Source organism: Streptomyces sp. Wb2n-11 (assembly GCF_001049855.1).
GTDB classification, from domain to species: Bacteria; Actinomycetota; Actinomycetes; order Streptomycetales; family Streptomycetaceae; genus Streptomyces; species Streptomyces altiplanensis.
Genome location: NZ_CVPB01000001.1, coordinates 1,807,501 through 1,865,171 on the forward strand (window position 1 = coordinate 1,807,501; position 57,671 = coordinate 1,865,171).

49 protein-coding genes (1 of these 49 running past the window's edge) are annotated in these 57,671 nt (G+C 68.2%); 20 read left to right on the plus strand and 29 right to left on the minus strand.

Features of this window, described 5'->3' with window-relative positions:
* From BN1555_RS07930 to thyX, 3 genes are all read right to left on the minus strand, one after another.
* Positions 1–1,583 carry the 5' portion of a ribonuclease J gene (locus tag BN1555_RS07930; protein ID WP_093798710.1) on the minus strand. It extends 103 nt beyond the left edge of the window, so only the first 1,583 of its 1,686 coding nucleotides appear in the window; its start codon is at positions 1,581–1,583; the stop codon falls past the left edge of the window.
* A gap of 113 nt (positions 1,584–1,696) precedes the next feature.
* The gene (gene dapA, locus BN1555_RS07935) at positions 1,697–2,602 is read right to left on the minus strand and encodes a 4-hydroxy-tetrahydrodipicolinate synthase (RefSeq protein WP_093798711.1); all 906 of its coding nucleotides are present in this window, start codon (positions 2,600–2,602) and stop codon (positions 1,697–1,699) included.
* 208 nt (positions 2,603–2,810) lie between these two features.
* A complete protein-coding gene (thyX, locus tag BN1555_RS07940) occupies positions 2,811–3,551 on the minus strand; it encodes an FAD-dependent thymidylate synthase (protein ID WP_176709993.1) in 741 nt (246 codons plus the stop codon).
* Positions 3,552–3,739: 188 nt separating this feature from the next.
* Between thyX and BN1555_RS07945 the strand changes: the two genes are divergently transcribed.
* The gene (locus tag BN1555_RS07945; RefSeq protein ID WP_069926579.1) at positions 3,740–3,979 is read left to right on the plus strand and encodes a hypothetical protein; all 240 of its coding nucleotides are present in this window, start codon (positions 3,740–3,742) and stop codon (positions 3,977–3,979) included.
* A gap of 95 nt (positions 3,980–4,074) precedes the next feature.
* Positions 4,075–4,641 carry a hypothetical protein gene (locus tag BN1555_RS07950; protein WP_093798713.1) on the plus strand — a complete coding sequence of 189 codons (567 nt, stop codon included), beginning with the start codon at positions 4,075–4,077 and terminating at the stop codon, positions 4,639–4,641.
* A 61-nt stretch (positions 4,642–4,702) separates the two neighbouring features.
* Here the strand turns inward: BN1555_RS07950 and BN1555_RS07955 are convergent, their stop codons facing one another.
* From BN1555_RS07955 to eccD, 6 genes are all read right to left on the minus strand, one after another.
* Complete coding sequence (locus BN1555_RS07955) at positions 4,703–5,149, minus strand: tetratricopeptide repeat protein (protein WP_093798714.1); 447 nt, start codon at positions 5,147–5,149, stop codon at positions 4,703–4,705.
* Between the two features lie 16 nt (positions 5,150–5,165).
* Positions 5,166–5,918 carry a 4-hydroxy-tetrahydrodipicolinate reductase gene (gene dapB, locus BN1555_RS07960; RefSeq protein ID WP_093798715.1) on the minus strand — a complete coding sequence of 251 codons (753 nt, stop codon included), beginning with the start codon at positions 5,916–5,918 and terminating at the stop codon, positions 5,166–5,168.
* Between the two features lie 22 nt (positions 5,919–5,940).
* Positions 5,941–7,320, minus strand: a complete 1,380-nt coding sequence (locus BN1555_RS07965; protein ID WP_093798716.1) for a M16 family metallopeptidase — start codon at positions 7,318–7,320, stop codon at positions 5,941–5,943.
* Positions 7,317–9,539, minus strand: a complete 2,223-nt coding sequence (locus BN1555_RS07970) for a polyribonucleotide nucleotidyltransferase (RefSeq protein WP_093798717.1) — start codon at positions 9,537–9,539, stop codon at positions 7,317–7,319. The genes BN1555_RS07965 and BN1555_RS07970 overlap by 4 nt, the downstream gene beginning before the upstream one ends.
* 283 nt (positions 9,540–9,822) lie before the next feature.
* Complete coding sequence (gene rpsO / locus BN1555_RS07975; protein WP_018551846.1) at positions 9,823–10,113, minus strand: 30S ribosomal protein S15; 291 nt, start codon at positions 10,111–10,113, stop codon at positions 9,823–9,825.
* 184 nt (positions 10,114–10,297) lie between these two features.
* Entirely contained in the window at positions 10,298–11,755 is a 1,458-nt protein-coding gene (eccD, locus tag BN1555_RS07980) for a type VII secretion integral membrane protein EccD (protein ID WP_093798718.1), read from the minus strand.
* Positions 11,756–12,011: 256 nt separating this feature from the next.
* Here eccD and eccCa point away from each other — a divergent pair, with 256 nt between their 5' ends.
* From eccCa to BN1555_RS08015, 7 genes are all read left to right on the plus strand, one after another.
* Entirely contained in the window at positions 12,012–15,956 is a 3,945-nt protein-coding gene (gene eccCa / locus BN1555_RS07985; protein WP_093798719.1) for a type VII secretion protein EccCa, read from the plus strand.
* Positions 15,957–16,107: 151 nt separating this feature from the next.
* Complete coding sequence (locus BN1555_RS07990; protein WP_093798720.1) at positions 16,108–16,458, plus strand: hypothetical protein; 351 nt, start codon at positions 16,108–16,110, stop codon at positions 16,456–16,458.
* Between the two features lie 706 nt (positions 16,459–17,164).
* The gene (locus BN1555_RS40225) at positions 17,165–17,335 is read left to right on the plus strand and encodes a hypothetical protein (protein WP_255305933.1); all 171 of its coding nucleotides are present in this window, start codon (positions 17,165–17,167) and stop codon (positions 17,333–17,335) included.
* Between the two features lie 164 nt (positions 17,336–17,499).
* On the plus strand, positions 17,500–22,047 hold the full coding sequence (locus tag BN1555_RS41290; protein WP_304364557.1) for a toxin glutamine deamidase domain-containing protein: 4,548 nt from the start codon (positions 17,500–17,502) through the stop codon (positions 22,045–22,047).
* 64 nt (positions 22,048–22,111) lie between these two features.
* On the plus strand, positions 22,112–23,113 hold the full coding sequence (locus tag BN1555_RS08005; RefSeq protein WP_255305934.1) for a hypothetical protein: 1,002 nt from the start codon (positions 22,112–22,114) through the stop codon (positions 23,111–23,113).
* 73 nt (positions 23,114–23,186) lie between these two features.
* The gene (locus BN1555_RS08010) at positions 23,187–25,106 is read left to right on the plus strand and encodes a hypothetical protein (protein ID WP_093798722.1); all 1,920 of its coding nucleotides are present in this window, start codon (positions 23,187–23,189) and stop codon (positions 25,104–25,106) included.
* 67 nt (positions 25,107–25,173) lie between these two features.
* Positions 25,174–26,499, plus strand: coding sequence for an SUKH-4 family immunity protein (locus BN1555_RS08015; RefSeq protein ID WP_093798723.1), 1,326 nt, complete (start codon positions 25,174–25,176; stop codon positions 26,497–26,499).
* Positions 26,500–26,618: 119 nt separating this feature from the next.
* Here BN1555_RS08015 and BN1555_RS08020 read toward each other — a convergent pair whose 3' ends face one another.
* The 5 genes from BN1555_RS08020 to BN1555_RS08040 all read right to left on the minus strand — a co-directional run bounded on the left by BN1555_RS08020 (position 26,619) and on the right by BN1555_RS08040 (position 30,257).
* The gene (locus BN1555_RS08020; RefSeq protein WP_093798724.1) at positions 26,619–27,041 is read right to left on the minus strand and encodes a hypothetical protein; all 423 of its coding nucleotides are present in this window, start codon (positions 27,039–27,041) and stop codon (positions 26,619–26,621) included.
* Positions 27,042–27,195: 154 nt separating this feature from the next.
* On the minus strand, positions 27,196–27,855 hold the full coding sequence (locus BN1555_RS08025; RefSeq protein ID WP_093798725.1) for a hypothetical protein: 660 nt from the start codon (positions 27,853–27,855) through the stop codon (positions 27,196–27,198).
* A gap of 50 nt (positions 27,856–27,905) precedes the next feature.
* Positions 27,906–28,613, minus strand: a complete 708-nt coding sequence (locus tag BN1555_RS08030) for a hypothetical protein (RefSeq protein WP_141662827.1) — start codon at positions 28,611–28,613, stop codon at positions 27,906–27,908.
* A gap of 37 nt (positions 28,614–28,650) precedes the next feature.
* Positions 28,651–29,931, minus strand: a complete 1,281-nt coding sequence (locus tag BN1555_RS08035; protein ID WP_093798727.1) for a putative T7SS-secreted protein — start codon at positions 29,929–29,931, stop codon at positions 28,651–28,653.
* On the minus strand, positions 29,931–30,257 hold the full coding sequence (locus BN1555_RS08040) for a hypothetical protein (RefSeq protein ID WP_093798728.1): 327 nt from the start codon (positions 30,255–30,257) through the stop codon (positions 29,931–29,933). The genes BN1555_RS08035 and BN1555_RS08040 overlap by 1 nt, the downstream gene beginning before the upstream one ends.
* Before the next feature lie 572 nt (positions 30,258–30,829).
* Between BN1555_RS08040 and BN1555_RS08045 the strand changes: the two genes are divergently transcribed.
* Positions 30,830–31,626 (plus strand): IS5 family transposase gene (locus tag BN1555_RS08045; RefSeq protein WP_176710255.1). Its coding sequence is split into 2 segments (ribosomal slippage): positions 30,830–31,163 and positions 31,163–31,626, totalling 798 coding nucleotides; the frame shifts between segments, so codons are not numbered across the junction.
* Between the two features lie 8 nt (positions 31,627–31,634).
* Here the strand turns inward: BN1555_RS08045 and BN1555_RS38450 are convergent.
* The 10 genes from BN1555_RS38450 to eccB all read right to left on the minus strand — a co-directional run bounded on the left by BN1555_RS38450 (position 31,635) and on the right by eccB (position 41,912).
* Positions 31,635–32,975, minus strand: a complete 1,341-nt coding sequence (locus BN1555_RS38450; RefSeq protein ID WP_141662828.1) for a hypothetical protein — start codon at positions 32,973–32,975, stop codon at positions 31,635–31,637.
* Positions 32,972–34,144: a WXG100 family type VII secretion target gene (locus BN1555_RS08055; RefSeq protein WP_093798731.1), complete on the minus strand. Its 1,173-nt coding sequence runs from the start codon at positions 34,142–34,144 to the stop codon at positions 32,972–32,974. The genes BN1555_RS38450 and BN1555_RS08055 overlap by 4 nt, the downstream gene beginning before the upstream one ends.
* On the minus strand, positions 34,144–34,479 hold the full coding sequence (locus BN1555_RS08060; protein WP_255305935.1) for a hypothetical protein: 336 nt from the start codon (positions 34,477–34,479) through the stop codon (positions 34,144–34,146). The genes BN1555_RS08055 and BN1555_RS08060 overlap by 1 nt, the downstream gene beginning before the upstream one ends.
* A gap of 139 nt (positions 34,480–34,618) precedes the next feature.
* A complete protein-coding gene (gene mycP, locus BN1555_RS08065) occupies positions 34,619–35,956 on the minus strand; it encodes a type VII secretion-associated serine protease mycosin (protein ID WP_093798732.1) in 1,338 nt (445 codons plus the stop codon).
* A gap of 90 nt (positions 35,957–36,046) precedes the next feature.
* Positions 36,047–37,528, minus strand: coding sequence for a hypothetical protein (locus BN1555_RS38455; RefSeq protein ID WP_141662829.1), 1,482 nt, complete (start codon positions 37,526–37,528; stop codon positions 36,047–36,049).
* A gap of 41 nt (positions 37,529–37,569) precedes the next feature.
* On the minus strand, positions 37,570–37,917 hold the full coding sequence (locus tag BN1555_RS08075; protein ID WP_093798734.1) for a hypothetical protein: 348 nt from the start codon (positions 37,915–37,917) through the stop codon (positions 37,570–37,572).
* A gap of 76 nt (positions 37,918–37,993) precedes the next feature.
* Positions 37,994–39,274, minus strand: a complete 1,281-nt coding sequence (gene mycP / locus BN1555_RS08080) for a type VII secretion-associated serine protease mycosin (protein ID WP_093798735.1) — start codon at positions 39,272–39,274, stop codon at positions 37,994–37,996.
* Positions 39,275–39,470: 196 nt separating this feature from the next.
* On the minus strand, positions 39,471–39,755 hold the full coding sequence (locus tag BN1555_RS08085) for a WXG100 family type VII secretion target (RefSeq protein ID WP_093798736.1): 285 nt from the start codon (positions 39,753–39,755) through the stop codon (positions 39,471–39,473).
* 47 nt (positions 39,756–39,802) lie between these two features.
* Positions 39,803–40,114: a WXG100 family type VII secretion target gene (locus BN1555_RS08090; RefSeq protein WP_093798737.1), complete on the minus strand. Its 312-nt coding sequence runs from the start codon at positions 40,112–40,114 to the stop codon at positions 39,803–39,805.
* Between the two features lie 205 nt (positions 40,115–40,319).
* The gene (gene eccB / locus BN1555_RS08095) at positions 40,320–41,912 is read right to left on the minus strand and encodes a type VII secretion protein EccB (protein WP_093798738.1); all 1,593 of its coding nucleotides are present in this window, start codon (positions 41,910–41,912) and stop codon (positions 40,320–40,322) included.
* Positions 41,913–42,223: 311 nt separating this feature from the next.
* Between eccB and eccE the strand changes: the two genes are divergently transcribed.
* From eccE to BN1555_RS08120, 5 genes are all read left to right on the plus strand, one after another.
* Positions 42,224–43,549 (plus strand): type VII secretion protein EccE, encoded by a 1,326-nt coding sequence (gene eccE, locus BN1555_RS08100; RefSeq protein ID WP_093798739.1) that lies wholly within the window; start codon positions 42,224–42,226, stop codon positions 43,547–43,549.
* A complete protein-coding gene (locus BN1555_RS08105; protein ID WP_093798740.1) occupies positions 43,549–44,388 on the plus strand; it encodes a hypothetical protein in 840 nt (279 codons plus the stop codon). Before eccE ends, BN1555_RS08105 begins: the two co-directional genes overlap by 1 nt.
* 205 nt (positions 44,389–44,593) lie before the next feature.
* Positions 44,594–46,318 (plus strand): SCO5717 family growth-regulating ATPase, encoded by a 1,725-nt coding sequence (locus BN1555_RS08110; protein ID WP_093798741.1) that lies wholly within the window; start codon positions 44,594–44,596, stop codon positions 46,316–46,318.
* A 14-nt stretch (positions 46,319–46,332) separates the two neighbouring features.
* Positions 46,333–47,289 carry a MinD/ParA family ATP-binding protein gene (locus tag BN1555_RS41585; protein WP_369688957.1) on the plus strand — a complete coding sequence of 319 codons (957 nt, stop codon included), beginning with the start codon at positions 46,333–46,335 and terminating at the stop codon, positions 47,287–47,289.
* A 120-nt stretch (positions 47,290–47,409) separates the two neighbouring features.
* A complete protein-coding gene (locus BN1555_RS08120) occupies positions 47,410–47,643 on the plus strand; it encodes a DUF397 domain-containing protein (protein WP_093798743.1) in 234 nt (77 codons plus the stop codon).
* Between the two features lie 75 nt (positions 47,644–47,718).
* On the opposite strand, the gene BN1555_RS08125 is transcribed toward BN1555_RS08120, so the two are convergent.
* Positions 47,719–48,306, minus strand: coding sequence for a hypothetical protein (locus tag BN1555_RS08125; RefSeq protein WP_255305936.1), 588 nt, complete (start codon positions 48,304–48,306; stop codon positions 47,719–47,721).
* A 404-nt stretch (positions 48,307–48,710) separates the two neighbouring features.
* On the opposite strand from BN1555_RS08125, the gene BN1555_RS08130 reads away from it, so the two are divergent.
* The 5 genes from BN1555_RS08130 to BN1555_RS08150 all read left to right on the plus strand — a co-directional run bounded on the left by BN1555_RS08130 (position 48,711) and on the right by BN1555_RS08150 (position 54,647).
* The gene (locus tag BN1555_RS08130; RefSeq protein ID WP_093798745.1) at positions 48,711–50,564 is read left to right on the plus strand and encodes an ABC transporter substrate-binding protein; all 1,854 of its coding nucleotides are present in this window, start codon (positions 48,711–48,713) and stop codon (positions 50,562–50,564) included.
* Between the two features lie 3 nt (positions 50,565–50,567).
* Complete coding sequence (locus BN1555_RS08135; protein ID WP_093798746.1) at positions 50,568–51,638, plus strand: ABC transporter permease; 1,071 nt, start codon at positions 50,568–50,570, stop codon at positions 51,636–51,638.
* Entirely contained in the window at positions 51,635–52,549 is a 915-nt protein-coding gene (locus tag BN1555_RS08140; RefSeq protein ID WP_093798747.1) for an ABC transporter permease, read from the plus strand. Before BN1555_RS08135 ends, BN1555_RS08140 begins: the two co-directional genes overlap by 4 nt.
* A complete protein-coding gene (locus tag BN1555_RS08145) occupies positions 52,546–53,529 on the plus strand; it encodes an ABC transporter ATP-binding protein (protein WP_093798748.1) in 984 nt (327 codons plus the stop codon). Before BN1555_RS08140 ends, BN1555_RS08145 begins: the two co-directional genes overlap by 4 nt.
* Positions 53,530–53,633: 104 nt before the next feature.
* On the plus strand, positions 53,634–54,647 hold the full coding sequence (locus tag BN1555_RS08150) for an ABC transporter ATP-binding protein (RefSeq protein WP_255305937.1): 1,014 nt from the start codon (positions 53,634–53,636) through the stop codon (positions 54,645–54,647).
* 18 nt (positions 54,648–54,665) lie between these two features.
* Here BN1555_RS08150 and BN1555_RS08155 read toward each other — a convergent pair whose 3' ends face one another.
* The 4 genes from BN1555_RS08155 to BN1555_RS08170 form a co-directional block, all read right to left on the minus strand.
* Complete coding sequence (locus tag BN1555_RS08155; RefSeq protein WP_093798749.1) at positions 54,666–55,619, minus strand: bifunctional riboflavin kinase/FAD synthetase; 954 nt, start codon at positions 55,617–55,619, stop codon at positions 54,666–54,668.
* A 291-nt stretch (positions 55,620–55,910) separates the two neighbouring features.
* Positions 55,911–56,810, minus strand: a complete 900-nt coding sequence (truB, locus tag BN1555_RS08160) for a tRNA pseudouridine(55) synthase TruB (RefSeq protein ID WP_093798750.1) — start codon at positions 56,808–56,810, stop codon at positions 55,911–55,913.
* Positions 56,807–57,277: a 30S ribosome-binding factor RbfA gene (rbfA, locus tag BN1555_RS08165; protein ID WP_093798751.1), complete on the minus strand. Its 471-nt coding sequence runs from the start codon at positions 57,275–57,277 to the stop codon at positions 56,807–56,809. The genes truB and rbfA overlap by 4 nt, the downstream gene beginning before the upstream one ends.
* 27 nt (positions 57,278–57,304) lie before the next feature.
* Complete coding sequence (locus BN1555_RS08170; RefSeq protein ID WP_093798752.1) at positions 57,305–57,598, minus strand: DUF503 domain-containing protein; 294 nt, start codon at positions 57,596–57,598, stop codon at positions 57,305–57,307.
* Positions 57,599–57,671 lie beyond the last annotated feature (73 nt).

Below are 57,671 nucleotides of genomic sequence, written 5' to 3' on the forward strand. Positions count from 1 at the left end.
TCGAGGACACCGTCCTGGGCCGACTTCGCGATGGCTTCTTCCATCCGCGGGACGACGGCTGCGAAGGCCGAGTCGTCGATACCGGAACCGCGGGCGTGGATGTTCGGGCCTCCCACGACCTTGCCGGTGGCGGTGTCGACCACGACGAAGACGGAGATGAAGCCCTCCTCGCCGAGGATGCGGCGGTCCTTGAGGTGGGTCTCGGTGACATCGCCGACCGAGAGGCCGTCGACGTACACGTAGCCGGCCTGGACCTTGCCGACGATCTTCGCGCGGCCGTCGATCAGGTCGACCACCACGCCGTCCTCGGCGATGACGATGTGGTCCTTGGGGACACCCGTCAATGCGCCGAGCTCGGCGTTGGCGCGCAGATGGCGCCATTCGCCGTGGACCGGCATCAGGTTCTTCGGCTTGCAGATGTTGTAGAAGTACAGCAGCTCACCGGCCGAGGCGTGGCCCGAGACATGGACCTTGGCGTTGCCCTTGTGGATGACATTGGCGCCCCAGCGGGTGAGGCCGTTGATCACGCGGTAGACCGCGTTCTCGTTGCCCGGGATCAGGGAGGACGCCAGGATCACCGTGTCGCCCTGGACGATGCGGATCTGGTGGTCACGGTTGGCCATGCGGGAGAGCGCGGCCATCGGCTCGCCCTGAGAGCCGGTGCAGACGAGGACGACCTCGTGGTCGGGGAGGTCGTCGAGGGTTTTCACGTCGACGACCAGGCCTGCCGGAACCTTGAGGTAGCCCAGGTCCCGGGCGATGCCCATGTTCCTGACCATCGACCGGCCGACGAAGGCCACGCGGCGGCCGTACTCGTGGGCGGCGTCGAGGATCTGCTGGATGCGGTGCACGTGGCTGGCGAAGCTGGCCACGATGATGCGCTTCTGGGCGTTCGCGAAGACCGTGCGCAGGACGTTCGAGATGTCGCGCTCGGGCGGGACGAAGCCCGGGACCTCGGCGTTCGTCGAGTCGGAGAGGAGGAGGTCGATGCCCTCCTCGCCGAGCTTGGCGAACTTCGGGAGGTCGGTGAGGCGGCGGTCCAGCGGGAGCTGGTCCATCTTGAAGTCGCCGGTGTGGACGACCATGCCCGCCGGGGTGCGGATGGCGACGGCCAGCGCGTCCGGAATCGAGTGGTTGACCGCCACGAACTCACAGTCGAAGGGGCCGACGCGCTCGCGGTGGCCCTCCGTGACCTCGAGGGTGTACGGGCGGATGCGGTGCTCCTGGAGCTTCGCCTCGATCAGGGCGAGGGTCAGCTTGGAGCCGATCAGCGGGATGTCCGGCTTCAGGCGGAGCAGGAAGGGGACGCCGCCGATGTGGTCCTCGTGGCCGTGCGTGAGCACGATGCCTTCGATGTCGTCGAGGCGGTCCTTGATGGACGTGAAGTCCGGCAGGATCAGGTCGATGCCGGGCTGCTCCTCCTCGGGGAAGAGCACACCGCAGTCGACGATGAGCAGGCGGCCGCCGTACTCGAAGACCGTCATGTTGCGGCCGATCTCGCCGAGACCGCCGAGCGGGGTGACGCGCAGGCCGCCCTTCGGAAGCCTGGGAGGCGTACCGAGTTCAGGATGCGGATGACTCAAAAGACTCTCCTCACCACACACGCCACGTACCGCTGAGGCACGTGGCGCGCATGACATTCGTGCACTTGCTGTTGTTTGCGGGGTTCCTGCTTGTTCAGTTGTGAAGTCTGTGGCTAGAGCGAGAGCTGTACGCCGCCTGCTGCGAGGTCCCGCTTGAGCTGCGTCTCTTCGTCCGGCGTGAGCTCCACCATGGGAAGGCGCAGCGGGCCTGCGGGCAGGCCCTGGAGGGCGAGGGCGGCCTTGGTGGTGATGACGCCCTGGGTGCGGAACATGCCGGTGTAGACCGGGAGCAGCCGCTGGTGGATCTCGGTCGCCTTGCGGACGTCGCCGGCCAGGTGGGCCTCGAGGAGGGCGCGCAGCTCGGGCGTGACCACGTGGCCGACGACCGAGACGAAGCCGACCGCTCCGACGGAGAGGAGGGGCAGGTTCAGCATGTCGTCGCCGGAGTACCAGGCGAGGCCGCTCTGGGCGATGGCCCAGCTGGCGCGGCCGAGGTCGCCCTTGGCGTCCTTGTTGGCGACGATCCGCGGGTGCTCGGCGAGGCGGACGAGCGTCTCGGTGTTGATCGGGACACCGCTGCGGCCCGGAATGTCGTAGAGCATCACCGGGAGCCCGGTGGCGTCGGCGATGGCCGTGAAGTGCCTGAGCAGGCCCTCCTGCGGGGGCTTGTTGTAGTACGGCGTCACGGCGAGGAGGCCGTGGGCGCCGGTCTGCTCGGCGGCGCGGGCGAGCTCGAGGCTGTGGCGGGTGTCGTTCGTGCCGACTCCGGCGACGACGTGGGCCCGGTCTCCTACGGCTTCCAGTACCGCCCGTACGAGGTCGTTTTTCTCCGCGTCGCTGGTGGTCGGGGACTCGCCGGTGGTGCCGTTGACGATCAGCCCGTCGTTGCCGGCGTCCACGAGGTGGGCGGCAAGGCGCTGGGCGCCGTCGAGGTCGAGTGCGCCGTCCGCCGTGAAGGGCGTGACCATGGCGGTGAGGACCCGCCCGAAGGGGGTCTGCGAAGTGGAGATCGGAGCCATGGGTAACACGCTACTCGCTGCTCAACGCGTGGTGTCCCCTCGGGGGAGGTGAGACATGCGGGAAGAGAGGGAACCCGGCACTGCCTGCTCGGGGGTTCAAGCAGTGCCGGGTCCGTTTGATCAGCCTAGATGAAATTCTCGAAGTGCGGCAATACGGACACTTCGGACGATGGATCCGTATGCTTGCGTCCGGGCCGGTGTGCAGACCCTACGGTGCGACGCGTCCGTTGTTGTTGAAGGCCGCATAGGTGAGGGGCATGAGCCTGGCCCAGTGGGCCTCCATCTGCTCTCCCACCATCTCGATCTCGCGCTGCGGGAAGGAAGGAACCTTCGCGAGCTCGTGCTGGGTGCGCAGGCCGAGGAAGTGCATCAGCGAGCGGGCGTTGCACGTGGCGTACATCGAGGAGTAGAGGCCGACGGGGAGCACCGCGCGGGCGACCTCACGGGCCACTCCCGCGGCGAGCATCTCCTGGTAGGCCTCGTACGCCTGGCGGTAGGAGCCCTCCATGGCGCGGGTCGTGAGCTCCTGCTGCTCCGGGGTGCCCTCGACGAACTCGTACTTGCCGGGACGGCCCTGCTGGACCAGCTTGCGGGACTCGCCGGGGACGTAGAAGACCGGTTCCAGCTCCCTGTAGCGGCCGGACTCCTCGTTGTACGACCAGCCGACGCGGTGACGCATGAACTCGCGGAAGACGAAGATCGGGGCGCTGATGAAGAAGGTCATCGAATTGTGCTCGAAGGGGCTGCCGTGGCGGTCCCGCATCAAGTAATTGATGAGCCCCTTGGAACGCTCGGGATCCTTGCTGAGCTCCTCCAGGGACTGCTCGCCGGCGGTCGAGACACGCGCGGCCCACAGCACGTCGGAGTCACTGGCGGTGTGCTTGACCAGGTCGACCGTGACGTCACTCCGGAAGTCGGGTTTGGCGGTCTCATGGGGGGTGGGGGGCACCGGCGGTCCTTCCATGTACGTCTCTGGGGCGCCCCACACTCTACGGGCCGGGGCCCGCTCCCCCCGGCGGCACCCGGGGGACATTGTTCGGCCGATTCAGGGAAATCGGGCACCAAGCGACAACTTTGTACGTCTGTCCCTGTAGTAGCCCTGGTACCAGATCAAGAATCCAAAGGAGTGAGCGCCCCATGTTGCGCCGGCGAGAGTCCGTCCCCTTCGCATTCGTTGCCGAGGCCGACCGATTCCGCAGTAACGTCACCCCTCCGCCCCCGGAGCGTCCGAGCGTGTCCCAGGTCGTGGGACGTACGCTCATCGGTCTCACCGTCGTCGCCGGACTGGTGGGATCGCTGCTCTTCGGCGTTCCCGCGCTCGATCCCGCGCAGGCTCCGGCCGCGACGCAGAAGTCCGAAGCCGCTGACGGGCGCTGACTCGTCCGGCCCCCCTGGGGTAGCCCGGCGAAGACCTCCTCGGTAGCCTCACCGGGCACAGCCCAATCGAGCGTGCTGGTGAGTGAGGATCAGTCGTGCCCCTGCCTTTCCTGACGGCCGACCGTGCTTTCGAAGCGCCCGGTGAGACTTCCGACGATGTCGCACTGCCCTTCGACGACCACGATCAATGGCGCCGCCCCTACCGCCCCGGACCGTGGCGCGTGGGGGCGGCGGCCCTGTTGCTGCTGCTGGCGTCGTTCATCCTGCTGGCGGCCATGATCATCGTCTTCACCGGTGCGGTGCCGGAAGCCGGCGTCTGTCTGGGCCTTGCCGTGGTGCTGATCGCCTGCGCCCTTCGGCTGCTGCGTGTCGGCGCCTGGGTCAGCCGGCGCGGCCTGCGGCGTGTGCGCTTCCTGGTGACGACCACGGTGCCGTGGGACCGGGCGACGGCCGTGCGTACGGTCCAGCAGCCGGTGCGATGGCTCGGGCTGCCGCGCACGGTGCAGGGACAGGCGCTCGTACTCGTGCAGCAGGGTGGGGGGCAGCTGCAGCTGCTCACCGACCACAACGCGGACTTCCTGTTCCGGGTGGAGGCCTTCGACCGGGCGGCCGACACGGTCGAGGCCTGGGGCGACGAGTACCGGCCCGTGTCGTCCATGTGATGCGGCAGGGCACGGGAAAGGGGGCGTCCGGACGGACGCCCCCTTTCCCGTGCCCCTCCGTTCAGGCCGCTTCGCCTTCGTGGAGGGCGATCGCTTTCTGCATCGCCTTGCGGGCGCGCGGGGTGTCCCGCGCGTCGTGGTAGGCGATCGCCAGGCGGAACCAGGAGCGCCAGTCGTCCGGGGCGTCCTCGGTCTCCGCGCGGCGCCGGGCGAAGACCTCGTCGGCGGAGTCGCGGTCGATGCGGCCGCCGGGCGTACGTACCAGCTCGTCGACGGGCAGGCCGCCCTCGGCCTCCAGCTTCGCGGAGAGCACGTCCGCCTTGCGGGCGAACCGGGTGGTGTGCCAGAGGAACCAGAGGCCGATGGCCGGGAGGATCAGCACCGCGATGCCGAAGGCGACGGTGAGGGTGGTGCCTTCCCGGACGAGGAAGTATCCGCGGCTGCCGGCCAGGACGAAGTAGACGACCAGGACGGCGGCGAGGACGAAGTACGTGATCTTTGCGCGCATGGCTGTTGTTCTGCCGTCAGTTCAGGTCGAGGAAGTTTTCCAGGCCGAAGGTGAGGCCCGGAGCGGTCACCACGCGGCGCGCGCCGAGCAGGATGCCCGGCATGAAGCTGCTGTGGTGGAGAGAGTCGTGGCGGATCGTCAGGGTCTCGCCCTCGCCGCCCAGGAGGACTTCCTGGTGGGCGAGGAGGCCGCGGAGGCGGATGGCGTGCACGGGTACGCCGTCCACGTTCGCGCCCCGGGCGCCGTCGAGCGCCGTGGTCGTGGCGTCGGGCTGGGGGGCGCTGCCGGCCTCGGCGCGCGCCGAGGCGATGAGCTGGGCGGTGCGCGTGGCGGTGCCCGAGGGGGCGTCGGCCTTGTTCGGGTGGTGCAGCTCGACGACCTCGACGGATTCGAAGTACGGGGCCGCCTGCTGGGCGAACTTCATGGTGAGGACGGCGCCGATGGAGAAGTTGGGCGCGATGAGCACGCCCGTCTCCGGGGAGGCGTCGAGCCAGGAGCGCAGCTGCGCGAGGCGTTCGTCGGTCCAGCCGGTGGTGCCGACGACGGCGTGCATGCCGTGGCGTACGCAGAAGTCGAGGTTGTCCATCACCGATGCGGGGGTGGTCAGCTCGACGACGACCTGGGCGCCGGCTTCGGCGAGGGCTTCGAGCTTGTCGCCCCGGCCCAGCGCCGCCACCAGTTCCATGTCGTCCGCGGCCTCGACGGCCCGTACGGCCTCGGAGCCGATACGGCCCTTGGCACCGAGGACGGCCACGCGCAGCTTGCTCATGCTTGCTTCTTTCTGGAGGGCTCTAGGCGACTGATGCGTGCAGGCGGTCGGCCTGCCTGTCCTTCAGCGGGCCGATGACCGACAGCGAGGGCCGGTGGCCCAGGACGTCGGCGGCCACGGCCCGTACCTCGTCGGGGGTGACTGCCGCCATCTTGGCGAGCATGTCGTCGACGGAGATGTGGTCCCCCCAGGCCAGCTCGCTCTTGCCGATGCGGTTCATGAGCGCGCCGGTGTCCTCCAGGCCGAGGACCGTGGAGCCGGAGAGCTGGCCGACGGCGCGGGCGATCTCCTCGTCGGGCAGGCCGTCGGCGGCGACCTTCTCGAGCTCGTCGCGGCAGATCTTGAGTACGTCGTGGACCTGGGCGGGCCGGCAGCCGGCGTAGACGCCGAAGAGTCCGCAGTCGGCGAAGCTCGACGTGTACGAGTACACGCTGTAGGCCAGGCCGCGCTTCTCCCGTACCTCCTGGAAGAGGCGTGACGACATTCCGCCGCCGAGGGCCGTGTTCAGCACGCCGAGCGCCCAGCGGCGCTCGTCGGTGCGGGCCAGGCCCGGCATGCCGAGGACGACGTGCGCCTGCTCGGTCTTGCGGTTCAGGTGCTCGACGCGGCCCGCCGTGCGGATGACGCGGGAGCCGTCGCGCGGGGCGAGCGGGACCGCGTCCGTGCGGGACAGGGCGCCTGCGCGTTCGAAGGCCTTGCGGACCTGGCGTACGACCGTGGCGTGGTCCACGTTGCCCGCGGCCGCGACGACGAGGTGCGTCGGGTCGTAGTGCTTCTTGTAGAAGCGGCGGATACGGTCCGCGGACAGCGCCTCGACGGTGTCGACGGTGCCGAGGACCGGGCGGCCCAGCGGGGTGTCGCCGAACATCGTCTTGGCGAACAGGTCGTGGACGACGTCGCCCGGGTCGTCCTCGGTCATCGCGATCTCTTCGAGGATGACGCCGCGCTCGGCGTCGACGTCCTCGGCCTCGATGAGGGAGCCCGTCAGCATGTCGCAGACGATGTCGATGGCGAGGGGGAGGTCGGTGTCCAGTACGCGTGCGTAGTAGCACGTGTACTCCTTCGCGGTGAAGGCGTTCATCTCGCCGCCGACCGCGTCGATGGCGGAGGAGATGTCGAGGGCACTGCGCTTCCCGGTGCCCTTGAAGAGGAGGTGCTCCAGGTAGTGGGTCGCACCGTTCAGCGAGGGCGTCTCGTCGCGCGAGCCGACGTGCGCCCAGATGCCGAAGGTGGCGGAGCGGACGGAGGGAAGGGTCTCGGTGACGATGCGCAGGCCGCCGGGGAGGGTGGTCCTGCGGACGGTGCCGATGCCGTCCTTGCCCTTGAGCAGTGTTTGGGTACGGGCGACGGCCCGCCCCTCCGAAGAGGTGCGGGCCGTCGTCACGGAACTACGGGATGTCACTGGTCGGCGTCGGCCTTCTGGTCGGCGTCGGTGCCCTCTTCGCCCTCGATCACGGGGACGAGGGAGAGCTTGCCGCGGGAGTCGATCTCGGCGATCTCGACCTGGACCTTCTGGCCCACGCCGAGGACGTCCTCGACGTTCTCCACGCGCTTGCCACCGGCGAGCTTGCGGATCTGCGAGATGTGCAGCAGACCGTCCTTGCCGGGCATCAGGGAGACGAAGGCACCGAAGGTGGTGGTCTTGACGACCGTACCCAGGTAGCGCTCGCCGACCTCCGGCATGGTCGGGTTCGCGATCGCGTTGATCGTCGCGCGGGCCGCCTCGGCCTGCGAGCCGACCTGGGCACCGATGTAGATGGTGCCGTCGTCCTCGATCGTGATGTCCGCGCCGGTGTCCTCCTGGATCTGGTTGATCATCTTGCCCTTGGGGCCGATGACCTCGCCGATCTTGTCCACGGGGATCTTGACGGTGATGATCCGCGGGGCGTTGGGGGACATCTCGTCCGGCGTGTCGATCGCTTCCATCATCACGTCGAGGATGTGGAGGCGGGCGTCGCGGGCCTGCTTGAGGGCCGCGGCCAGGACGGAGGCCGGGATGCCGTCCAGCTTGGTGTCGAGCTGGAGGGCGGTGACGAATTCCTTCGTACCGGCGACCTTGAAGTCCATGTCGCCGAACGCGTCCTCGGCGCCGAGGATGTCGGTGAGGGCGACGTAGTGCGTCTTGCCGTCGATCTCCTGCGAGATCAGGCCCATGGCGATGCCGGCGACGGGGGCCTTGAGCGGCACACCGGCGTTCAGCAGCGACATGGTGGAGGCGCAGACCGAGCCCATGGACGTCGAGCCGTTGGAGCCGAGGGCCTCGGACACCTGGCGGATCGCGTACGGGAACTCCTCGCGCGTCGGCAGCACCGGCACGATGGCGCGCTCGGCGAGCGCGCCGTGGCCGATCTCGCGGCGCTTGGGCGAGCCCACGCGGCCGGTCTCACCGACGGAGTACGGCGGGAAGTTGTAGTTGTGCATGTAGCGCTTGCGGGTCACCGGGGAGAGGGTGTCCAGCTGCTGCTCCATGCGGAGCATGTTGAGGGTGGTGACGCCCAGGATCTGGGTCTCGCCACGCTCGAACAGCGCCGAGCCGTGCACGCGCGGGATGGCCTCGACCTCGGCGGCGAGCGTACGGATGTCCGTGACGCCGCGGCCGTCGATGCGGACCTTGTCCTTGATGACGCGCTCGCGGACCAGGTGCTTGGTCAGCGCGCGGTACGCACCGGAGATCTCCTTCTCGCGGCCCTCGAACTGCGGGAGCAGCTTCTCGGCGGCGATCTCCTTGATGCGGTCGAGCTCGCTCTCGCGCTCCTGCTTGCCGGCGATGGTGAGCGCCTGCGTGAGCTCGGACTTGACGGCGGCGGTCAGCGCCTCCAGTACGTCGTCCTGGTAGTCGAGGAAGACCGGGAACTCGCCGGTGGGCTTGGCGGCCTTGGCGGCGAGGTCCGACTGGGCCTTGCAGAGGACCTTGATGAACGGCTTCGCGGCCTCGAGACCGGCGGCGACGATCTCCTCGGTCGGGGCGTCGGCGCCGTCCTTGACGAGCTGGATCGTCTTCTCGGTGGCCTCGGCCTCGACCATCATGATCGCGACGTCGCCGTCCTCCAGGACGCGGCCCGCGACGACCATGTCGAAGACGGCGTCCTCGAGCTCGGTGTGCGTCGGGAAGGCGACCCACTGGCCCTTGATCAGGGCGACGCGGGTGGCGCCGATCGGGCCGGAGAAGGGCAGGCCCGCCAGGATGGTGGAGCAGGAGGCGGCGTTGATCGCGACCACGTCGTACAGGTGGTCGGGGTTGAGCGCCATGATCGTCTCGACGATCTGGATCTCGTTGCGCAGGCCCTTCTTGAAGGAGGGGCGCAGCGGGCGGTCGATCAGGCGGCAGGTGAGGATCGCGTCCTCGGAGGGCCGGCCCTCACGACGGAAGAAGGAGCCGGGGATCTTGCCGGCTGCGTACATCCGCTCCTCGACGTCCACCGTGAGGGGGAAGAAGTCGAGCTGGTCCTTGGGCTTCTTGGAGGCGGTGGTGGCCGACATCACCATGGTGTCGTCGTCCAGGTACGCCACGGCGGAGCCGGCGGCCTGCTTGGCCAGGCGGCCCGTCTCGAAGCGGATGGTGCGGGTGCCGAAGGAACCGTTGTCAATGACGGCCTCGGCGTAGTGGGTCTCGTTCTCCACTAGCGTTATCTCCGATACTTTTCGTCTTTCGTCCCCTGCGCCCGTGTGGCGCTGGGACGGTGGCGGAGAAGCGCTTCCGGCTGCGGGCCGGTCTTCGATCGAAGACCCCGGTGTCGATGTGCTCCGGGGGCCACTACCGAGGACCGGCGGCGGGGAAGCCGCTTCTCGCTCGTTCTGTCTTCTGTTGTACGACCAGACTACTGAGCGTCCGGCAGGTCTCGCACGTACAGCAAAGGGAGCGGTCCCCTAGAAGTGGGGTACCGCTCCCTTCACGACGTCCGGCTTACTTGGCGCCGCCGGCCGCGCCACGGCGGATGCCGAGGCGGTCGACCAGGGCACGGAAACGCTGGATGTCCTTCTTGGCCAGGTACTGCAGCAGGCGGCGGCGCTGGCCGACCAGGATCAGCAGACCACGACGGGAGTGGTGGTCGTGCTTGTGCGTCTTGAGGTGCTCGGTCAGGTCCGAGATGCGGCGCGAAAGCATGGCGACCTGGACCTCGGGGGAGCCGGTGTCGCCTTCCTTCTGAGCGAACTCGGTCATGATCTGCTTCTTCGTAGCGGCGTCGAGCGGCACGCGTACTCCTCTTGGTCTTCGTAGTGCCACCGAGTGCCCCAGGTCGAATTCTCTGGGGAGCTTCCGTTACTCGGGAGGCGGGGATCCGCTGGGCGCAGCCTCCGGGGATACGGGGCGCATACACAAACGGCCTCCACGCAGCTTAGCAGCAGATGCGAGTGCCCCTGACGGCGTGCCTCCGGAGTCAGACGCCGCCGCGGACCTTGGCGTACACGTCGAGGACCGCGAGGCAGATCGGAATCAGGGAGAGCAGCACCAGCGAGTCCGCGAGGTCCAGCATGCGGCCCCAGAAGGGTGTGAGGCCCTTCTTCGGCACGATCAGGCCGATCGCGATCAGGAGCAGCGCGCCGGCCGCGACCGAGGCGCCGAGCCACAGAGTCCGTACGTCGATGCCGGCGGAGTTGCCCAGCGCCAGGTCCTTGATGATCTCCAGCGGCGGTGAGATCGCGAGGCCGAGGATCAGGAGGCCGGTCGTGAGGACGCCGGCCACCAGCAGGCAGGTGACCTGGGCGGTGTAGCGGAACAGGCGCGCCCGCAGCATCGCGGCCAGCGCGGTGACCAGGGCCATCAGCTGGGCCCAGCCGCTGTCACTGAAGCCGAGTACGGCGCCGCCCGCGCCGAGGATGACGACGGCGCAGCCGCCGACGAGGCCGAGCAGCAGTTCGTGGCCGCGGCTGGTCTGGGCGGCGATGCGCTGGACGTCGACGGCTTCGAGGCTGCCCTCCTGGCCTTCGCGACGGGCGCGGGCCAGGTCTTCGGGGTTGCGGAAACCGATCGGGAGCCTGGCGAAGCGGGCCGACCAGCCCGGCAGGAAGCCGACGACCGCCAGTGCGACGACCGAGGTGACGGCCGCGATCTCGCGGGGCTGCGCCTCGGTGAGCACTCCGCCGAAGGCGGCGAGGGTGCCGATCGCGGCGGCCAGCGCGGCGGCGACGAACGGGGCGTCTCCCTGCGGCAGCAGCATGATCAGTACGACGGAGAAGATCAGCACGGCGACGCAGCCGACCAGGAACTGCAGCCTGCCGGGGCCTTCGCCCGCGTCCTGCGGAAGGATGCCGGAGCCCGCGATGAGCGCGTGCGGCAGTGCGGCGATGCCCAGCGCGACGGCCGAGGCCCGGTCGTCGTACACCCGGCCGCGTACGCCCGCGAGTGCCGTCAGCACCAGCGCGACCACACCGGCGACGATGCCCTGGAGGCCGTGCATGTCGTGCCGGAGCGGGTCCGCGAACCAGAACACGAAGCCGAGCATCGCCAGCAGCAGTACGCCGGAGACGAGGCCGGCGACTCGCATCAGGTTGTCGTTCCAGCTGCGGAGGTCCTGCTTGACGGCGGAGGCGACCGCGTCGACCACGTCGTCATGGACCGCCGGCGGCAGCGAGTCGGCGAACGTGCGCAGCAGCAGCACCTCGCCGTCCCTGACCCTGTGCTCGAGCAATGAACGGCTCGCGTCCAATACATGACCGTCGCGGCGTACGAGGTGATAGCCGGCGAGGCTGCCGTCCGTCTGGGCCATTCCGGAGAGTCTGACGATCTCCGGATAGATGTCCTGGATCGGCAGGTCCTCCGGCAGCGCCACATCGATACGGCTGTCCGGCGCTGCGACGGTGACCCGGCAGAAACCTGTCGATGTGCCCGTGCTCACCTGGTAGTTCCCCCTGCTAGACAAGGCTTTTTACGTCGCTCGTACGACGCGGAGCGCAACCCTATCGTCCAGTGCGGGGGGCGTAGTTGCCGCCTCCCGCATTCCTCCCCGGATTCCCCGGCATCTCCACGCTCCTGCCTCCCGGCGGTCTCATACGTGACAGTAGGATCAGCGGCTGTGCGTGCCCGCTCTTCGGGCCGGGGGTCCGGGCGTTGTACCCGGAGAGACACAGCAATCGCGAAGGATGAGTGCATCGGTGAGCGTCGTCATCATCAAACGGCAGCCGCGGATCCAGCCGCCTGCTGTCCCGGACGGCGAAGTGAAGCTGGAGACGCCGCCCGAGATTCCGCGGGAGGGCGACGACGGTGTGCTGATGACCCTGCTGCCGATGATGGGCATGCTGGGTTCCGTCGGCTTCTTCTTCATGCCGAACCTGCCCTCTTACATGCGGGTGGTGGGCGGACTGATGCTCGCCTCGACCCTCGCCATGGCCATCGCCCAGTTCGCCAAGTCCCGGCAGGGCGGTGGCGCGGGGATGGCCCAGGACCGGCGCGACTACTTCCGCTATCTCGAACAGGTCCGCAAGGACGTGCACAAGACCGCGGACCTCCAACGGCGCACCCAGCTCTTCCAGCACCCGGACCCGGACCAGCTGTGGGCACTGGCCGCGGACGGCAAGCGGCTGTGGGAACGGCGCCCGGCCGACGCCGACTTCGCTTCCGTACGCATGGGGCTCGGCACCCAGCAACTGAGCACTCCGCTGGTCGCACCGGAGACCGCGCCCAAGGAGGAGCTGGAGCCGCTGACCGCGGCGGCCATGAAGGCCTTCCTCGACGCGCACGGCAGCCTGGCCGACCTGCCCGTCTCCGTCTCGCTGCGCGCCTTCTACCACGTGGCGCTCGCCGGGGACAGTGACACCGTCTACGGCAACGCCCGCGCGGCCATCGCCCAGCTGGCCACGCTGCACTCCCCCGAAGACCTGATGGTCGCCGTGGTCGCGCACCCGTCCGCCGCCGCGGACTGGGACTGGATCAAGTGGCTGCCGCACAGCCAGCACCCGAAGGCGAAGGACGGCGCGGGCTCGGCCCGGTTGCTCTTCGACGACCTCGGTGAGCTGGAGGAGGCGCTGGAGGACCAGCTGGCCGACCGGCCGCGCTGGAACCGTGACGCGAACCCCGTCTACGACCAGCCGCACCTGATCGTGGTGCTCGACGGCGGCACCGTACCGCCGGACTCCGGTCTCGCCGGCGCGGAAGGGCTTCAGGGCGTCACGTTCCTGGAGGTCGCCCCCGGGGAGCTGGAGGACGAGCTGCGGGGCAACCTGACGGCGTATCTGAAGCCGGACAGGCTCCAGCTGTACGTCGGTCACGACTCGGCGTACAGCGGCAAGCCGGACGTGCTGAGTCTGGCGCAGGCGGAGTCGCTGGCGCGGCAGCTCGCCGCCTTCCGAGTCGGTACGGCGGAAGAGGGCGAGCCCCTGCTGTCCAACCTCGACTTCACGGACCTCATGGGCATCGGCGACGCCGGTTCGGTCGACGTCTCGCGCACCTGGCGTCCGCGCACGCTGCACGAGCGGCTGCGCGTACCGATCGGTGTCGGTGAGAACGGCGAGCCGGTCATGCTCGACCTCAAGGAGGCCTCGCAGGAGGGCATGGGCCCGCACGGCCTGTGTGTCGGAGCGACCGGTTCCGGCAAGTCCGAGGTGCTGCGCACGCTCGTGCTCGGTCTCGCGGTGACGCACTCCTCGGAGACGCTGAACTTCATCCTCGCGGACTTCAAGGGCGGTGCGACCTTCGCCGGCATGGTGGACATGCCGCACACCGCGGCCGTCATCACCAACCTCGCGGACGACCTCACGCTCGTCGACCGCATGCGCGACTCGATCATGGGTGAGATGCAGCGCCGCCAGGAGCTGCTGCGCACGGCGGGCAACTACGCCAACATCCACGACTACGAGAAGGCGCGGGCGGCCGGTGCCGCGCTCGAGCCGCTGGCCTCGCTGGTGATCGTCCTCGACGAGTTCTCCGAACTGCTCACGGCGAAGCCCGACTTCATCGACATGTTCATCCAGATCGGCCGCATCGGCCGTTCGCTGGGTGTGCACCTGCTGCTCGCCTCGCAGCGCCTGGAGGAGGGCAAGCTGCGCGGTCTGGACACGTACCTGTCGTACCGGATCGGTCTGCGTACGTTCTCCGCCGCCGAGTCGCGTACGGCGATCGGCGTCCCGGACGCCTACCACCTGCCGTCCATTCCCGGTTCCGGCTACCTGCGGTACGACACCGACACCATGGTCCGCTTCAAGGCGGCGTACGTGTCGGGCGCGTACCACGGCGAGGGTCCGTCGCGGGTGCACCGCTCCACGCAGCTGAGGCCCACGCTGTTCACGGCACAGCACGTGGCGCTGCCCCCGCAGCCCGTCGTCGAGGAGCCGGAGGCCGACGACCGGGTGGACGACGCCCTTGCCGACACCGTCCTGGACGTCATCGTCTCCAAGATGGAGAACCAGGGGCCGCCCGCCCACCAGGTGTGGCTGCCGCCGCTGGAGGAGGCGCCTTCGCTGGAGCAGCTGCTGCCCGCGCTGGCCGTCACGCCGGAGCGCGGTCTGACCGCGCCGGAGTACACCGCGCTCGGCCGGCTCAACGTGCCGGTGGGCCTGGTGGACAAGCCGTTCGAGCAGCGGCGCGACGTGCTGTACCGGGACTTCGCGGGCGGGGCCGGTCACGGTCTGTTCGTGGGGGGTCCGCAGTCCGGCAAGTCGACTCTGCTGCGTACGCTCATCTCGTCGTTCGCGTTCACCCACACCCCGAGTGAAGTGCAGTTCTACTGCCTGGACTTCGGCGGTGGAGGTCTGATCGCGATGGAGGACCTGGCGCACGTCGGCGGGGTCGCAAACCGGCTCGACGGCGAGAAGGTCCGCCGTACGGTCAGCGAGGTCGAGGGCATCCTCAACGCGCGCGAGGAGTACTTCCGCGCGAACAACATCGACTCGATCCAGACGTACCGGCAGCGCCGGGCGGCAGGGCTGCTGCCCGACCAGCCGTGGGGCGACGTCTTCCTCGTCATCGACGGCTGGGCGACGTTCAAGACGGACTACGAGATGCTCGAGGCGTCCATCACCGACATGGCGATGCGCGGTCTCGGCTTCGGTGTGCACGTGATCCTGACGGCGAGCCGCTACACCGAGGTGCGGCCCGCGCTCAAGGACATGCTGCAGAACCGCATCGAGCTGCGGCTCGGTGACCCGACCGAGTCGGAGATCGACCGCAAGGTGGCGCAGAACGTGCCCGCCTCGGTGCCCGGCCGGGGTCTGAGCACGGACAAGCTGCACTTCATGACGGCGCTGCCGCGGGTCGACGGCTCTTCGGAGACGGAGGACCTGGCGGAGGCCACGGCCGTGCTCATCCGGGGCATCAACGAGAACTGGCAGGGCAGCCCGGCTCCGACCGTGCGGCTGCTGCCGAGGATCCTGGAGGCGGACCGGCTGCCGAAGGGGTTCGAGCACCCGGAGCGCGGTGTCGCCTTCGGTATCGACGAGTCGGCGCTCGCGCCGGTGTTCATCGACTTCGAGACGGACCCGCACTTCATCGTGTTCGGTGAAAGCGAGTCCGGAAAGTCGGCGGTGCTGCGGCTGCTCATCAAGCAGATCACGGAGCGCTACACGCCGGAGCAGGCGAAGATCGTCATGGGTGACTACCGGCGTGCGCACCTGGAGGCCGTACCGGAGACGCACCTGTCGCGCTACTGCGCGTCGGCGCCGGCGCTGACGGAGACGCTGGAGGGGCTCGCCGGATCGCTCGGCCGCCGTATGCCGGGGCCGGACGTCACGCCGGAGCAGCTGAGGAACCGCAGCTGGTACAACAGCCCGGACGCGTACGTCATCATCGACGACTACGACCTGGTGGCGACCGGCATGAACCCGCTGTCACCGCTGGTGGAGTACCTGCCGTACGCCCGTGACGTGGGCCTGCACGTCATCATCGCGCGCTCGTCGGGCGGCGCGAGCCGGTCGCTGTACGAGCCGGTGATGCAGCGTCTGCGGGAGCTCGGGGCGCAGGGTCTGGTGCTGTCCGGCGACCGGTCGGAGGGCGCGCTGCTCGGCAACATCACGGCGTCCCAGCTGCCGCCGGGCCGTGGGTACTTCCACACGCGCCGGCGCAGCGGGCAGATGGTGCAGACGGGCTGGCTGCCGTCCAGGTTCTGACCTCCGCGGCTGTACGCGTGTGCGGATGAGGGGCGGCGCCCGGTGGGGCACCGCCCCTCACGCGTTCCCCTGGAAGGGGCGTGGCCCGGGCGTTAGGCTGACGCTGCGACAGGCGGGGCGAGTACAGGGGGCATTTGTGGCGTTGGGCGGGATGAGGGCCGATGCGTCGATCCTCAAGGACGAGGGCTTCCACATGTTCGAGGTGGGCCAGGACTTCTCCAAGGCCGCGAAGGCCCTCTTCGACGGGCTGAACAGCCTCGAGAAGGAGTCGGGCAAGACGCCGCCGTGGGGCGACGACGAGATGGGCGAGTACTTCGGTGTCGTCTACGAAGGTCTGCGCGACGGCATGAAGGAATCGATGCCGAGCCTCGCGCAGCGGATCGCGGGCATGGGCGTCAAGTTCACCGCGATGGGCGTGCGGCACGAGAAGCACGAGCTCGAAGAGGACGCGAAGTACGTGGCCCTCACGGCCAAGGTCGACTCCGGCCCGGCGCCGAGGTGAGCGGCTTCGACGTGGTCTGACGTGACGCCGGTGAGCGGTCCGCGCAGGGCGCCCTGGTCCGGCCGAACCAGGGCTCTCGGGTCTGCCTGGTCTGCCTGGTCTGCCTGGTCTGCCTGGGGCAGGGTTGCCGCAGGAACGCTCCGAAGTCGCACTGGTGAGGGTGTTGTACGCGGGTGCTGGGCTCGGGCGGGAAAGCGCCGCCTCGGGCCGGGTCGCCCGCACAGCGACCGGTGACTGGTGACCGGCGACTGGTGACCGGTGACCGGTGACCGGCTGGGCCCGTACCCGGCTGTGGGGCAGCCAGAACGCTCGACGCGTGATGCCGGGGTGAACCACCCCACGAAAGCGCCGTGCCGGCTGCGCCGTCTCGCAGCCCTGCGCCGTCGGGCGACGGAGCACCTCGGAGATCGACTGGCACCAGGTCTGCCGGGCCGGTGAGTCCCACGTAAGGCAACGCGAGTCAGGCAAGGACACCCATGACCTCGGAGACCCCCGCCCCGGGCCGGCAAGTCCCTCCCACCACCCCCGAGCAGGCTCTCGAAATCGTCCGCAGCCGCTACGCGCGGCCCAGACTGCCGGACGGCACACCTGCTCCCCTGCACGTCCACGAATTCGACATCGGCTACCTGGTGTACGCGACCTTCCCCCGACCACCGGTACGGCGGGCCGCCTCCAGCCTTCCCCGCCCGGTGGCGGCAAGATCGTGGTGTCCAAAGACACCGGTGAGACCGCGACCGTCCCCAACTACCCCACCGACAAGGCCATCGCCCTCTACCGCCGACAGCACCAGCCGGACGCGCAAGGGGCCGGACGCGCAAGGGGCCGGGCGCGCAAGGGGCCGGGCGCCGCCGCTGCGGCACGCAGCAGAGCCTGCTGATGGGACAAGGCCGTATTCGCAGCGGGGTTGTGACAGGAGCAGCCTTAAGCAATGTAGGTGATGGTCAGTAAGCTCTGGGCACGGCTGTACTTCGTGTGATTCTCCTGTCGTTGGGGGGCGTTGTGCGGCGGGTTGTCTGACCGGGGGTGTGGCGCGCTGTGGCGATGATGTTGCCGGACGAGCTCGAGTGGGTCCTGCAGATGCTCGGCTACAACTGGCCGACGGCGAACGAGGACCTGCTGCGGGAATCCGCCGTGTTGTGGCGCAAGTTCGGTGACGACGCCCAGAAGCTGCGGGTGCGGGCGGACACCAGCGCGGGAACGGTGGTCGCGCACAACGAGGGCGAGTCGATCGACAAGTTCAGAGCCCACTACAAGAAGTTCTCCGACGGCCAGGACGGCTACCTCGCCAACGCCGCCGAGGCCGCCTACATCATCGCCAACACCTTCGAAGCCGCCGCCTATCTGGTGGAGTTCGCGAAGTACGCGGTCATCGTCCAGCTGATCGCGCTGGCCGTCCAGATCGCCGCCGCGGCCGCCGCCTCGGTCGTCACCTTCGGCCTGTCCGCCGCCGCCGGCATGGCCGCCACCCAGGTCACCCGTCTCGCCGTACGACGTATCCTCGACGCGCTCAAAGACGCGCTGATGGAAGCCATCATCGAGGCGATGAAGGAGCCGGCCGTCTCCGCCGTCCAGGCGATGGTCACCGACCTGGTCACGCAGTCCGTCAACGTCGGCTTCGGCACCCAGGAGGGTTTCGACCTCGGCAAGACGGTCAAGGCGGGCGCCCAGGGCGGCTGGGAGGCCATCAAGCAGACTCCCCAGACCCTCGCCGAGGGCTTGCGTGACGGCCTGGGCAAGAAGGCCGGCAGCAGCATCCGCGACGGCATCGACAGTGGCTACAACAACAGCATGGACGCCTACAACAACCGCAACAATCCCACCACGGGCAGTGGTGACGGCGGTGACGGCGACAGCTCGGGAAGTGGCAGCTCGGGGAGTGCCAGTTCCTCCTCCGACAGCTCGAACTCCTCGACCTCCGCGAACTCAAGCGCGTCCAACTCGTCGGGGACAGCGAGTTCCTCGAGTTCATCCAACTCGTCGAACTCGTCCGGCACCTCGGGCTCCTCCAACAACTCCTCCAGCTCTTCCGGTTCGGACTCGTCGACGACCTCACCTTCGAACACGAACACGGGCAACACGAACATCGGCGGTGGCATATCCGCCGACGGTGACGGTCCGGCGGCTTACAGCGCCCCCGACCTCGCAGGTCCGCCCAGTACCGACACCGGCACGGGAAGCGGCACCCCGGACTCCTCGCCCGGCGCCCCGGACTCCGGGCAGAATCCTTCCTCCTCGAACTCGCCCTCCCGGCCGACGCTGTCGGACTTCGACGACCCCGCCCCCGGCAACACACCGCCCTCTCCCTCCCCCGCCCCGGACACCGGCGGCAGTACGCCCGGCACCGGTGACACCCGCGGCGGCTCCTTCTCCGGCGGCCTCTCCGCACCCACCCCGCAATCGGCCCCCACACCGACGGGCGGCGGCACATCGTCCTCCACCCCCAGCGGCGGCGGGATCAGCACCTCCATCGACAGCCTCGCCGCCAGCATCCCCACCCAGTCCAACGCCGCCCCCACCCCCACCACGGCGGACCCCTCGACCGCGGGCCCCCGCCCGGACGGCAACTCCTCGATGCCGACCTCGCCCGCGCCGACCTCGCCCGCGCCGACCTCCACGGCGGACGGCGCGGCGGGCGCACGCACCGGCACGAGCACCACCCCGGGCGGCTCCCCGTCCAGTACGAGCCCCACCAGCCCCAACCCCTCCCAGAACACGCCCAGGACTCCCACCACCACCCCGGGCATCCCCAACCCCACCGCAACGGGCCCCGCCCCCACCCCGAGCCCGACACCGTCGACGCCACCCCGCACGCCGACACCGTCGGCTGACGTCCGCACCCCGGGGACGCCGGAGACCCGTACCCCCAACCCGAACCAGCCCGCACCAGGGGCCACACCGGGCCGCACGCCGAACCCCAGCACGCCCAGCTCCACGCCCACCTTCACCCCCGGGGCAGTCACCACGCCCAGCAGCGGCACACCGGGGTCGGCAGACACCCGCACGCCCCCCACGAACACGAACCCGGCCTCGACCACGCCCCACACGAGCCACCCCGAACCAACCACTCCGAGCCAGGACCCGAGGCAGCCGGCTCCGACCAGGACCGCGCAGTCGCCCGCCGGCACTCCAGCGGCGACGCCGAGCCCGAACGCCTCGGACTCCCCTGCTCCCGGCCGCACACCCGACAGGGCACCGACGCCGAACAACAGCGCCCCCAGCACTCCCAGCGCTCCGAACACTCCCAACACCCCGAACCAGCCCGGAGCCACCCCCGGCCCCACCCCCGGCAACAAGCCGCAACAGCCGGGATCGCAGCCCCACACGCCGCAGAACACCCACCCGAGCCCGGCGCACACACCAAACACGCCAGACACACCGAACCAGCAGCAACCGCAGGTGACGGTGGTCCCCATCCACACCGTGACTCCCGCCCCCAACGGTCACACCGCCCAGCCCACCCCCCAGGCCCCCCACACCACTCCGCCCACCCAGCAACAGGGCCAGGACAACACCACCAAGCCCACCACCCCCACGCCCGCATCCGCCACCCGCAACACCACACCCCCCGGCGGCGTCACCGACCCCACCCGCGCGGAACAGGACGCCCTCGACAACTCCGTCCCCCGAGACGAGAACGGCGACCCCACCCGCCCACCGGACCCCCAGGACGGCCCCTGGGTCCAGAACATCAACGGCACCGGACCCGACACACCCGGCCGCAACAACAACTGCGTCGACGTAGCCCTGTCCACCGTCGACACCTACGCCGGCAACCCCACGGCAGCCGCCGCCCGCACCCCCGACGCCGACGCCGACGGCAACCCCTCCGACCGCGGCGAAAAGGGCGGCCGCGACCGCATAGAGAACACCCTCGGCGCCCGCTTCAGCGACCTCGGCAACGGCCCCGACGCCTTCAACCGCCTGGAGAACACCCTCCGCAACAGCGGCCACGGCTCCCAGGCCGTGATCATCACGCAGGACGCCAACGGCCGCGCCCACGCCTGGAACGCCGTCAACCACAACGGTCGCATCACCTACATCGACGCCCAGACCGGACGGACCAGCCCCGACCCCCTGCACAGCGGAAACAACGGGGTCTTCGCGATCCCCCTGGACGCCAACCGACAGCCGGTGTCCCCGAGCACGGGCGATCACTCCCGGCCAGACTCGGAGCGGCCCGACCGCCGCGTCCCTGAGACGGGCGGCAACGCTGATCGTCGACCCCCCGAAGACCCCGCGGGCCCTAATCCGGCCTCCGACCCCAAGGACCCGGACCAGCGGCCCTACACCGACCCCAAAGACCGGGGTACCAGCGACACCGTGCAACAAGGCCACGATGTCACCCGTGATGGCCCGGAGAAGGATACGTCGCGCACTCTGGACAACGAAGGGACGCATTCGCGCGAGTACGGTCTCGAGCCCGACGCCCGCCAGCGAGAACTGCGGAGCAACAGAGACGTCCATCGCATAGAACTGGACCGGGTGCACGACAACCTTGACCGATGGGCCGGGTCCGGTCATCTGGCCAGTGTCCTCCAGGCGACGGCTGGTGCATCGTCGCATCCCGATGACTCCAACCGACCCCGCAGTTTCACCAGGTCGCAGCTCAGTGAGCGGCTTCCTGGGTTCGATCGGCTCTCTCCCGGAGAACAGCAAGCCGTCGTAGCATCACTCGCCCGGCTCAGCCTTTCCTTCCACCGGCAGCATGGTGTGGGCAACAACCCGGAACACATCAAGGAGCCGTACCGGCAGCCCGGAGAGCCAGATCCGGGCCCGAAAACTCCGGACAGGAACGCAAAGAAAGCCACCGGATCTCTTGGGGTAAAACTTCACCAGAAGTTCGGGAAAAACTTCGTCAAGCAACTCATCAAAGACCGCGCCAAGGAAGGAAACGAACTGAGCCAGACGCAGGCGGCAACAGCGCGGAGGCACAGTCCGGACTTCTCGGACAAAAACTTCGCGGTGCTTGAGGTACAGGGCACTGCTCCAGACAACGAAGTGATATACGTCGTGGACTCCTCCGTACCTGCGAATGAAAGCGGTGTCACTCCCCGGCATTCAGAGAAACACCTTCTTGAATGGCTCAAACGGGCGGACGCCGACGGGACGAAGTACACACCGCTGGGACTCTATACGGAGCGCGAGCCCTGCGGTGAAGGTCAAGGGCATGCTAAGTGCTCCGATACGTTGCAGGACCAGCAACTCGGAAAGATACCGATCAACTACAGCGCCACCTATCGGACTGATCCTCAAGGTCCGATGGATCGCGATGCCGTGACTGATCAACGGGACGATCAACTCGATTCCTGGTCCGACCGCCCCGTCCAGGAAGTGAAGGAAGAACTCGAGCGGCGCCTTCGAGAGAAGTACGTCCCACACTCCGACAGGCTTCCTAAGAAATTGGATCTTGTGAATAACATGAGCGAGAGTCAGGCAAGGGAGGCGCTTGCGACGGCAATCACCAACGAGTACAAGAAGATCCGGGACGAGACGAGAACTCACAAGGAGCAGGCCATGGCGGCGGAGATGACCCGACACGTAGATGTCCTGCGACGCACCTGGGACAAAGTCCTGCCCCAGTTGATTTGAGCCGTACAAGCCGTCAAGGGAGCTGAGAATCCGCCCCGCCGACCTGCAAACTAGGCTAGCCACCATGCCAGACAGCATCGAGTCCCTTGTACGGGATCTGACGTCCGACGATCGCGCCGTCCGCACAGCGGCTCAAGACGCCCTTGTCGCTCTAGGGCCTGTGGCGGTCGAGCATGTTCTGCCGCTCCTTGATGACCGACGGGCCTCCGGCGGAGACTCGGAAGGCATCGCTTTCTTCCGGCGCGCATCGCACAGCACAGTTCCGCACCTTCAGGAGATTCGGCGCAGAGGCCCGGGCTCCTTGCGCAGGCCGGCTCTTCGAGCACTTCTTGAGGTGGGAGGGGAAGACGGCCTCGACTCCAGAGATCGTCAGGTCATCGAACGGCTCGTGCGGATCAAGTTGCTGAGCGAGAAGCAGGATCGGGTGACCCTGCCTCGGGAAACTCGATGGCTGGCCTTCCCAGCGGATGAGCTCGAAGGCGCCGTCGGTGCACTAGGGCTCCACGACCTCCGGCCCGCCACCTCAGTCATGGGCGTCGCAGCGACCACCGTCGCCAAGGATTCTATCGAGACCGAGGCTCCGGACGGTAGACGAGTCGACGCATTCCGGGTATTTATCACACCTGAATTCAAGGGGTGGCGGCTGGTCTACGGTGATTCTTTTCTGGACGCAGTGGGCGGACCAGAATTGGCGGAGAAAATCAGCGAGCGTTGCGGCGAGGGCCACTTCTACAACATCGACACGTATCACAACGCCAATGTCTGGTGGATCGCGAGGAAGGGTCGGGTCGTGCGTGGACACAGCACATACGCCGACTCCGAATGGGTGGGAGACCCACTACCCTTCGAGCTCACCTACATCGAAGCCGACGCGGATGACCCATTTCTCGATCCTGATCTCGTCGAGAGGTACTCAGAAGGTGTCACCGATCCAGACATGGTGGCACTGAAGCTCTCTGTCGAACCCGGTCGGATGCGCCCGGCGGCGATGCGAGGCCACGGCTGGTTGGCCACCACGCACCCCGCGGTGCCAAACCGCCTGTTCCAGGGCGCTCTGCCCATCTGACAGCAATGTTCAGTCGCTGATCCGAGAAGCGAACTCCTCCGCACACGTATAAGCAAGTGGGAGACGGAAAGCCATGACCGGCTCGACCGACAACTACGCACCACACCCTCACATCGGTGGGCGCACTGCTGCCTTGCGTGCGATGGCCGCGTGGCGGATGGACTGGCCCGGGGCACCACGTGTGGTGCTGCTCACCGGGAATTCCGGCAGTGGGCGCTCCCGGCTCCTCACAGGGTTCCTCATGCTCTGCGACCCCGAGTTCCGTAAGCAGTTGATCCTGGACGAACTCGACCCCTCGACCGTACCGCCGGAGCTCCCTGCTCCTGCCGTGCCCAGTCCACGGGGACTGACCTCAGCACAGTTCCTGTGGGTACTCGCCGATCACTACGGTCTGGAAGTCTCCGACACCGCAGCGGTGTACGCCGGGTTGGCGGGGCTCGGGCCACTGACCGTCGTTGTACCAGATGTCGATCGCGCGGGCCCGATCCGGGCCGCGGAAGAACCGGTCCGGCTGGTACGGGACGTCCTCGCACCGCTCGCTGCGACACCGAGCATCCGCCTGCTCGTCGAGGTGCCACGCAAACTCGTTGCCGAGTTGCACAAGGGCCTCCCGCCCGGCACAACGCAGGTCATCGACCTCGACGATCCAGAGTGGGCCGACCCGGAGGGCCTTGCCCTGCAAGCCGAGACAATGCTGAATCCTCAGTTTTTGGCACCCGGGTTGCCCTTCACCGCCGACGCTGCTGTGCGTGGGACTCTGGCCAAGAGCATCGGTCGACGAGCCGGAACCAGTCCTTTGGTGGCAGAACTCGCGGTCAACAGCATTCTGACCGCGCCAGAGGGGGTCGACCCCGGCGATGAACAGCAATTGCCCACTACGATCGGTGAGGCCCTTGATCTGCACGCCAGGAGACTCGGTGTGGATCCCCAGTCGCTACGACTCATGCTCGCCCCGCTGGCACTCGCCGAAGGGCAGGGTCTTCCCATCGAGTTGTGGGCGCCGCTCGCGAGTGCGGTCGCCGGCCGGGACATGCGGGCGGCGATCGCGGACGGGATGACTCTGGCGGGTCCGTTTGTGCAGCCTGTCGTAATCGAAGAGGACGCGATCACCGAGCGGACATTGATCCGCCTGCTGCACCCTGCCATCGCCGATCAGGTGCGGGCAGACCTTCCACGGATTCGAGCAGCACAATCCCAGATCGCGATGGCTCTTCTCCAGTCGGTGCCTGATCAGGACTGGGGTCTTGCGGATCCATATGTCTGCGACTACATCGCAGCGCATGCCCTCGAAGCCGGGCTGTTGCCGCAGCTCCTCACCGACCCGGGCCTGTTCGTCCACGCCGACCCGGTCACGCTGCGTGCAGTTGTGGAAACCGTGCCGGTCGACACACTCGGGGCGCCCGCCCGCACCTATCTGCGCACCGCCCCCCTCCTGACCCGTACCCAGGGTTCCGCGTTGCTGCGTGCCGCCCTACTGGAGTCCGCTTTCATTGAGGACAGGCTGCCCGAGTACGCCGAGGCAGTGCGTCGGCTCGACTTCGATCTCCCCTGGCAAACTCTCTGGAGCGTGCCGGTGCCCGGCATCAGCAAGGTGACCACCGCGCGCCTTCCGGGCGCCAACGGAACTGACATGCCCGTGGCCGTACTTGTGGTGCCCGCTGACACCCCCGGAGCTCAACCCGCTGAGGCAGCCGGCCACTCGGCGGTCCTTGTCCACAGTCTTGTACATCCGGCCACCCCTCTCGGGGGAGTCGACCTGGAACAGATTGTGCGCCCTTCCGAAGAGGAGCGTGCCGCCTCGCCTTTCGGCCTCAGCCGAGGCTCCGACTATGTCCGGGTGTGGGACCGTACGAACGACGAGGCGGTTACCGCGCTCATCTCCGACTCCCCCTTCACCAGCGTTGACCTGTCGCCCGAGGGCATCCTCCTCGTAGCAACAGCGCACGGCGCCAAGGCCCTTCGGATCCACTCAGAGGACTCAGTGGCAGCCTGATAGCCCGCGTTCTCTCCACACAGCCATTGCCGCCGGCGTTCGCGCCACAGCCCTCAAGGAGCCTCCAGTGACCACCCAGGAGCAGGCACTCGCCACCGCCGACCGTTGGCTCAACCCAGAGGGTTCAGGGGACCGTCGTGAGGTCAGGATGCGGGAGTTCGATCTGGGCTGGGTGGTGTGGGCCGCGCCCGCGCCGCTGGAGCAGGATCCGGAGACCGGGGAGCGGCGGCCGCCCGCGGAGGTCGGGGACGCGTGCGGAGTGGTCGACCGGCGTACCGGTGAGCTGACGGTCTGGCCTTCGGTTCCCGTCGACGAGGTCGTACGGATGTACCGGCAGAAGCACGGCGGCAGCACATCCGGTGGTGGGACGGCCGGGGACTCCCGCCCAGTGACCGGCCCCGGCAACACCTCCGTCTTCACCTACACCGACCCGGCCACCGGCGAGGAGACCACCCTCTTCCGCAACTCCGGCCCCGGCCTCCCGCCGTCCGAGCACCAGGCGGCCGGTGAGCTGCGTCGGATGGGCGTGCCCAATGAGAACGTTCTCGCCATCCACACCGACCTGCGTCCCAGCCTGCTCCCGGGCGGCTACACGGCCGAACTCCTCAACACATACAGAAACGCAAGCCTCTCCTGCTCCCAGACCTACGGCGCCCGCCCCGAGGACCGCGCGGAGGGCATTGCCGGACTGGTCCAGCACGTCGAGACGATGCACCGGATCGCCGGCCAGCAGCCACCGCCCCGCCCCCACCGTGTCCCCGTCCCCACAGACGTGCCTCCTGCCGAGCCTTTGCGAGACGTAGCCCTCGGCCGTCACCTCACCGATGTCTTCGGCACCGACGGCGTCCGTCGCTACGACGCCGACGACCTCGCCATCACCCAACTCCCCGAGGAAGCGCAGTCGTTGCTCACGTGGGCCGGGCTTCCCGTCGACCTGCCCCTGTTTTTCACCACGGACCGGCCCGACGCTCCCCCGGCGGGCGGCCTTTTCACCGACGTGGCCACCAATCTGCGGGAGCGCCGCAGCCCGGCCGGTGAGGGGAAGATCGGTGCCCTCGCGCACCTGACCCGCATCGGCTGGGACGGCGTCGCCGTACTCGCCGTACAGTGCCTGCCCGGCTCGACGGAGCCCAACGGCCTCGACGCGGTCTGGGCGATCGACCCGGTCACCGCGTCGGCCCGCTACGTGAACGTCTCGGTCGGCGCGTACGTCCGCTCCCTCGCCCTGCTCGCCACCGTCCGGGAGCGGATGCAGGGACTCGACCCGGTGGCAGCGGGCGCGGCGGTGGCGGAACTGCAGGAGCAGTTGGTCGCCGTCGACGCCACGGCGCTGGTGAATCCCGACGCCTGGTGGTCGTTGATCGTCGAGCAGATGTGGCACGGGCTGTTCTGAGTGCACTGACCGTGTACTCCGGTCGCTTTCAGCTCGTACGCAAGCACCCTGCACGGCGGGGTTGGGCCGGTGTCCGCCCCGCCCCGCCATGCGGCATGAAGCCCTGGGGGCTCGGGTGCTCAGTACAGCGAGAAGCCGCCGCTGTGCCGCCCCTGGCTCTTCTTCCGGGGCTGCTGCGCGTCCTCCCCCGAGCGCGTCGGCGTGTTCGGGCCCGAAGGCGCGCCGTCACTCGCCGGCGCTTCGCCCAGCCTGATCTGCTCCTGCTCCTCGTCGGAGAGCGTCTCCCACTGGTTGCGCAGCAAGGCCATGGGGCCACCGCTCAAAGCCCGCACCGCTGCGGGGTCGTCCAGGGCGTCGCGCAGTTGCAAGCGGCCTGACAGCAGGTTCTTCGCCGTGTCCTGGAGCTCCTTGCCGGCGCCGCCGCCGTCGGCGAGCTTATGAAGCGCGGAGTTCAGTGAGCGAACCTGCTCGGGGTCAAGCGCTTCGTCCCACACACCGCGGTCGGCATCGGGTCCCTTGGGGTTCTGCGGCTGCTGGGCCATCTCGCTTCTCCTCACTTCTCATCTCCGCAGTATCTCCCGCCATCTGAAGTCGGCGCACGTACCGCCGGACAGACGGACGGGCCGACGGCTGGTTGGGCAGGCGGAGGACGAAGCGAGTGGACGGCTGACGGGTGAACGGTGAACGGACGGGTGGTCAGAAGACCTTGCGTGCGAGCCCGGCCCGCTCAGCCCTGGCGATACGGTCCGGGCCGGCCGACTCGCGGTCCGAGGCCAGCCTGTCCCACTTTTCGGGGTGCATGAGCAGCAGGGCGCCGCTGCTCGGCACGAACGCGATGCCTCCGAACGCCAGGTCCCCTGCCACCCACACGCCGTTCTCGATGCCCTCGGGCCATGGATCGCGAAACCTGCCGCGGCGCGGCACTTCGAGCACGCGCAGCAGCGGAGACCTCGCGCCTTCGGAGTTCTTCAGCCTGAGCGTGAGCTCGGGGCGCCCCCTGGTGGCATGTTTCCCGTCCTTCTTCACGACATGCGGCCAGAACTCTTCGAAGGAATACTGGCGCAACGCCTTCCGGCACACGCGCGTGATGACGACGGCGGACGGGAGCCTGTAGAAGAGGAGGACCAGGAGCCCCATGATGCCGATGCCGGTGAAGGGCGCTGTGACGGACACGATCCAGTGCCATGTGCCGTCGAAGGCTCCCGACTGCACCAGCAACGGCGGGACGACCGCCATAACCGCGAAGGTCGCGCCGTACGCCAGGAACTTCTTGACCACACGAGAGGTCAGGCGCTTGCGCAGCTCCTCCGCGCCCGCGGCCGGGGACGCGTACTCAACATGCGGTGCTTCCGGCATGGGTCTCCTTTGGTTACGGCCACTGCTGTTCGACTCGGACACTGCCGTGGCTATCCGAAGTCGTTCCTGATGGCGTTCGTAGCGGGGGAACCCCGATCCGCGCCGCCGTCACCACCCGGCTCTCGCCGGGGCGACGGGTCGGTGAACGACAGGGTGTGCGCAACACCGAGCAACACGTCCCGGTAGTCGTCCGCGAGGTCGACAGCGGCCGTCACCAGCTGCACCACCACGATGTCGGGCATGCCGCTGCCCGTCACCGCGACCGTACCCTGCCAGACGACGTCCTCGGCAGGGACGCCGACGCCCTCGGGCGGCCTGCCGGGTGCGACCGTACGCCGCTTCTTCTCGGCGATGAAGCCCGTTCCGCACGGCAGCTCCAGAGGGCGCATGCCTTCGTCCGGGTTGTCAGCGGCGGTGCCGGCCATGCTGGCGAGGACCAGCTTGGCGTTGACCCCGGAGGCCGGGACGGTCGAGACGGTGAGTACGGAGGACACTGCTCCGCCCGCCTCGTCCGGGTGGAGCCCGATCGCGCAGCCCTGCACCTGCTGGGCGTTCATCAGACCCACGACACCGGTGTAGAACCGCACGACCTCTTCCGCACGATCGCGGAGTTCGTCGGGCAGGCTGAGTACCTGCTGGATCAGCGCCACGACCTGCTCGAACGGCGGGTCGAGATCCAACTGCAGGTAGCCGTGCGGCAGTCCGTACCAGAAGGCAGGCCGCGGCTCGCTCGCCACATCCGCGTACGTCTCAGTCACTCTTCAACCCGCTTCTCACTCGCCGTGACACGCTCGCTCACAGCCACCCCAGTAGCCCCGCGATGCTATGCGCGGTGGCAGCGGCCTTGGTGCTCTCCGCGGCATTGTGCTCGCCGCCTTCCTTGTCGACCACGCCCAGGCTTTCCAGGGACGAGACGACGTTCGCTGCCACGTTGACGCCGTTGGCGGTGATCTCGCCCATCAGCTTCGCCGACTCCGAAGCGGTATCTCCCGCCGCTCGCCAGGCATCGGCGACCTCGTCCGAGGCGGTCTTTGAGAAGGCTGGGACTATTTCCCTGACGAACGCGCCGGCTTTCTCCGTACTCGACACGGCCACACCCATCCTGCCAGCCATGCCCATGCCGTCGGCCACCTCCTTCGCCGCCACGCTGAGGGCCTTGCCGCCCGGAATCATGCCGACCGTGTCACCGACGATGGAGGCCCACGCGGAAAACATGTCCATTCCGCTGCCGCCGCCGAACAGGTCGCTCCTGAATTTCGGATCGGAGAGGTTCTTGGACATGGACGCGGCGCTTGCCACGACCGCGATGCCGGCGAACAGCGGAGCCAGCGGCGTCGGGAAGAGCGCCAGCATACCGGCGATGGCGCCTATCGTTCCGGCGTGCTCGTACAGAAAAGCCCCGACGGCCTTGATGCCGTCCCAGATGGCGTCGACGGCCTTGCTGAGCCAGCCCGGTTCCTTGGGCGCCAGCTTGTCGGTGGCGTCGTCGAGCGACTTGGCGACCGTCTCGGCGTTGTCCGAGTGCGTGGTCTCCAGCGTCTTGGCCTTGGTGATGACGTCGTCGTACGCGCCGTTGGCCTGGTTCAGCGCGGTCGTCGCCTCGTTGAGGCTGCGCTCGGCCGCCCGCAGGCGTGCTGTGGCCGCGTCGGCCTCTTCCTGGGTGTCGAACTGCCGGCCTGCGAGTTTGAGATCGGGATGCTGTCCGGCCTTGTCGTGCCGCTCCTTGGCCGTGTTGGCGGCGGACTTCTTCTCGGCGGCGGCCGCGTCGTACTTCTGCGCCAGGTCACGGTTGGCTGTCAGATAGCCGTCCCAGTTCCCCAGCTGGGCTGAGGCCTTCTCCAGCGACCGCGCGGCGTTCTTGATGTACGTCGGCAATTCGCCGTCTATCGCCTCGCGGAACGCCTTGGCCGCGTCGCCTTCCCAGTAACTGCTCTCACCGATGAGCTTCTGGAGCTGGGTGTGACATGTGCGCAGAGCGGTGGCGGCGACGGTGACCTTCTGCTTCAGCGCATTGACTTCGCCCGGTATGCCGGGAACCGGGTTCCACCCGAGGTTGGGGTAGGGATTCACAGCCATTACTTCGCGCCTTTTCCGCCCGAGGCGGACTCCTGGGCCATGTCGTTGAAGGCCTTCTCCAGGGCCTTTTCGACCTCTTCGTAGCCCTTCTTGTTCGACTTCACGCCTTCACTGATGGCGTCGATCATCTTCTTGGTTTGCTCGGACCCATATTTCCAGCGTTCCTGGAAACCGTCGCACGCCTCGTCCAGTCGCTTCGTACCGATCTGATCGGCACGGACGTGATCAAGAGCGGCACGAGCCTCATTGAGATCACGGACACAACCCTCAAGGGTTCTGAGGAACTCCCCCAGCTGATCCGTGTCTGCCTTGAAATGATCCCCCATGGACCGGAGTTCTCCCTCATCGACAACCGACTCATCACTGACAGGCGTCTTTCGGAGCAGCCCTGAAGGATTGCAGCGAAGCGCACCCGGCTGCCGGCTCAGCGGGCCGGAAGGCGTGCGGGCTCCGCGACGCTTCCTGGACAGTTTCCACAAGGGTGCGGGACAGACCTCACCAACCCTCAGCGACCAGGAAGCAGACTTCAGCCCCTCTGATCACGCCCTCCTCATAAGTCACGCAACACCTTACGACCTGCACGATCGCAAGGTCACAGCCGCCCGCGACGGGTTCCGTGGAGAACTTGTGACTTCGGCTGGCGCTGTACGCAATGTGACGAGTCGAGTGGGGGATGGACGGGCAACGGAAAGCTCTCGGTGGCAAGCGGGGCTGGCGGGGGCGTCGACCCGCGCTGCGCGTCCACCGGGAGCTTGGCGTCTTGGGCGCTTACGTCCGCTACCGCTGACGTACGAAGGTGGCGACTGGAAGCGTCTGAAACGGAGAGCCGTACGCGTCGGCTTGCATCCACTAAGAGGACGTCTCATTTGGATTGATTCGGTAATCTGGTGCCGTGGGGATTGTGGAGCGGTTGGTTCCGGATGAGTTGTGGGTGTTGTTCGAGCGGGTGGTGCCGCCTTCTCCGTCGCGGCCGCAGGGTGGTGGCCGTCGGCGGTACGGGGACCGTGAGGTGCTGGCGGCGATCGTCTTCGTGGCCACGTCGGGGTGTACGTGGCGGCAGCTGCCGCCGTCGTTCGGGCCCTCGGGGCCGACCGCTCACCGGCGGTTCACCGAGTGGAGCAAGGCCCGGGTGTGGGCCAAGCTCCACCGTCTGGTGCTGGATGAACTCGGCGCACGCGGGGAGTTGGACTGGTCGAGGTGCGCGATCGACTCGGTGAGCATGCGGGCCCTGAAAGGGGGGATCTGACGGGTCCGAATCCTGTGGACCGAGGCAAGTCTGGGTCGAAGATCCACTTGATCACCGAACGTTCCGGTCTGCCCATCTCCATCGGCATCTCGGGCGCGAACCTGCACGACAGCCAGGCCCTGGAGCCCATGGTGCGGGGTATCCCGCCCATCCGCTCCCGTCGCGGACCCCGCCGCAGGCGGCCGGCCAAGCTCCACGCCGACAAGGCCTACGACAACCGTCACCCGCGCGGATGGCTCCGATCCCGCGGCATCACCCACCGCATCGCCCGCAAAGGCATCGAGCCCTCGAAGCGTCTTGGCCGCCACCGCTGGACCATCGAGCGCACCATGGCCTGGCTCGGAGGGTGCCGCCGCCTCCACCGCCGCTACGAACGCAAAGCCGACCACTTCCTGGCCTTCACCAGCATCGCCTGCACCCTCATCTGCTACCGCAGACTCGCCAAATGAGACGACCTCTAAGAGTCGACAACTCGCACTGTGTCCGGGAGTAGGCCTTGCAGGTATCGGGTGAGGCGGCCCTTGTAAACGCTCTTAGCGACCATGGGCAGCAAGAAGGCGACAGTAGCCAGGAAAACCGTCAAGAAAGTACCCACGCCAATCGGGATAATCAGCAACGCCAGCAGACTGGCCAGCAACGCCCAAAGACCGCCAGAATGCAACGACCGATCCCGTACAGGGAACGGTCGAATCGCGCGCAACTCGCGCCCCTCCGGCAATTCTTCGCTCGCGGGAACAGGCGACCCTTCTGGCAAGTCGCCGCCGTTCGTACTTTCCAGCCACCCTTGGAGACAGCGCCGATCATTCAAAACCAGCACCGAATAACCAACCGATTTCCCATATGGCAGCTCCTGTGCCGGAGGTCTCCAGTATAGGTTGGATTGAGCATCGGTCAGGAAACGAGACAGCGGCACAGGGTCAACGACTTCGTCAAGGTAGAGATCCAAGCGTCGGCCATCCGACGTCGTCAACTGAACACACGGCTTGGGCCGCTTGATCTTGGAGCTCTTCGACGGGCGTTCGTCTACCTGTACTCCCACATGGCCAACAGTGACAGGGACGACGCGGACTCGTCCCGCCTTGAGCGCACGCTTGATAGTGTTCATAGGATCGGGACGTACACTGCCGAACAGGTTGAGCATCCAACTGAATGCAGTCCAACCAATTGCCGCGAGCACTAGCGAAGTCTCTGCTGGGCCACCGATCTGCGTCTCGAGGGAGCCCCGATCATTGTCGATGAGCGCACCGAGCCCTGGTTCTGACGGTGCATAGAGGACCCACACCTGGTCGCCGACTTCCACTGGGGAGTCCGAAGCGAACTTATCCTCGACTGGCCTGCGCCCTTGGTTAAAAGGAGCCGATACCTGAACTTTGGTGGAGTGATGACCTGACTGCTTGCTTTGAACAAACTCGGAGGAAAGAACCTTGTCGACTTCAACCTTTTCAATTGAATGCCCCGAATCAACAATCTCCCACGCCTGCGACGAGGAGGATGTTGCCGCATAAGCCACAAAGAATACAGGAACCACCCAAGTCCAAATAACGAAGCCGATCCATCCGTTACGTTGAGCTGGCCACCAATATTTACTTTCTCCCGCATTCGACAAATTCGTGGTGGCACTCCCACGAATGAAACCGATACTGCCACCAATGGCAGCAACGGCCAAAGTGAGGCAAATAAGCAGATCCCAGCGCGGCAAGGGAATGGAGGGTTGAATCAAAACGCAGACAACCGCCGCTACGGCCCCCAGACCGGCCACTACCAAGCAAATAGCCGCAGCACGGAAATTTCCGCTCATCCGAAGTCCTCACTAATGCTTCGCTGTTTGCGAGAAAACCCAGACTCTGCCCCAGTTTCCTTCTTCGGAGAACCTGATTCTCCGGGGTCTTCCGAACCAAGGATCTCCCCCCCTGCTCCGGCAGTACCAGCACCAACACCGCCTGCGGGTACCTCGATTCCGAAGTTCGGCCCTTCTCGAGGGCCGTACCTCGAAGAATCCCACCCGGGCGTGGGAGAAGGTGCGTCTTGCAATCCCTGCCTATAATGACCCGCTCCGCCTACAGCTCCCCCACCGAGACCGCCGCCTACGGCATTGATCAGCGCGTTTTTTCCCCACTCCGGATTCTCATCAGTGGTCAGGGCAGTATGACCGTCAACGGCGAGTCCGCCTGCCACGTTGCCCGCGATGCCACCCGCAACGTTTTCTCCCACATGCTTTCCGAGCCCAGTCACACCGATGTCGTCCAGCTTGGCGGCAGCCTTACCAGCCGCCCCCATACCCACGGGCGTACCAACTGCCGCCGCAAGGCCTCCCTGCCATGTCGCTTCCCACAGCTTTGCACCATCGACGCCCTCCCCAGAAGCTGCTGTGCCAATCACCGTGCCCATGGTGTTGCCACCCCAGTTAATAAAGAAACTCGCCGCCAACTTCGTCATTTTACCCGCTTGCTGGTAAGCGCGGATAGCTGTAGCGATGCGCCGGAGGAGCGTACCAAGGCGTGCAGAAATGCGGATGGCTTGGGCAGCAAGGCGAGTCACATTCGCCGCCGCGGCGCCTGCTCCGACACCAAGTGTCACGAATGACAGCGCCACTCCTACGCCAATCGAAACGCCGATTTCGACATAGATCGCATGGATCTCATCGTTGACTGTCTCGATTTCATCGGCTATTTCGTCGAGCTGCTTGGCAATATCGTCATAATCCTCTGTTGCCTCTTCGACAGCCGCCTTGAATTCGCGCCAGTGCTTTCTGAAAGCTTCAGCAGCGGGGCCACGCCAGGTGTCCCCAACGGTGTCCTCGACGTTTCTGTCCAGGGCTTTGAGGAGGCCCTCGGGGCCAGAGACATCAGTTTTAAGCTGCCGCCAAGCTTTGGCAGCTTGCCTTAGCTCATCCGGCCTACCACCAGGGTTGACTAGCTCAATCCCGAGCTCGACAAGCTCCTCAGCCCCTGACTCTTTACCGCTCACTACTTACCCCCGTCGCCCTTTTTCCCGAAAAGCGCTGCCACATCATCGTCGGTGACTTCGGTGTTGCTATTGACCTTCCTCAGAGCATCGGCAATGGCATCCAGGTGTTCATGGACAGCTTTCATAGCTTCAGCGGCGCTCGTTGAGTAGTCAACGTAAGCGGACCTGACCTCATCCGATTCCGTCAGGAAACCGAAGCCGTCAGAAATGGCTTCTTCTCCCGTCTCATCCTTGAACTTCTTCAAGTGGGCTCGCACGTCATATGCGTGCATCTCGAACTTTCGGGCCAGCTTTCTGCCCGCATCGTCCGCGTAAAAGGGTACGTCGTCAGCCACTTATCAGGGCCTCATTCCATATCGGTTGCATACGTGGAGGAGCCCATGTCCCAGCTATTCGTCCTGGCACGCAGGAGAAGGCATGGCAAGCACTGACCCGGAACCAATACAAGGTTCGGGCCAGGCAACTCTGTTCCGCCTATTGACCTTGATATGGAGGTCTTTGATTGTAAGGGTTGGGGTGCTGGGCGTGTCCCGGTGCTTCGGTGGAGTGCGGCGGCGGCCACCCATGCGACTGCTGGGGCGGATAGCCCATGCTCGGAGCAGGGGGCCCGCCGTTGGGGTCGCCGGAACCGGGGCCGGCATTGCCACGGTTTCCGCGGCTGCGCACTACGGCGAAGATGATGCCGCCGATGACTACGACGGCTGCGATGCCGCCGATGACGAGGAGCTGGCTAATCGAAGACGACTTCTTCTTAGTCTTGGTTGAACTGTCATCGTTGCCTGCCGAAGCGCTACCTGCCTTCGAAGAGGCCTGCGGCAACTTCCCCAGGGGACCTTCCTTCGGCCCCTTGGGGATGTCCATCGTGACTGCTTTGTTGGGGCGGATGATCCCGTAGCCGTAACCTTCGTCGGGCGCTTTCAGTCCCTTATGGCCAAGGAAAGAGGCCGACTTGATGAGGCGGTTAATTACCTGGCCAGCGGTCAGGTCTGGGTACTTTGCGCGGACCAAGGCGGCAGTGGCAGATACATAAGCCGCGGCATCTGAGGTGCCGCTAGACAAACCGTATCCTTGCGTTCGATTTTTATTTGCGGAGAGAATCTCGACGCCAGGAGCAGTAAGCGTCACTTGCTTACCAGTGTTAGACCTATCCCATAGGTTGGCATCTTTATCCACGGCACCGACAGCTACAACGCCAGGCAATGCTGCCGGATAGGCAACATCTCCACCATTATTTCCTGTGGCTGCAACAACAACTACGTCATGGGCTTGCGCGTACGCAATTGCCTCACGACCGGTACTCCCAGTCATCCTGCTGTACTCGTCTCCAAAAGACAAGTTTACGACCTTTGCGCCCTGGTCTACTGCATAACGAACTGCAGCGGCCCAGGTTTCCTCCAGGTTCTTGTCATCTTTTTTCTTAAGGGTACGCAGCGGCAAAATTTTCGCCTTTGGAGCGAGCCCGATCATGCCGGAGGAGCCTCCCAGACCATGGCCATGCGCCGCAATAAGGCTGGCCATGCCAGTCCCGTGCCCGACCTCATCCACCTGAGCATCCCCTCCACCTGTGAAGTCTTTCCCCTCAAGGACCTGGCCGCTCAGATCTGCATGACTTCCATCCACCCCAGTGTCAACGACGGCAACAGTCACACCTTCCCCCTGAGACTCGGCCCAGGTATCTTCCATTGAAAATACATCCAATACCCACTGCTGGTCTCTGACGTAATCAGCTGAGGCAGTCGGGGCCGAAGTGAGGAGCAAGGCTCCTGTCAGCGCCACGACTCCCGCCGCGGACCAGACTCGTTTGGTACCCAATTCCTTGCTCCTTACTTAACTACGACTGATTACGTCAGTCTTCATACACGCGAGCCGCACGGACATTCCGTGCGGCTCGTTTGTGTGTGCCTACTCGATGTTGCGCGGCACGTTCCGGTTGCGGTCCTCTTCCGAGATCCAGGTCTCTTCGTCTTCGACCAGGTAGTCGGGACGCTCGCCCCGCTCATTCTCGTCTCCGGAGCGACGGCCGTTGCGACCGCCCGTGCCTCCAGCCATGCCACCCATCATGCCGCCGCGCTGCGTTCCACCACGGCTACCGTGCAGACCCGCGCCGCCGCCAGTGCCCTTCCCCGTAATCCCCTTGGCCGCGCCGACCACACCGCCACGAGATTTTGCAAGAGCCCCACGGCCACCGGCACTGGCACCACCTCGTCCGGCAGCACCTGCACCAGCTCCACCACCCATGCCGCCCATGCCAGCTCGGGCACCAGTACTGCGGCCTGCTGCTGCTCCAGTACCGCGGCCTGCTGCCGCGCCGGCACCACCAGGGCCCCCAAGTCGACCGCCACGGCTGCCAGCGGTGCTGATTCCACCACGAGCACCACCCGCACCGAGATTCCCAGCGCCACCGGGAACCATCACGCCAGAGCCCGCACCTCCACCGACACTGTTGCCTCCACCGCCACTGATTCCGCCGGAACCCGAGCTAATGCCCGGTCCTGTCAGGCCGGGCTTGATGCTGTCCACGTTCGTACCGGTCGAGGGCGGCAACGGAACGCCTCCCGTGATGCCCTTGGGGCGAGGAACCTCAGGAGCCGTACCGATGCTCTTGGGCGGGCCTGCGCTCCACGGCTTATTACCTGAGGTCGAGCCTCCTGGCCGAGATGCACTGCCGTCGCCCACAGCGACAGGCGGCGGGTACTCCACTTCACGATTGGGCTCCTTAATATTGCCCTGATCGTCATGGTGGATTTTATTCTTTGTCAAATTCCTCTCGACACGCATGTACTGAGCGCCGAGATTCTCCATGACGGCAACACCGTTGAGGTGCGCTTCTCGGCTTGCACCGATCTTGCCCTCATTGATTTCCGCTACTTCCTTGGCGGTCAGCTTGCGGTCACCGAGATCCTCGGCCGTCGATTCGCCGTTGTCCCAGGACCAGTCACTGAGAGCGTCACCGACCTTTGCCCAGCCACTGGGTTCCTCAATGGCGTCCAGTTGCGTCTTGTAGGTACGCAACTGCCCTGCGGCATCAGCCATCTGGGAGCTATTGAGATCGGCGTGCCACGCCGCATTCCTCACGCTCTGCGCGATACCACGAGCCTTCTTCTCAAAGGCCCTCGCAGCTTCTCCGTCCCAGTGCTCCAGCACATTGTCGACCGCCTTGTCGAGCAGGCCGGCGATTCCCCCTCCCTCACCTCCGGCGAGGATTTCGCTGACCGTGCCCCAGTGACGGCCGGTCTCTTCAATAGCGCCCGGGTTGGTACCTTCAAGCATCTGCTTGAGCTCTTTGAGCGGGTAATTGATGAACTCAGTCTTGGTTTGAGGTCGCCCTGCGATGCAGGTCTCACCCTCAAGTGCTGGCTTGGGCAGCTCTTTTTCGCCGGCCATTTCGAACCCTTCCCCTCAGTAGGTGATTCTCGATCGGACCGCTAGTCCCACTTGCCGTTCGAGCCCCCGGAGTTACCACCCATTTGACTCTTGTTCGCATACTCTTGCTCGGTGTACTTGTCCTTGACCTTGGAGGTGCTCTTGCCGAACTGGTCGATCAGCCCGTGCAGCCCCTTGATCGCGCCCTCGAGGTCGCCCTTCGTCTCTTTGTGAGCATTGAAGAGATCGCTAGCCTCCAGGAAGACGCCCGGCTTCCCGAAGGCGGTCATCGGGATGTCCGTCCGGTACCGCGACGTCTCTCCCGCCTTGTCCATGTCGTCCAGCAGCGTCCAGAGCTTCTTGATCACTTCATCGAGTGCACTCAGATCCACCCGCATTCCGTCGCTCATACCCCGTGTCCTCTCCCCTGTTTTCCAAAATTTTCAGCGCCAACACCCGTTTGCACAACGTAAATACGTCGCCGCACTACCCCGACTGCCTGGCGCGCTTGTTGCGCCAGTCCCGCACCGCGATTCCGCTGCCGCTCACCACGAGCACCAGCAACAGGCCCGTGCCCACCACGTACATCGCGACCCGGCGCTCCTGCTCCGCCTCCGTCTCGCCCATCGTCACTGCCATGGGGATGACCTCGCCCGCGCCCGCCTTGACCGGTGGGTCCGGTTGCGGGCGGGTGCCCGGGGTGGAGTCGTCCGAGAGGGCGGCCACCGGGTCCACTACGCCCCAGCCCAGGTAGCGGTTCGGGCCGCGGCCCGGGCGTTGGGCTGTTTCCTGGATGCGGGCGGCGAGTTGGGCTGCGGACCACCGCGGGTGCTTTTCCTTCAGCAGTGCCGCCACGCCCGCGACGTACGGGGCCGCGAAGCTCGTGCCGTCCGCCGTGCACTGGCCGCCCTTCGGGACGGTCGAGACCATGCTGACGCCGGGGGCCGCGATGTCCACGAAGTCGCCCGCCTGCGAGAAGAAGGCGCGTTCGTCGTTGCGGTCCGAGGCCGCCACCGCCAGGACACCCGGGTACGACGCCGGGTACGTGTTGGCGGACTTGCCGTCGGCGCCGTCGTTGCCGGAGGCCGCGACGATCAGGGCGTCGGCCTCCACGGCCGCCGCCACGGCGTTTCGCAGCTCCGTGTTGTCCTGCTTGTTCGCGGTGTCCGAGGAGATGTTGATGATTTCCGCGCCCTTGGCGACCGCGTCGCGGATCGCGGCGGACATCGTCCTCGAGTTGCCCTGTTTCTCCTCCGCGCCGGTGTAGCGCAGCGACAGGATCTTGGCTTCCGGTGCGATGCCGGCGAAGCCGGTGCCCGGGATCTCGCGGGCCGCGATGATGCCCGCGACCCGGGTGCCGTGGCCCTCGATGTCCTCGGCGCCGTCACCCGACTTGCCGACGTAGTCCTTGCCGCCGGCCGCCATCGCACCGCGCAGCTGCGGGTTCTTGTCGTCGACGCCGGTGTCGATCACGGCGACCGTCACACCCTTGCCCGTCGCCTGCTCGCGCAACTGGTCCAGGAGTACGCGCTGGAGCGACCACGGCGTGGACTTGATGATGTCGCCGCCGAAGACGCACTCGGAGCTGGAGGACAGCCCGAATGTCGGGTTGTCGGCGTCTGCGAGGCGGGTGGGGGCCGGGCCGGTGGCGAGTGCCGGCGGGGCGGATGCCAGACAGGCCCCGGTGACCGCCAGTACGCCAAAGACCCGCTGCAGTGCGCGGGTTCCACTCGTGCGCGTACGCGGACGGGGTGTCAGGACCCCCATGATCAGGCTCCCCAGGCTTTTTGCTTCCGCCGGAGCTGTGGTCGCAGCCGCGGCTGCGGCTCCGGTGGAAGTTTTCATTGTGTTGACAGTGCTGCTTCCGGGGCCTTCTTCAGTGGCACCGGAAAGTGGGTCGGCCCAGCGGACACCGTGGCGGCATCGGCCGGGCCGGCCCATCTCGTCTCATCTCGAGCGCGGATCAGCTCCAGGTGTTGGCGTTGCTCTTCTCCGTGGCCTGGTAGTTCTCGGCCGAGCTCTGCAGCGCCGCGGAGATCTTCATCAGGGTCGAGTGGAGGGCCGCAGCGGTCTGGTCCCACTCGCGCTGCTTGCGCTGGTAACCCTCCTGCGCCTCACCTTCCCAGGTGGTGGCGACGCGCTTGACCGCAGCCTCTACATCGTCGAGCTGCTGCTTGATGCGGTTGGCGGTGTTGCGCACGTCCGTGGACGCGTTGGTGATGGTGGCGTAATTGACGAGAATCGACATCGTCGCTCCCTTTCAGGAAGAAGTTTCAGGAAGTCGCAGAGAGTTGATCAGCCGAAGTCGGACATGATCTTGCTCACTTCGGCGTTCTGCTGCTCTTCCGAAGCGGTGTAGTTGCTCCGCGTGGAGTCCACGGCTTCTTTGATGCCCTCGAGGATGGCGCTCATGTTCTTGGCCTCCTCGTTCCACCGGTTCTGGAGCTCGTGGTAGGACTTGGCCGCCTGGCCCTGCCAGCCGCCCGCAACCTGGTCGATCACTCCGCCAAGACGGCGAATCTCGCCCTGGATCTGACCATTCACCGTGGTGATCTGGCTCGAGAGCCTGGTCAGCTCATCTTCTGTTACCCGAAACTGCCCGGCCATGGTGAACCTTCCCCCATGTCGTTGATGGTCCGGGAAGCCTGTGCCACTCCCCGGATAAGCGTCATATCAGTGAGCACTGCAAGCACTCTATCGTCCGCCTGTCGCCCATCCATATGCGGCGACCATCAGTTACAGACTTCACACATGCGTGCGGCAACTCTGTGATCAGAACGACCAAGTCGAGCCGCACGCCCGCCCGTTGACCTCACTGGCTCTGCGGCTGCGCGGCGCTTCCGGTGTCCAGCGTGGGGCCCTTCGGAATGAACTTCGCCCATGCCTGCGGGACGACCGCGGGGTTGGACACCTTCTCGTACCCCAGGCGTGTTCGTGCCTTGTCCGTCTCGCTCGCTTCACCCTGCGCCGACGAGGACGAGGAGGCCTCGCCGCTCTTGTCCGCCGCGCTGTCGTTGTTCGTCGGCAGCGAGTAGCGCAGGCCCGTGTCGGTCAGCAGGTACGTCGCGCCGCCGCCCTGCACCGAGCCCGTGACCTCCTGGAAGAGCAGCCCCGAACCGGAGGAGACGTAGGCGTTCAGCGAATCGGCGATGACCTTCTTGGGGTACGTCGTCCCGGCCCAGGCCGCGAGCTTCGGCTTCTTGTCCGCGCCGACGGTGCCGCTGTAGACGCTGCAGGAGGTGGTGTTGGCCACGCCGGTCGCCGTAGTCGCGGAGACGGAGTTGGCCTGCTGCGGGACGGTCTGCGGCCAGCCCTTGTCCGCGTAGAAGTTGTCCGCCGGGCCGCCGTTGGCGTCGATGATGTCCGGGGTGTCGGCCTTGATGTCGGCGATCTCGTCGGTTCCGTACGCCTGCTTCGCGGACGGCGAGCGCTTGAGCAGGTCGGCGACGAACGGCGTGATCGCGGCGACCCGGTCCTTCAGCACGACGTAGTACTGATCGCCCTGGGCGTCCTGTGCCTTGAGCACCCGGCCCACCGTCCCCGCCTCGGCGGGAAGCCCTTCGACCGCGGTCGGCGTTCCGAGGGACGGCACCGTCGGGAACGTGATGACGCCGCCCGGGTTGAGGGTCTGCAGCCACTCCGTGCTCACCGGCTGCGGTTCGGCCGTCGTGCCGATGACGGCGGCGCGCAGCTGCTCCATCGTGGTGTCGTCGAGGCGCGGTGTGCCGCCCAGCTGGAAGGCGTTGCCCTGGCCGTCGATCAGGTACTCGACCTTGGTCCTGGCGTCGACGACGTACAGCGCCTCGCGCGCGTCGACCTTCCCCGGGTTCTTGACCGACTTCGCGTCGTCGCCGTCGAGGACGAAGACGGCACGGTCGATGGAGGTGTTCGAGCCGGGGGCGGGGCGCTCGCAGACCGCCCAGGTCTTCGCCTTCTCGGCGTCGTCCTTGGTGGGCAGCCGGTCGGGGGCGTACGGGATGCCGAGCGTCGCGCCGTGCGGGATGCCGCTCTTGTCGATGTCCTTGCCGGGCACCTCGATGACGCTGCCCTTGCCCTTGTCGAGAAGGAGCTTGGCGGAGGCGTAGTTGAGGACGGGGTGCAGCGTCGGCACTTCCTTGCCGTTCGGACCCTTGTCCTTGATCACGACGTAACGCGTCGTGGAGTCGCTGTCGACGATGATGTGTTCGCCGGCGGTGTCCCAGCCTTTGGGTGCCGACGGCTTGAGCACGCCCCAGGCGATGAAGCCCACCACCAGCACCACGCCCACCGCCAGGCTGGGCATCACGGTACGGACCGGACGCGGCGCGCCTTCGTCCGATCCCCCGGGCGATGGTGCCAGGAACGCTGCGACGGTGCGCTTGCGAGCGAACGTATAGGCGGCGAGCTCATCCCGACGCGTTGCCATGGTCCTGGCTCTCCCGTGTGGTCGTGCGTGAAGAAGGATCGTGCGTAAGGCTGCTTCAGCTGGGCAGGGGAACCACTATGCACTGCGCCCCGCGACCGTGATCCATCAGGTGTGGGGTCCCCGCCGCATCTTCACAGCCCCGTGTCGTGTTCGTAGTCCGGCACCTGTGTCGCCCCGTGTTCATCAGCGGGTACCGTGACCACTCGCACAACTGACGTGGGCAATTGCGGCCCTTGGCCCCGGCGCTGAGATCTCCACCGGCGATCTCCACCGACGAGGGCCACCACTTCGCGAAAGGGACCTCCCGGGGGATGACCAGCGCTACGAGCACTCGGCGCGGACGCCGCGCACAGCAGCAACCGGGCAGTGGCCGCAGAACCGCGCCGTCCCCGGCTCCCTCCATCACCTCCACCACCGCGGCGCCACGTACGCTGCCCCACCCCGGTGGCATGGGTCCGCTGCGGCTGCAGCAGCTCATCCTGGTGGAGCTCGCGGCGGCCGTCATGCTGGTCGCCTGGGTCGCGTCCGAGCGCTGGCTGCTCGCCCCGGCCGGCGCCGTTGCCGCGCTGCTGCTGCTTCTGGCGATCGTGCGCCGGCACCACCGGCCGCTGCCCGAGTGGTACGAGACGACACGCGCCCTCAAACGCCGCCGGCGTGAGGCCGAACTGCCCGTGCCGCCCGGTACGGACCCGTTGCTGGCCCCCACCGTGGAGTGCGACTCCGCCCTGCGGACGTACACCTTCGTCTCCCGTGACGACCGCTCGATCGGCATGATCGGCGACGGTTCGTTCCTGACCGCGGTGCTCTTCGTGCAGCCGGGCGACGAGCCGCTGCGCCCCGGTTTCGCCGGGCGGCAACTGCCGCTCCAGCTGATCCAGGACGCCCTGGAGGTCGACGGCATCCGGCTCGCCTCCGCGCAGGTGGTGCAGCACACCCAGCCGGCGCCCGCGCCGCACCTGCCCCCGCAGTCCATCGCCGCACGGTCGTACGGGCCCCTCCAGGCCCGTGCCGGGTCCCCCGCGCTCCGGCTCACCTGGGTCGCCCTCAAGCTCGACCCCGAACTGTGCCCCGAGGCGGTGGAGGCGCGCGGAGACGGCGTTGCCGGTGCCCAGCGCACGCTGCTGCGGGTGGCGGACCAGTTGGCGAGCCGGCTGGCCGGGGCCGGCTTCGAGGCGACCATCCTCGACGAGAACGAACTCGTGCAGGCGCTCGCGACCTCCAGCTGCCTCAACCCGCGGGCCAACGCGCAGCACGGCCAGGACGGCCGGCCCGCTCAGCGGCGCACGGTCGAGTCGGTGCGGAGCTGGCGGGTCGACGACCGGTGGCACTCGACGTACTGGATCTCCCGCTGGCCGCAGTTGGGGGACGGCGGTGTCTCACTGCCGCAGCTGATCACGCAGTTCACCTCGCTGCCCGTGCTCGCGACGACGTTCAGCATGACGCTGAGCAAGGCCGGCAACCGGGGCGTCTCCGTCACCGGGCATGTGCGCATCACCGGCCGCGGTGAGAACGAACTGGGCCAGGTCCGGCGGGATCTGGAGCGTGACGCGAGCGCGTCCAAGGTCGGCCTGGTGCGCCTGGACCGGGAACAGGTACCCGGAGCTCTCGCCACCCTGCCTCTCGGAGGTACCTCCTGATGTCCTACCCCACACCGACCATGAACCCGGGGCAGCGGGGCCAGGAGCCCGCCCGCACCCCCGCGCACGTGGCCTCGCCCACCGACACGGGTCTGATCCCGATCGTCCGTCCGGACGCGCCCCAGCAGCAACGGCGCATCTTCAGCCCGGGGTTCGGGCTGCGCGGGCCGCGCCGCAACCGTCATGTCGTCACCGCCGAGGAGGTCGCGGCGATCAGCGTGCCGATCGGCGACGACGGCGTGATCATCGGCACCGACCCGGAGTCCCAGCCGGCGGTGCTCGGCCTGGCCCGCCCCAACCCCTTCGACGTCGTCGTGGTGGGCGGCCTGTGGCTGGCCCAGGTGCTGGCGCTGCGCGCCGCCGCGACGGGCGCGCGCGTGGGCGTCGAAACCGGCCGCCCGCAGGCCTGGCAGCAGCTGGCCCAGGCTGCGGGTGGCGGCCAGCAGTGCATGACGGTCTACCCGGTGGGACGGGTTCCCGCACAGGGACCGTCGGTCTCCAGCCCGGTGGTGCTGATCCGCGACTGCGGCGTACGTCCGCCGCGCGGGCGTGTGACGTCCCTGCCGTGGCAGGCCGTGGTGACCGTGCTGCCCTTCGTCGGCGAGCACGCGCCGCGCTGGCTGATGCAGGCGCAACTGGTCGGGATCCAGCGCATCTCGCCTCAGGAGACCGAGGTCGTACGGGAGACCCTGGGCGTCCCGGCCGAGCATCTGGAGATGCTGCCGACCCTCTCCGACAACGTCACCCTGTGGTGCACGCGCAAGCATCGCAAGTACGTCATGACCGAGCCCACGGACGCGGAGACGGGTCTGCTCGGCATGGCCCGCCGCCTGGACTGAGTACTGCCGCCTGGGAGTCGGCCGGGCGCGGTCGCCGGAGGAGCAGCGGAGCCGGTCCGCACGCAAGGGCGCTTTTCCGTACCGTGGGGCGAAAGATTAGTGTTCCGGTGATGCGGTGAACGTCGCAGCGGCGTAGGACGCGCCACCCCATCCGCCCGACCGCGACGATGCACTCAGCAGCAGTGGCTGACCAGGAGGCAAAGCAGTGAACAGGGATCGGTCCGAGTACGACGGCGGCGGCCAGTCCTCGGACGGGGACGACCGCGAGCTGGATCTCACCGGCGAGTTCGAAATCGTCTACGAGCCTCCTGCCTGGTACGACCAGAGCGCGCGGGGTGGCTCCGCGCAGGGCGGGCAGGGGGGCGCCGGACAGGTGTCTCCGCCGCCGCCGACCGGGCCGCCGCTGGGGCCGACGGGTGGTCCCGCGCAGCAGGGGGTGCCCGCGCCCCAGGCCCCCACGCCGGCCCAGCCGTACGCGCAGGGTGGCTACGGGTTTCCGCAGCAGCCGGGGCCGGGCGCGCCCCAGCAGGCGGCGCCTCGGCAGGCCGCTGGATACGGGTATCCGCAGCAGCCCGCGCCCGGTGGGTACGGGTATCCGCAGCAGCCCGGACCGGCCGCGCCGCAGCAGGCCGCGCCCGGCGTGCCCCAGCCGGCCCAGGACCCCTCCGGCTACGGGTATCCGCAGGCGCAGGCCCAGCCGGCCGGGGCCGGCGCGCCCCCGCCCGCGGTGCCCGCGCCCGGTTTCCCCGTACTGCGTCCGGTCGCCGAGGACGCGCAGGTGAACCCGTCGCAGGCCGCCCCGGCGGCGAGCGTCCCCGAGCAGCCCGCCCCCGAGCAGCCCGCCCCCGCCCAGCAGATCCCCGAGCCGGACTACGCCGCTGCCGACGCCGAGGCGGCAGCGCTGTTCGGCGGGGCCGACGACGCCGAGGAGCCGGCGGAGGAGCACGGCGGTGAGGCGGAGCCGGGCGGCTCCGAGGCCACGCCCGGTGCCGAAGGAGGCGCCGGCACCGACTCGGCACCGGACCTTCAGCCCGGTCCGGACACGGACACGGAGAGCGAAGCCGTGTCCGGTGCCGACGAGCGGACCGGGTCCGCGGCAGCAGCGCCCGCCGCGGCCGAACCCCAGCCGGTGGCGCAGGCCCAGCCGCAGAGCGAGCCCGCTCCGCGGGCCGCCGCGCCTCACGCCGGTACGGCTCCGCGGGACTCCCAGGGCCTCCCACCGCTGCCGCAGGGTTACCAGCCCGCACAGCCCGTTCAGGGCGCACCGCAGCAGCCGGTCCAGCCCGACCAGCAGGCCGCGGCCGCACAGGCCGCCGGGTACGGCTACCCCCGGCCGTTCGCCCAGCCGCAGCCGCAACACCAGCCCTTCCCGCAGGGCACCTTCGGCGCGGCCCAGCCGCTGCCTCCGGTGCAGCAGCAGCCCTCCCCCCAGCAGCACCCGGGCTACCCGGCGCAGGGCGGGCAGGCCGCACCCGGTTACCCGCAGCCCCAGCAGCAGACGCCGCAGGCCGCGCAGCCGCAGCCCGCACACCCGCAGCAGCCTCAAGCCGGCTACAACTACCCGCCCCAGCAGGCCGGTTACGGTTACCCGCAGCCCGCGCAGCCCGCGCCCCCGCAGCCGGCCGTACAGCCGCAGCAGATGCCGCAGGCCCAGCAGCCTCCGTACCAGCAGACGCCGCCGCAGCAGCACCCCTCGGCCCCGCCCGCCTACGGCTCCCAGGGCTGGACCGCCCCGGCGGGCCCTCAGGCCGGTACCCCCAGCAGCAGGCGGCGCCCGGCACCCCGCTCGGTTACAACGCCGCCGTCGAGCTCTCCTCCGACCGGCTGCTGCGCAACCAGCCCAAGGCCCGTAAGAACAACTCCGGACCGTCCCGCTTCAAGCTCGGCGCCAAGAAGGAAGCGGAGGAGCGGCAGCGCAAGCTGGCGCTGATCCGCACACCGGTGATGTCCTGTTACCGGATCGCGGTGATCAGCCTCAAGGGCGGTGTCGGCAAGACCACCACGACCATCTCGCTCGGCGCCACGCTCGCCTCCGAGCGCCAGGACAAGATCCTGGCGATCGACGCCAACCCGGACGCCGGCACCCTCGGCCGACGGGTGCGGCGTGAGACCGGTGCCACCATCCGCGACCTGGTGCAGGCGATCCCGCAGCTCAACAGCTACATGGACATCCGCCGCTTCACCTCGCAGGCGCCGTCGGGTCTCGAAATCATCGCCAACGACGTGGACCCGGCGGTCTCCACGACCTTCAACGACCAGGACTACCGCAGTGCGCTCGAAGTCCTGGGCAGGCAGTACCCGATCATCCTCACCGACTCGGGCACCGGTCTGCTCTACAGCGCGATGCGCGGCGTCCTCGACCTCGCCGACCAGCTGATCATCATCTCCACCCCGTCCGTGGACGGTGCGAGCAGCGCCTCGACGACGCTCGACTGGCTCTCCGCGAACGGGTTCGCCGACCTCGTCCAGCGGTCCCTCACCGTGATCTCCGGGGTCCGCGAGACGGGCAAGATGATCAAGGTGGACGACATCGTCGCGCACTTCGAGACCCGCTGCCGCGGTGTCGTCGTCGTGCCCTTCGACGAACACCTCGCGGCCGGCGCCGAGGTCGACCTCAACATGATGCGCCCCAAGACCCGTGAGGCGTACTTCCACCTCTCGGCCCTCGTCGCCGAGGACATCGCCCGCACGCAGCAGGGCCAGGGCTTCGCCGCCCAGCAGCAGGTCCCCCAGCACCCGCAGGGGTACGCGCCCCAGCAGCAGCCGCCCGTCCCCGCCCCCCAGCCGGGGCAGGGCTGGCAGCAGCAGGTGCAGCAGCCCCCGCAGGGCCAGGGCTGGCAGCAGCAGCCTCCGGCCCAGCAGCAGCACCAACAGCAGCCCGGTCCCGGCTGGACCCAGTAGTACGCGGGGTCCGTCCCCCGTGCGGGTGAGTTACTACAAGGTGCTTATGCGCAAGGCGCGTCGGGTCGGCCTAAGATGCCCGAAACGACGTGCCGCCGTTGCCGAAAGGGAGTTTGACTGATGGGGAGCGCACAGGAGAAGGAAGAGCTGTACGCCCTCGACATCTCTGGCGTCGAGTGGCACAGCGCTCCCGGCACGAGTGAGGACGAGGAGCGCGTCGAGATCGCGTACCTGCCCGAGGGGGCCGTAGCGATGAGGTCGTCCGTGGACCCGGAGACCGTCCTGCGGTACACCGAAGCCGAGTGGCGGGCGTTCGTGCTCGGTGCGCGCGACGGTGAGTTCGACCTGACCTGACCTGAGCACCGCACAGCACTGCGCCCCGCCGGATGGGATCCGGCGGGGCGCAGTGCTGTGGCGTCGTGCGTTTCGTCAGCGGCGCCGCCGGCCGATGAGGAAGGCCATCCCCCAGGCCACCGCTCCGGCGGCCAGCAGGCCGAACAGAGAGACCAGCTCGGGGTCGCTCGGGTTGCCCCACCATGCCTTGGCCGGAGTGAAGGGGTCGTCCTCCATCATGTTCGAGAACCCGGGCATTCCACCCATGTCGATGAAGATGAGCGCCACACCGTTGGTGTAGCCGAAGAAGGCGCCGAGCATGGCCACGACGGCCCCGCTGATGTGGGCACCGACGCGGCCGCGGGCCACGAGGCCGACCACGATACCGACGGCAGCCGCGTTGAGAAGGGCGTGGGCCACATAGAGGACGCGCGCCACGTCCTGCGGCATGTCCTCGTACGAGGCATAGATGACCAGGCTGTAGAGCGAGGCCAGGGCGACCGAGAAGAGCAGCCCGAGAAAGAAGGCGGCGACCGGCTTCCCGCTGTTCAGCTGCTGCCCGTACGGCGCGTACGGCCCGTACGGTCCGGCCGGGGACGGGTACCCGGGCTGCACCGGGAACTGCCCGGGGGCGGGCGGCGGGCCGCCGAACCCCGCAGGCGGTCCCGGGGGCTGCTGGGGCATGGGGGGCTGGTTGCCCGGGTTGTACTGGGGTTGCCAGGACTGGCTCAAGACGGGGTCCCCCGGGGAGGCAGAGAGATAGATCCGCTCAAAGTACCAAACGGACCACGTACGGCGTCACTTCGAACGTCCGCGTCCCGGACGAGCGGCCAGGCACCCCTCCCCCGCCGGTCCGAGGGCTCCGCCGGCCCCTCAGCAGGAAGGCGACAAGGGTCTGGACCAATAAAGGGCCACACCGCCTCCGCCGTGCGGCCCCGCGTCGATCAGCCCGGTATTCCCGCAGTCCACGCGGGGTTTGGCGCATCGTTGACGCAGCCGGACCAGCGCTGATAAACCTCGCTTCACCAGCTGGAGCCCACTGATCAACACGCGCTCCCCGTGCGAGCCATGACGCGAGGTCACGTCCCATGGACACAGAGATTCCGCGCAGTACCCGGCAAGGCCCCCGCACTCGAACCCTTCTGGCCGTCGGAGCCACCGCCCTGGCCCTGGCCGCCGCAGCCGCGACCCCGCTCAATCCCGCGCCGCAGCAGGCGAAGGCGGCGCAGGCCGATGCCAAGCGGACGCTGACCGTCGCGGTCTCGCAGAGCATCGACTCCCTCAGCCCGTTCCTGGCTCAGCGCCTGGTCTCCACCAGCGTCCACCGGCTGATCTACGAGAACCTGACGAACTACGACGTCAAGGACAACCACGCGGTCCCGGGCCTCGCCACCAAGTGGGAGCCGTCGCCGGACAAGCTGACGTGGACGTACACCATCCGTGAGAACTCCAGCTGGTCCGACGGCGAACAGGCCACCGCCGAGGACGCCGCCTGGACGTTCAACACGATGATGAAGGACGAGGGCGCGGCCACCGCCAACGGCAGCTTCGTCGCCAACTTCAAGAAGGTCACCGCTCCCAGCCCCACCCAGCTGGTCATCGAGCTGAAGAAGCCGCAGGCCACCATGGCCGCGCTCGACGTGCCGATCCTCCCCAGGCACGAGTGGGAGAAGGTCGGCGACTTCTCGAAGTTCAACAACGACAAGAAGTTCCCCGTCGTCGGCAACGGCCCCTTCGTCCTCACCGACTACAAGGTGGACCAGTACGTCAAGCTCAAGCCGAACGAGAAGTTCTGGCGCGGCGCCCCGAAGTTCGACGAGCTGGTCCTGAAGTACTACAAGGACGGTGACGCGGCCGTCGCCGCGCTCCAGAAGGGCGAGGTGTCCTTCGCGGCCAACCTCACCCCCGCCCAGGCCGCGTCCCTCTCCAAGGCCGAGAACATCAAGGTCAACGACGCCCCGGGCCGGCGCTTCTACGCGCTCGCCACCAACCCGGGCGCCAGGTCGAAGGACGGCAAGAAGTTCGGAAACGGCCACCCCGCGCTGCTCGACCGGAGGGTGCGCCAGGCTCTCTTCGCCGCCACCGACCGCAAGACGATCATCGATAAGGTCTTCCAGGGCCACGCCGTCGAGGGCGAGGGCTACATCCCGCCGCGCTTCCCGGCGTACCACTGGAAGCCGTCCGCCGACCAGAAGATCGCGTACGACCCGGCGAAGGCGGCCGCGCTCCTCGACGAGGCGGGCTACAAGAAGAACAGCGCGGGCAAGCGCGTCGGCAAGGACGGCAAGCCGCTCGACTTCCGCATCCTGTGCCACGCCACCGACCCGAACGACAAGGCCATCGGCAAGTACATGCAGGAGTGGTGGGGCGAGCTGGGCATCGGCCTCAAGGTCGAATGCCTCGACAACGTCTCCGACCCCTGGCTGGCCGGCGAGTACGACCTGGCCTTCGACGGCTGGTCCGTCAACCCCGATCCCGACTTCGTCCTCTCCATCCACACGTGCGCCGCGCTGCCGGCCACGCCCAAGGACACCGGCGCGACGGACAACTTCATCTGCGACAAGAAGTTCGACGAGCTCTACGCGCAGCAGACCACGGAGTACGACGAGGCCAAGCGCGCCGAGATCGTCAAACGGATGCAGTCGCGGCTGTACGACACCGGCTACATGAATGTCATGGCGTATCCGAACGCGGTCGAGGCGTACCGTACCGACCAGATCAAGTCGATCACGACGATGCCCGGGTCCGGCGGCAATCTCTGGGGCCAGGACGGCTACTGGAGCTGGTGGTCGGCCGTGCCCGCCGACGTCGACGACACCTCCGGGGAGGGCGGCTCCTCCACGGGTCTCGTCGTCGGCATCGGTGCGGCCGCCGTCCTCGCCGTGGGGCTCGGGGTCTTCGTCGCCATGCGCCGCCGCTCCACCGCGGAAGACCGTGAGTAGTCCATGAGCACTGCAAGCACCGCCCCCCTCGCGGAGGGTACGGCCGACGGCCCGGCCTTGGTGAAGTCCGGGCCGTCCGGCCCCCGCGCCCGCTCCGCCCGCGCCTACCTGCTGTACGTCGCGGGGAAGCTGGGCGGTGCGGCCGTCTCGCTCTTCGCCGTCCTCGTCACCAGCTTCTTCCTCTTCCGGGTCATCCCCGGCGACCCGGTGCGCACCATGACGCACGGCCGTCAGGTGTCCGCCGAGCAACTCGCCTCGCTCCGACGCCAGTTCGGGCTCGACCTGCCGGTGTGGCAGCAGTTCACGGACTACTGTGCGAAGGCGCTGAGCGGCGACCTCGGCACCTCGTACCAGTTCCACGCGCCGGTCGGCGACCTGATCGCCGAGAAGGTGCCCGCGACCCTGCTGCTGACCGGCGTCGCCGTCGTCATCTACTCCGCCCTCGGCCTGTGGCTCGGCACCCGCTCCGCGTGGCACCACGGCGGGCTGGGCGACAAGGTCAACACCGGGGTGGCCCTCACCCTGTGGTCCGTGCCGTCGTTCTGGCTCGGCCTGCTGCTGATCATCACCTTCTCGGTGGGCATCGGCCCGGTCCCCGGCATGTTCCCGACGGGCGGCATGGAGTCGGGCGACGCGTCCGGCTTCGCGTACGTCGCCGACGTCGCGCACCACATGGTGCTGCCCGTGATCACCCTGGTCGCGGTCGGGTACGCGCAGACGCTGCTGGTCATGCGGTCCTCGCTGCTCGACGAGATGGGCAGCGACTACCTGACGACGGCGCGCGCGAAGGGGCTGCGCGACGACCTGGTGCGGCGCCGCCACGCCGTGCCGAACGCCCTGCTGCCGACCGTCACCATGGTCTTCATCAACCTGGGCCATGTGGCGGCCGGTTCGATCCTCGTCGAGACGGTCTTCTCCTGGCCCGGACTCGGCGGCCTCTTCTACCAGGCGCTGAGCGTGCCCGACCTGCCGCTGGTGCAGGGGCTCTTCGTCGTCTTCGCCGGAGCGATGATCGTGATGAACCTCCTCGCCGACCTGCTCTATCCGCTGCTCGATCCCCGGGTGGGCCGATGACTTCCACGGCTGACGCGCAGAGCGCGTCGTCCCTCGCGTGGGCGCGGCGCCGCGGCTCCGTGGCCCGGTTCTGGCGTTCGTACCGCACGCACCGGACGGGGCTCTTCGGACTCGGCGCCCTGGCCGTGATCGCGCTGGTCGCGCTCGCCGCGCCGCTGCTCGTCGGCGGCGACGTACAGAGCGTGACGAATGCCCCCGGATCGGCGCTGGAGTCCCCGAGCGGTGAATTCCCGCTCGGGACCGACCAGTTCGGGCGCTCGCTGCTCGGGCTGCTGATCTGGGGCGCCCGCATCTCGCTGACCGTGGGGCTGATGGCGGCCGCGCTGTCCGTTGCCATCGGTACGCTCGTGGGCATCGTCGCCGGGCACTTCGGCGGCTGGTTCTCGACCGTGGTCATGCGGATCACCGACTGGTTCCTGGTGATGCCGACGCTGGTGCTGGCGATCGTGCTGGCGACGGTGATGTCGCGCAGCGTGTGGACGGTGATCCTGGCGATCGGCGTCACGAGCTGGCCGACGACGGCCCGCCTGGTGCGGGCGCAGACCCTCGCCGTCGAGTCGCGTCCGTACATCGAGCGGGCGACGGCGCTCGGCGGCGGCCACGGGCACATCATGACCCGCCACGTCCTGCCCAACGTCATGCCGCTCGTGCTCGCCCAGACCACGCTCGGCATCTCCAACGCCATCCTGACCGAGGCGACGCTCGCCTTCCTCGGCCTCGGCGACCCGGACGTCGTCTCGTGGGGCGGCATGCTCCAGGACGCGCGGGAGGCGGGCGCGGTGTCGTCCGGGCACTGGTGGTACCTGGCACCGCCCGGCATCGCCATCGCGCTCGTCGCGCTGGCGTTCACCCTGTGCGGGCGCACGGTCGAGTCCGTGCTCAACCCGAAGCTGGGGGTGTCCGCCCGATGAGCGTGCTGCTCGAAGTGAGGGACCTGCACGTCACGTACGGAGCCGGGACCCGCGCCGTACGCGGTGTGGACCTGACGCTGTCCGCCGGCCAGAAGCTCGGCATCGCGGGCGAGTCCGGCTGCGGCAAGTCGACGCTGGCGCTGGCACTGCTGCGGCTGCTGCCCGCGTCGGCCCGGCTCAGCGGTGAGATCCTGCTCGACGGCGAGGACGTCCTCACCATGAAGTGGGGCAGGCTGCGGGCCGTGCGGTGGGCGGGGGCCTCGATCGTCTTCCAGGGCGCCATGCATTCGCTGAACGCCGTGCACCGCGTCGGGGAGCAGATCGCCGAGCCGGTCATGCTGCACCTCAAGTCCACTCCGGCGGCCGCGCGCAGGCGGGCCGTCGAGCTCCTGGAGCAGGTGGGGCTGCCGGCCGCGCGCGCCGAGGCGTACCCGCACGAGCTGTCGGGCGGGCAGCGGCAGCGCGTGATGATCGCGATGGCGCTGGCCTGCGATCCGCGGCTGATCGTCGCGGACGAGCCGACGACGGCGCTGGACGTGATGGTCCAGGCGCAGATCCTGCGGCTGATCGAGCAGCTGGTCGCCGACCAGGACATCAGCCTGCTGATGATCAGCCACGACCTGTCGGTGCTGGCCGACACCTGCGACCGGCTCGCGGTGATGTACGCCGGGAGGGTCGTCGAGGAGGGCCCGGCGGACCAGGTCTTCACCGATGCGCGGCATCCGTACGGCCTGGCCCTGTCGGCGGCGTTCCCCCGCATCGGCGACCCGGCCTCCCGCCGGGCCCCGCGCGGCCTGCCGGGCGACCCGCCGGATCCGTCCGCGCTGCCCGCCGGCTGTACGTTCCACCCGCGCTGCCCGGTCGCGCTGGACGTGTGCGCCACGCAGGACCAGGCTCTGCGGGAGTCGGGGGCGGGACGGCGGGCGGCGTGCGTGCGGGTGGGGGCGGCGGTGCCGGCGCCGGGGCTGCCGCCGGCATGAGCGGGTGTGCGGGTGGGGCTCCGCTGCGCGGGGCGTTTCCCCGGCCCGCGCAGCGGCACCGCGCCCCGTCCCCACCCCGTCCCACGACTACACCGGAGCCAGACATGAGCACCGAGCCCCTCCTCTCCGCCGCCGGACTGCACGTCGCCTTCCCCGGGCGGCGTGGCGCGGCGACCGCCCGCGCCGTCGACGGCGTCGACCTCGACATCCGCCCCGGCGAGATCGTCGCGCTCGTCGGCGAGTCCGGGTGCGGCAAGACCACACTCGCCCGTTCGCTGCTCGGCCTGGTTCCGCCCACCTCGGGCCACGTCACCTTCGGCGGCGAACCCCTCGACTACGCCTCGCGCTCCCTGAAGGCGTACCGCAAGCGCGTCCAGCTGGTCCTCCAGGACCCCAGCGGCTCGCTCAACCCGCGGCACACGGTGTACGACGCCGTGGCGGAAGGCCTGCGCATCCACGGTTGCGCGGGAGACGAGCGCGAAGCCGTCGCCGGGGCGCTCTCGCGCGCCGGGCTGCGGCCGCCCGAGCGGTTCTTCCTGCGCTACCCGCACGAACTCTCCGGCGGCCAGCGCCAGCGCGTCGTCATCGCGGGCGCGCTCGTCCTCGACCCCGAACTCATCGTCGCCGACGAGCCGGTGGCCTCCCTCGACGCGTCCGTACGAGGGGAGATCCTGGCCCTCCTGCTGTCGCTGCGCGACGACCTGGGGCTCTCCGCACTCGTCGTGACCCACGACCTCGGTCTCGCCTGGAACATCGCGGACCGGGTGGCGGTGATGTACCTGGGCCGGATCGTGGAGACGGGACCCGCCGAGAAGGTACTGACGGACCCCCAGCACCCCTACACCCGGGCCCTGTTGTCCGTACTCCCGGAGTCCGGTGAGGAACCGGTCGTGCTCACCGGCGAGCCCCCGGACCCGTCCCGCGTCCCCGGCGGCTGCCGCTTCCACGTCCGCTGCCAGGTACTCGCCTCGGGCGAGGCCGAGCGCACGGGCGTCGCCGCCGACTGCCGTACCACGCTCCTGCCCGTCCTGACCGGCGGCGAGGAGGCCCAGGTCGCCTGCCACTGGGCGGCCGCCCGCGCCGGGGATGCGGCGGAGACGGAGGCCGCCGGTGCCTGAGGCCGCCGGGCCCCGGGGCTACTGCGCGGCGTACGCCTCGATGAGCTCGCGCGAGCGCTTCACGTCGGCCCCGATGGCTTCCAGCAGCGCCTCGATCGAGTCGAACTTCTCCTGGCCGCGTACGTACGCGAGGAAGTCGACGGCGACGTGCAGTCCGTACAGATCGAGGCCCACGCGGTCGATGGCGTACGCCTCCACCGTCCGCTCCGTGCCGTCGAACTGCGGGTTGGTGCCGACCGAGATCGCGGCGGGCATCTTCTCGCCCTCCGCGGTCAGCCAGCCCGCGTACACGCCGTCGGCGGGGATCGCGGTGTGCGGAAGCGTCTCGACGTTCGCCGTCGGGTAGCCGAGTTCACGGCCGCGCTGCGCCCCGCGCACCACGACGCCCTCGACGCGGTGCGGCCGGCCCAGGATCTCCGCGGCGCCTTCGACGTCGCCCTCGGCGACCAGCCGCCGGGTCAGCGTGGAAGAGAACGGCTCGCCGCCGCCCGCCCGGCCGGTCACGTACAGGTCGACGACCTCGACCTCGTAGTCGTACGTCCGGCCGAGCTCGGTCAGGAAGGCCACGTCGCCCGCCGCCCGGTGGCCGAAGCGGAAGTTGGGACCCTCGATGACCGTCCGCGCGTGCAACTTGTCGACCAGCACCTTCACGATGAAGTCGGCCGGCGAGAGCTTCGAGAACTCCTGGGTGAAGGGCAGGATCAGCAGCGCGTCCACGCCCAGCTCCGCGATCAGCTCGGCCCGGCGGTGGTGCGGGGCGAGCAGCGGGGGGTGGCTGCCGGGGCGCACGACCTCGCTCGGGTGCGGATCGAAGGTGACGACGACCGAAGGCACGCCCAGCTCACGGGCGCGCTCCACCGCGCGGCCGATGATCAGCTGGTGTCCGCGGTGCACTCCGTCGTAGGAGCCGATGGTGACGACGCTGCGTCCCCAGTCCTGGGGGATGTCCTCCAAGCCACGCCAGCGCTGCACTGTGACCGCTCTCCTCGTCCGAACTCGAACCCGAACCTGTGTACGTGGGACTGCCGATTACGCAGGTCTAAGACTGCCATGCCCACAGCGTGCGGCTCGCATCGGCATGGGAGTCCCCGGGCCCCCCCGCTGTCCGGCGGACATCGAACGCGCCCCCTTGCGCGCCCGTCAGTCACTCCGAGCGCCCGTCCAAGTGGGTGAGTCGGCGGGGTGGAACGGACAGAGATCTTCCAAGGGGGATCGTGGAGCGGCCGGCCCCCGGGCGGGCCGCTCCACGGTGACTTCGACGCGTCAGGCGAATACGGCGAGGCTCTTCGCCTTGCCCCGGCTCTCCTCGACGAGCGCGAGGAAACGCCCCTCGGGCCCGAAGACCGCGACCGGGCTGGTGTCGTACGCCGGCATGTCGAGCCGTACGCCGTTGGTCACCAGGCCCGCGCGCCTCTGGTCCACGTCCCAGCGCGCGAACGCGGCGGCCGCCGCGTCGGCGATCGGCATGACCGTGAGCTCCTCCTGGAGCTGCTCCAGCGTCTTCGCCGCGTCGAGCCCGTACGGGCCGACCCGGGTCCGGCGCAGCGCGGTCAGGTGCCCGCCCACGCTGAGCCCCGCGCCGAGGTCACGGGCGAGGGCGCGGATGTACGTACCGGAGGAGCAGACCACGGAGACGACGAGGTCGACGACGGGCGTCCCGTCCTCGGCCACCGCCTCACGCACGTCGTACACCTGGAAGGACGAGACGGTCACCGGCCGGGCCGGGATCTCGAACTCCTCGCCCTCGCGCACCCGCGAGTACGACCGCTTGCCGTTGATCTTGATGGCGCTGACCTTGGACGGCACCTGCATGATGGCGCCGGTCAGCCCGGCGACGCCCGCGTCGATGCCTTCCCTGGTCACGCCGGACGCGTCGGTGGACGTGGTGATCTCGCCCTCCGCGTCGTCGGTGACCGTGGTCTGGCCGAGCCGGATCGTGCCCAGGTACTCCTTCTCGGTCAGTGCGAGGTGACCGAGGAGTTTCGTGGCCTTCTCGACGCCGAGGACGAGGACGCCCGTCGCCATGGGGTCGAGCGTGCCCGCGTGGCCGACGCGGCGGGTCTTGGCGATCCCGCGCATCTTGGCGACGACGTCGTGCGAAGTGAAGCCGGACGGCTTGTCGACGATGACAAGGCCGTCCGGCGTCGTGGTGGTGCGCTTCATCCCGCGGTTTCGCCCTCGTCCTCGTCGTCGGCGGCTTCGTCGGCGTCGTCGTCGGGCTTGCGGTACGGGTCGGCGTCGCCGGCGTACGTCTTGCCCGTCGAGACCTGGCGCACCTCGGCGTCCTTGGCACGCGCCTTGTCGAGGAGGTCCTCGATCGTGCGCGCGGTGTCCGGCAGTGCGTCCGCGACGAACGTCAGCGACGGCGTGTGGCGCACCCCGGTCTGCCGGCCGACCTCGGAACGCAGGACGCCCTTGGCGCTCTCCAGTGCGGCGGCCGAAGCGGCGCGCGCTTCGTCGTCGCCGTAGACCGTGTAGAAGACCGTGGCCTCCCGCAGGTCACCGGTGACCCGGGCGTCCGTGATGGTCACGAACCCCAGTCGCGGATCCTTGATTCGCCGGTCCAGGGTCTCCGCGACCACGACCTGGATGCGATCGGCCAGCTTGCGGGCCCGCGCTTTGTCGGTCACCGGTCCGTCTCCTCTTTCTGCTGAACGTCAGTCTTCGTCACTGTGCAGCCGCCGTCTCACCGACAGCAGCTCCACCTCGGGCCGGGCGGCGACCATGCGCTCGCACCGGTCCAGTATGTCTGTGAGATGCCCCGTATCCCCTGAGACCACCGCCACGCCGATCTCGACTCTGCGATAGACATCCTGGTCGCCGACTTCCGCCACGCTCACTGCGAATTTGCGGTGCAGCTCGGCGACGATCGGGCGTACTACGGAGCGCTTCTCCTTCAGCGACCGTACGTCGCCGAGGAGCAGGTCGAAGGACAGTGTCCCCACGTACATGTGTGTCCGGATGTCCCGCCGGTACGGGTTCGGGGGCCCGGGGGTCGTCCCCCGGACTGGCACGGCCGTGTCC

What these genes read in the sequence shown, in the direction of transcription:
- dapA (WP_093798711.1), bottom strand. Translation starts at nt 2,602, where the DNA reads ATGGCTCCGATCTCCACTTCGCAGACCCCCTTCGGGCGGGTCCTCACC.
- BN1555_RS07945 (WP_069926579.1), top strand. Translation starts at nt 3,740, where the DNA reads ATGTTGCGCCGGCGAGAGTCCGTCCCCTTCGCATTCGTTGCCGAGGCC.
- BN1555_RS07955 (WP_093798714.1), bottom strand. Translation starts at nt 5,149, where the DNA reads ATGCGCGCAAAGATCACGTACTTCGTCCTCGCCGCCGTCCTGGTCGTC.
- dapB (WP_093798715.1), bottom strand. Translation starts at nt 5,918, where the DNA reads ATGAGCAAGCTGCGCGTGGCCGTCCTCGGTGCCAAGGGCCGTATCGGC.
- BN1555_RS07990 (WP_093798720.1), top strand. Translation starts at nt 16,108, where the DNA reads ATGAGGGCCGATGCGTCGATCCTCAAGGACGAGGGCTTCCACATGTTC.
- BN1555_RS41290 (WP_304364557.1), top strand. Translation starts at nt 17,500, where the DNA reads ATGATGTTGCCGGACGAGCTCGAGTGGGTCCTGCAGATGCTCGGCTAC.
- BN1555_RS08005 (WP_255305934.1), top strand. Translation starts at nt 22,112, where the DNA reads ATGCCAGACAGCATCGAGTCCCTTGTACGGGATCTGACGTCCGACGAT.
- BN1555_RS08010 (WP_093798722.1), top strand. Translation starts at nt 23,187, where the DNA reads ATGACCGGCTCGACCGACAACTACGCACCACACCCTCACATCGGTGGG.
- BN1555_RS08020 (WP_093798724.1), bottom strand. Translation starts at nt 27,041, where the DNA reads ATGGCCCAGCAGCCGCAGAACCCCAAGGGACCCGATGCCGACCGCGGT.
- BN1555_RS08025 (WP_093798725.1), bottom strand. Translation starts at nt 27,855, where the DNA reads ATGCCGGAAGCACCGCATGTTGAGTACGCGTCCCCGGCCGCGGGCGCG.
- BN1555_RS08035 (WP_093798727.1), bottom strand. Translation starts at nt 29,931, where the DNA reads ATGGCTGTGAATCCCTACCCCAACCTCGGGTGGAACCCGGTTCCCGGC.
- BN1555_RS08040 (WP_093798728.1), bottom strand. Translation starts at nt 30,257, where the DNA reads ATGGGGGATCATTTCAAGGCAGACACGGATCAGCTGGGGGAGTTCCTC.
- BN1555_RS38450 (WP_141662828.1), bottom strand. Translation starts at nt 32,975, where the DNA reads ATGAGCGGAAATTTCCGTGCTGCGGCTATTTGCTTGGTAGTGGCCGGT.
- BN1555_RS38455 (WP_141662829.1), bottom strand. Translation starts at nt 37,528, where the DNA reads ATGGCCGGCGAAAAAGAGCTGCCCAAGCCAGCACTTGAGGGTGAGACC.
- BN1555_RS08075 (WP_093798734.1), bottom strand. Translation starts at nt 37,917, where the DNA reads ATGAGCGACGGAATGCGGGTGGATCTGAGTGCACTCGATGAAGTGATC.
- mycP (WP_093798735.1), bottom strand. Translation starts at nt 39,274, where the DNA reads ATGGGGGTCCTGACACCCCGTCCGCGTACGCGCACGAGTGGAACCCGC.
- BN1555_RS08085 (WP_093798736.1), bottom strand. Translation starts at nt 39,755, where the DNA reads ATGTCGATTCTCGTCAATTACGCCACCATCACCAACGCGTCCACGGAC.
- BN1555_RS08090 (WP_093798737.1), bottom strand. Translation starts at nt 40,114, where the DNA reads ATGGCCGGGCAGTTTCGGGTAACAGAAGATGAGCTGACCAGGCTCTCG.
- eccB (WP_093798738.1), bottom strand. Translation starts at nt 41,912, where the DNA reads ATGGCAACGCGTCGGGATGAGCTCGCCGCCTATACGTTCGCTCGCAAG.
- eccE (WP_093798739.1), top strand. Translation starts at nt 42,224, where the DNA reads ATGACCAGCGCTACGAGCACTCGGCGCGGACGCCGCGCACAGCAGCAA.
- BN1555_RS08105 (WP_093798740.1), top strand. Translation starts at nt 43,549, where the DNA reads ATGTCCTACCCCACACCGACCATGAACCCGGGGCAGCGGGGCCAGGAG.
- BN1555_RS41585 (WP_369688957.1), top strand. Translation starts at nt 46,333, where the DNA reads ATGTCCTGTTACCGGATCGCGGTGATCAGCCTCAAGGGCGGTGTCGGC.
- BN1555_RS08120 (WP_093798743.1), top strand. Translation starts at nt 47,410, where the DNA reads ATGGGGAGCGCACAGGAGAAGGAAGAGCTGTACGCCCTCGACATCTCT.
- BN1555_RS08125 (WP_255305936.1), bottom strand. Translation starts at nt 48,306, where the DNA reads ATGCCCCAGCAGCCCCCGGGACCGCCTGCGGGGTTCGGCGGCCCGCCG.
- BN1555_RS08130 (WP_093798745.1), top strand. Translation starts at nt 48,711, where the DNA reads ATGGACACAGAGATTCCGCGCAGTACCCGGCAAGGCCCCCGCACTCGA.
- BN1555_RS08135 (WP_093798746.1), top strand. Translation starts at nt 50,568, where the DNA reads ATGAGCACTGCAAGCACCGCCCCCCTCGCGGAGGGTACGGCCGACGGC.
- BN1555_RS08140 (WP_093798747.1), top strand. Translation starts at nt 51,635, where the DNA reads ATGACTTCCACGGCTGACGCGCAGAGCGCGTCGTCCCTCGCGTGGGCG.
- BN1555_RS08145 (WP_093798748.1), top strand. Translation starts at nt 52,546, where the DNA reads ATGAGCGTGCTGCTCGAAGTGAGGGACCTGCACGTCACGTACGGAGCC.
- BN1555_RS08150 (WP_255305937.1), top strand. Translation starts at nt 53,634, where the DNA reads ATGAGCACCGAGCCCCTCCTCTCCGCCGCCGGACTGCACGTCGCCTTC.
- truB (WP_093798750.1), bottom strand. Translation starts at nt 56,810, where the DNA reads ATGAAGCGCACCACCACGACGCCGGACGGCCTTGTCATCGTCGACAAG.
- BN1555_RS08170 (WP_093798752.1), bottom strand. Translation starts at nt 57,598, where the DNA reads ATGTACGTGGGGACACTGTCCTTCGACCTGCTCCTCGGCGACGTACGG.